The following is a 54,988-nucleotide window of genomic DNA, read 5'->3' on the forward strand; positions in this document are numbered from 1 at the left end:
CGTGTTCTGAGCGGACATGCGGCAATCGGCGCTGAGCACGATATCGAGCGCCACAACCGAAGGCCCGGCCTCGGCAATCGCCGCCACCAGTCGTTGCGTATCCTGACGATCCCAACCATCGCGTCTGGCCGAGGCAATATCGACCACCGCCACCGCGCCGGTTTCAGCTGCAGGCATCAGCAGCACCAGCCGGTCCAGCATCGGTTCGCGCCAGAACGCCCACGGCTCCGGCAACATGGACACCAGCCCTGCACCGGCAATCGCCATGGACAGCGCCACACCCAGCGGCAATGCGCGGCGCCAGTCGCGTCTCATTGCAGGGCCGGATCGGCGATCAACATCAGCCGTTCGAGGTCGCAGCTGAGCACATCGCCATTGCGGCTGATTGCCTTTGCAGCCTCAAGCGCCTGGATGGCCTTGTTCACCTTTGGCCGGCTGGCGCCCAGCATTGCCGCCAGTTCCGACTGGTTCAATGCCAACCGCAATTGCGGCGTCTCGGGAATATCGTCCTCGAAATATTGTCGTAGCGTCAGCAACAGAAAGCGGGCCAGCCGCGCCTCGATCTCAAACATGGCGATCGATTCCAGCTGCTCGGTTGTGTCGCGCAAGCGCCCGGCAAGATAGCGGATCATCGCCCCGGCAATATCGGGAAACCGCGCCCGCAGCCGCTCGAAATCGGCGCGCCGCAGGACCAGTCCCTCCCCCGCCTCTGCCGCCGTCGCATCGGCCGAACGCGCCTGCCCATCGAGCAGTGACAATTCGCCCAGAATATCGCCTGGCTCGGCATAGCGCAGCGTCAGCTCGCGCCCATTGGCGGTCAGCAGCGACAACTTGATACGCCCCTGATGCACGAGGATAACATAGTCACCCTCATCCCCACGCTGGAACAGGGTTTCCCCCGCCATCCAGCGCCTTGGGATGGCCATGGCATCGAGCATGGCAATCGGCTCTGCCGCCAACCCCTCGAAAATCGCGAACGACCGCCAGAACACGGGGCCAGACCGGGCCGCGCTCATCTGAGCCCCCAAAGCCCTGTTCCCTGCGGAACAGCGCCTGCCGGCCGAGTGCGCCACTCTGCTTGCCAACGGATCGCACAGGGCGAGACCGGAGAGACAAAAGGACCTGCACCATGTTCAAGAAACTGCTTGTGACCGCTGCCGTCATCGCCGCCACCACCACCGCCGCCATGGCCGCCCCGGCCTGGACCACCGGCTCGGTCAACTTCCGCGATGGCCCGGGCACCTATTATGCCAAGCTGGGCAGCATCTATGCCTGCACCCGCGTCGAAACCGACACGGTCGAAAACGGCTGGTATCGCGTGCAGTGGAACGGCCGCTGGGGTTGGGTGTCGGGCCGCTATCTCAGCTGGAACAACAATTGCTCGAACAGCTATTCGCCCAAGCCGACCTATAATGCGCCTTCGCGCGGCGGTTACTGATCGCCCCAAACTGGCCTCCAGCCTCTGACCCTTGCCCACCCCGGCCTATGCCGGGGTGGGCAAATGCCATTCTGGCGCAGTCCATACCCCATCGGCATCGAACACAAGTTCGATGCGTCTCCGCACCACCATGTTGCCAAATGCAGCTGCCCTGTTTCGCAGGGAACAGCGCCCAGCCCCCAACGCGGTCAAAAGTGGCGTCAGTCGAACGCACCGGGCGATCGGCACCAGCATAAAGGCACTGCACCATGTCCCTCCCGCGTTTTCTCACCGCCGTCGTATCAAAGTCCTGCCGCCCGCTGCTGTTCGGCCTCTGCGCCTCGGTCAGCCTTGCCGGCGCGGCCCTGGCGCAACAGGCGCCGGTCCCCAATCCGTTCGAAGCCGAATTGCTGCAGGCTGCGCCCGAACTTTTCGGCTTCCTCAAGACCAATTTCCCCAGCGAGTTTCAGGACCTCGTCGTCAATGCGCAGATGACCCATGCCAGCGGCGGCGATCTCTCGGGGCTCGTTCAGGGCCACTTGCTGCAATTGCGCAAGAGCTATGCCGCCAAGGTTGCCGTCGCCTCCGACGCCACTCTCGCCGCCCTCGGCGATGCCACCATCAGCCTCACCAATTCGGTGCTGGAAGGGGAAGGCGAACTGGCCTGCGCCAACTACAGCGTCAATGGTCCCGCAGTGTTCGACGGCACCGCCGCCGCTGCCAAATATGAAGACCTGCTACTGGCGCAGATCGTCCACGTGCTCGTTGCCGCCCGCGACGGCATCACCGCCCCCACGGCCCGCCAGGACGCCAGCGACGCCGATTGGCAGACGCTGATCGACCACATGATCGCCCTTGGCATGAGCAACGAGGCTCTCGCCGGCCTGGCCCAGCAGGACCCCACCAATCCGGCCCTGTGCGGCACCATGATCAGCCTGTTCCAGGCCATGGCCAGCGAACCCACTGGCGCCGGCGCCCGCGTGCGCGCACAATTCTTCAGCCAAGTCGCCGCCCTTTAAGCCACGCGCTCACATCCGGAGTAAACCATGTTCCCAAAGAAGACCCTGTTTCTTGGCACTGCCCTGATCCTCTCCACCCTTTCGGTCGCCGCCGGCGAGCTCGACACCTTCGTCCAGGCGCGCGACGGCGCCACCGCCTGCTGGTCCCGCAGCTACAGCGCCCAGCATCTGCGCGAGCATCCGCACCAGCAGGTCACGGCCATGGACCTCACCGTCACCTATATGGAGGAGACCGCAATGAGCCCGGATCAATATGTCTTCCGCCTGGAAGCCCAATTACGCGACGGCACCGAGGGTTACGCCGTCGGGCCCTGCATGGCACAGGGTGGCAAGATGTGGTGTGGCGTCGAATGCGATGGCGGCGGCGTTCTGGTCAGCAACCGCAATGGTGGCGACATTCTCGTCGATCTCGCCGCCGTTGGCGCCATCGCCATGTCCACCAGCTGTGGCGAAGACGATTTCGACTCCGGCTTCTCGCTCCAGTCCGGTATCGACGACAAAACCTTCCTCCTCCACCCCCAGCCCGTCCAGATCTGCGAACCCGCCCGTTACTAGGAGAGCAGGCGCCGCCGGAGTGCACTATGGCAGATGACATCTGGAATGCACTCTACGACGCCGCGTCCGAGGCCTATGACGAGGAAGGCCAACGCATCGAGCCCGAAATCTCGCGCCTCGGCGCTCCCATCGCCATCGACGGCGTGGTGATCAAGGTCCTCATCATGCGGGTCGAGCTGTCGCTCGATCCCTGGCACGTCGAGATCATCTATGGCCAAAATCCATACCAGCATTCCGATCGCCCCAAATCCTGCCTCCTCCAGCGCTTCTGGGACGATAAGGAGGCCTGGGAGGCGGTGAAGGCAAGAATATACGAGGTCGGGATCAGCAAGATCTGAATGCAGCCGCCAGCCCCTAAGGCGGCCAATGGACCACGGCGGCGGCTGAGGGATCATCCAAGTTGCCGGAAAATGGGATCTGCAGAGAGAAGGTCTCGGTTATGAGACGCTCATCGGGGAAGATCGCCTTGCGCAGATGCCTCAGTCGCCGCAACCCCTTCCCTTTCCGCTCCGCTTCCGTTACACCGCCCGCTTAACCACCATGTTCGGTCTTTTTCCCTGCGCTGCTGTGCTCAACGGCAACGCGGGTTTCGCGCGGACAGGTGTGTTCGGGCGATTCTCCCTCGCCCGCAATTCCGTAGAGATAGCCAGAGCGAGCCCCGAATGCCGAAGCGTACCGACATCAAATCGATCCTCATCATCGGCGCGGGCCCCATCATCATCGGGCAGGCTTGCGAGTTCGACTATTCCGGCACCCAGGCCTGTAAGGCGCTCAAGGAAGAGGGCTACCGGATCATTCTGGTGAACTCGAACCCGGCGACGATCATGACCGATCCCGATCTGGCCGACGCCACCTATATGGAGCCGATCACCCCCGAAGTCGTCGCCAAGATCATCGAGAAGGAACGCCCCGACGCGCTGCTGCCGACGATGGGCGGCCAGACGGCGCTCAACTGCGCGCTGTCGCTGCGCAAGATGGGCGTGCTCGAGAAATTTGGCGTGGAAATGATCGGCGCCACCGCCGAGGCCATCGACAAGGCCGAGGATCGCGAACTGTTCCGCGACGCCATGAAGAAGATCGGGCTCGAGACCCCGCGTTCCATGCTCGCCCACAACACCATCGAGGCCCTGCAGGCGCTTGAGGTCATCGGCCTGCCGGCCATCATTCGCCCCAGCTTTACCCTCGGCGGCACCGGCGGCGGCATTGCCTATAACCGCGAGGAATATCTCGCCATCTGCGAAAGCGGCATCGACGCTTCGCCCACCAACGAAGTTCTGGTCGAGGAAAGCGTGCTCGGCTGGAAGGAATACGAGATGGAGGTTGTCCGCGATAAGAAGGACAACTGCATCATCATCTGCTCCATCGAGAACATCGATCCGATGGGCGTCCACACCGGCGACTCCATCACCGTTGCCCCGGCCTTGACGCTGACCGACAAGGAATACCAGATCATGCGCGACGCCTCGCTGGCGGTGCTGCGCGAGATCGGTGTCGAAACCGGCGGCTCCAACGTGCAGTTCGGCATCAACCCTGCCGATGGCCGTATGGTCGTCATCGAGATGAACCCGCGCGTCTCGCGCTCCTCGGCGCTGGCCTCCAAGGCCACCGGCTTCCCCATCGCTAAGGTCGCTGCGCGTCTGGCCGTCGGCTACACGCTCGATGAACTCGAAAACGACATTACCGGCGGCGCCACCCCGGCCTCGTTCGAGCCGACCATCGACTATGTCGTCACCAAGATCCCGCGTTTCGCCTTCGAAAAGTTCCCCGGCGCCGACAATCGCCTGACCACCTCGATGAAGTCGGTCGGCGAAGCCATGGCCATCGGCCGCACCTTCCAGGAATCGCTGCAAAAGGCCCTGCGCTCACTCGAAACGGGTCTCACCGGCCTCAACGAAGTCGGCATTCCGGGCCTCGGCGAAGGCGAGGACAAGAACGCCATCAAGGCCGCCCTCGGCACCCCAACGCCGTCTCGTCTTCTCCATGTCGCCGAAGCCATGCGGCTGGGTGTTTCTAACGAAGACATCTTCGAAGCCTGCAAGATCGATCCATGGTTCCTCGAGCAGATGCGCGGCATCGTCGACATGGAACAGAAGGTCAAGGAATTCGGCCTGCCCAAGGACGCCGTCAATCTGCGCCTGCTCAAGTCGATGGGCTTTTCCGATGCCCGCCTTGCTCAGCTCGCCGGCATCAAGACCGCCGATGTCCGCAAGCTGCGCCATAGCCTCGAAGTACGTCCCGCCTACAAGCGCATCGATACCTCCGCAGCCGAGTTCGCCTCGCCCACAGCTTATATGTACTCAACCTACGAAGCGCCCTTCGCCGGCAAGGTCGACGACGAGGCACGCCCGTCTGACCGCAAGAAGGTCGTCATTCTCGGCGGCGGCCCCAACCGGATCGGACAGGGCATCGAGTTCGACTATTGCTGCTGCCACGCTGCCTTCGCGCTGGCCGATGCCGGTTACGAGACCATCATGGTCAACTGTAACCCCGAAACCGTCTCGACCGACTACGACACCTCGGACCGTCTCTACTTCGAGCCGCTGACCGAAGAAGACGTCATCGAAATCCTGCTCACCGAAAAGCAGAATGGCACCCTTCACGGCGTGATCGTCCAGTTCGGCGGCCAGACCCCGCTCAATCTCGCCGAAGCCGTGCAGAAGGCCGGCGTGCCGATCCTCGGCACCCAGCCGGATGCCATCGATCTCGCAGAAGACCGCGACCTGTTCATGAAGCTTCTGAACCGTCTCGAGCTAACCCAGCCCAAGAACGGTATTGCCTATAGCCTCGAACAGTCCCGCCTCGTCGCCGAGCGCCTGGGCTATCCGCTGGTCATCCGCCCGTCCTACGTGCTGGGCGGCCGCGCCATGGCCATCGTGCACTCGGCCAAGGAATTCGAGAGCTACATCCAGGATACCCTGACCGGCCTCGTGCCGCCCGATATCCTGCAGCGCTACCCCAACGACCGCACCGGCCAGATCAACTCTGTACTGTCGGACAATCCGCTGCTGTTCGACGCATATCTCTCCGGTGCAACGGAAATCGACGTCGACGCCCTGTGCGACGGCGAAGACGTTTTCGTCGCCGGCATCATGGAGCATATCGAGGAAGCCGGCATTCACTCCGGCGACAGCGCCTGCACCCTGCCGCCGCGCACCCTGCCGCCCGAGATCATTGCCGAACTCAAGCGCCAGACCCGCGAACTGGCCTTCGCCCTCAAGGTCGGTGGCCTGATGAACGTGCAATATGCTTATAAGGACGACACGATCTACCTGATCGAGGTCAATCCGCGCGCCTCCCGCACCGTGCCCTTCGTTGCCAAGGTCATCGGCGAGCCCATCGCCAAGATCGCCAGCCGCATCATGGCAGGCGAGAAGCTCTCGAGCTTCGGCCTCACCGAAAAGACGCTCAAGCATATCGCCGTCAAGGAAGCCGTGTTCCCGTTCAACCGCTTCCCCGGCGTCGACACGGTCCTGGGCCCGGAAATGAAGTCGACCGGCGAAGTCATCGGTCTCGACACCAATTTCGCCATCGCCTTCGCCAAGTCGCAGATGGGCGCCGGCCAGAAGGTCCCGACCTCGGGCAAGGCCTTCATCTCCGTGCGCGACGACGACAAGCAGTACATTGTCGACATGGCCCGCCACCTGGTCGAAGCCGGTTTCGAAATCCTCGCCACCGGCGGCACCCAGCGCTATCTCGTTGATAACAACGTCCCCGCGACCAAGATCAACAAGGTGCTCGAAGGCCGTCCACACATCGTGGACTCGATGAAGAATGGCGGCGTGCAGCTGGTGATCAACACCACGGATGGCCTCAAGTCGATCTCCGACAGCCGCGACATCCGCCGCACCGCGCTCCTGGCCAAGATCCCCTATTATACCACCATCGACGGTGCCCTGGCCGCGGTGGAAGGGATCGTCGCCCTGCGCCAGGGCGGCCTCCAGGTCCGCGCCCTGCAGGAATACTTCGCCGCCTGACCGCACTCTGGGCTGGCAACTTAGCTCCTTCAAACGCGATGCAATTCCTCCCCCTTTCAGAGGGGGAGGCCAGGTGGGGGTAATTTCCACCTCCCCGCCCAACCTTGACGCCCAGCACCCATCCCCTATCCTCCACCGACCCTGGAGGACCACATGAAATCACTCCCCATCGCCCTCGCAGTGCTGACCCTGGTTGCGCCCACCTATGCCGCCGAGCCGGTCAACATGTTCAACCTCGACGGCACATGCCAGTCTCTGGAGGTCGACGGCATCGATCTCACCGACGAGTGCAAGGGCAGCGTGCTGCAGATGGTCTATGACATCGGCCGCGTTGGGCTCTACGCCTTTTCCGGTGACACCATCCTCACCTTCTCCGGCATGTCCGACGAGGTGATCGGCAACGAAATCCACCAGGAGCTCGACAAGGTGCTGATCGGCACCTCGGCCGATGACATCGCCGACATCCCGGCCCGCGGCACATGCGTGTTCGAAAATCCCTTTGAGGGAAAACCAGCCCAGATCACCTGTTCGGCCCGCGCCAAATCCGGCGCCACCTACGAGCTGAGCTTTATCACCGACGGCAAACCGCCGATCGATTCCATGGCCAAGTAAGGCGCTGAGGCGTCAGGACGGCGCTTTGCTTTTTCGCGGCGAGGCGCCCCTTGGCTGGACCTCCGCCGCGAACCCGGCTATGGCATTCCCACCATGAAGATCGCAGACCGAAGCCCCTGCATAGCGTTTCCGCGCGCCTGACACGCGCCGAGGAAACGCCCTTCGACCGGCGCGCGCGCCGGCGCATGCCCCTGCGCGCCCGCAGGTCCCCCTACAATCTGCATTCGCTTGCGCCGTTTCGCGGCTGCAACCTCATGGAAAAGCCATGTCGAACTTTTTCGAAAGTCCCTTTCTGGGCATCCCGCTCGACCGCCAGGTCACCAATCCCAACATCGTTGTCGGCCGTTACAGCTACTATTCCGGCTATTATCACGGCCACGGCTTCGACGACTGCGCCCGCTATCTGATGACCACGCCAGGCGTCGACCGGCTGATCATCGGCGCCTTCTGCTCTATCGGCTCAGGCGCGGCCTTCATCATGGCCGGCAATCAGGGCCACCGGAACGACTGGGGCTCCACCTTCCCATTCGCCTTCCTCCCCGATGCGCCAGAATTCGCCAATGCCAACAACGCTTTCCAGCCGGCAGGCGACACCGAAATCGGCAACGACGTCTGGATCGGCTCCGAGGCCATCATCATGCCCGGCATCAAGGTCGGGCATGGCGCGGTGATCGGAACCCGTGCCCTGGTGACCAAAGACGTCGCGCCCTACACCATTGTCGGCGGCAATCCGGCAAAGCCCATCCGCAAGCGGTTTAGCGACGATGAGATCGCCATGCTGCTCGACATGGCATGGTGGGACTGGCCGACCGAGCAGCTATCACAGGCCATGCCGCTTCTCACCTCCGCGGACATCGCCGGGTTGCATGACTTCTGGCGTAAAGGTTGAATAGCGGGGAGACGGATTGCTCCGTCTCCCTATTCGCTCAGCTTGGGTTCATCTTGCGCCATCTAGGGTGGAGCATATTTCGATCGGGGGCAGATATGAAACAGAACGTCATTCTCATCGCCATGCTGCTGGGCACCACCAGCCTGGCCCATGGGCACAGCCTTGATGAGCAGATCAACGCCTTTATCGGTGCCGAAGGCTTCGAGCGGCAGGATCTGCTCGCTATCGAAACCGGCCTGGCCAATGAATGGCTCGACCGCACCGCCATCGCCCCCGGCGGCGCCGTGGGTCCGCTGGAAAAAGCGGCGATGATCGCCACCTCGGCGATCGATTCCATCCGCACCCGCACCGCCATCTCCTATGGCGAACTGCTGGTCGAGGAAGATGGCGCGCCCATGCCGGTCAGCTTCATCGAGGTACGCCACTATAATCTCGGCCAGATCATCCGCGCCGAAACCGTCGAGGCCTATGGCGAAGGCGACGTGGCCGACGAAGCCGCCTTCGGCCTGGGGGAGCACATGGCCTGGCGCTTCGTGTTCCAGCCGATCATGGGCAACACCGCCATGCTGGTCGACGCCAGCCGTCGCGTCATCTCCGATAAAGAGGCCACCAAGGACCGGTGCAATGACCGGCCCTGCCTCGACACGGCCGCCCTGTTTGATGACATCGCCCAATGGGACGACATCGCCGGCACATTGCCCAGCTGGCCCGATCTTTACCCGGCCGATATGGGCGGCGTCGCGACCCCTGCCCACGCCATCGCCGAACTCGCCGTCCTCGGCTACTGGGCCAATGCCGAAGCGGGCACCTATGCCTGGACCGGCGGCGAACATCCCGAGGCCGCGCAAGGAATCGCGCCCTATCGCTTCATCGGCATCGACCGCAATCTGGGACAGGAAGACGGCATCGACACGGTCTGGCAGGAAACCGCCCTCAACGACGACGCCATCGCCTCCATCGCCTTCCGCCGCATCGACGTCGCCGGCACCGTCTACTACCTCCGCACCGCCACCCCGCGCCCGGGCTACTAGGAGGGCGCGCGCCCCGACGCGAAATACATGTCCACCACAGCCAGCGCTGCCGTCACATCCTCGTCGCCGATATCGAGATGGGTCACCCAGCGCTGTTTCTGCCCATGGCCACCGGTTACCCCGACGCCGTGCTCCGCGAGATAGACGGACAGGCCGTGCGCCAGCTCAGGCGCCGAATCGACCCAGATGATATTGGTGTCCGGCATGCTAACGCTTAGCGCGGCATGCCGCGCCAGCCCCTCGGCCAATTGCCGCGCTCGCCTGTGGTCATCCGCCAGCCGCGCCACATTATGCTCCAGCGCATAAAGGCCGGCCGCGGCCAGCACGCCCGCCTGCCGCAGCCCGCCTCCCAGCATTTTTCGTGTACGCCGCGCAGACGCGATCAGGTCCTCGCGCCCAACCAGCACCGAGCCCACCGGCGCACCTAAGCCTTTGGAAAGGCAGATCGAGACAGTGTCGAACGGCGCCGCGAAGGTGCTGATATCAAGACCCAAGGCCGCAGCGGCATTGAACGCCCTGGCGCCGTCGAGATGCAGCCCCAGCCCATGCCTGTGCGCGATATCGGCCACTTCAAGCATATAGGCCATCGGCAGCGCTCTTCCGCCAAAGGTGTTCTCAAGCGCTATGACCCGCGTGCGCGCATAGTGGCTATCGTCCGGCTTGATCGCCGCTTCGATCTCCGCCAGCGCCAGAGTGCCGTCTGCCTGATGCGCGATCGGCTGCGGCTGGATCGAGCCCAGCACCGCCGCGCCGCCGGCTTCATTGACATAAAGATGCGCCTTCTGGCCGGCGATATATTCGTCGCCGCGACCGCAATGGCTCATCAGCCCTAGCAGGTTGGACATGGTGCCCGAAGGCACGAACAGCGCTGCGTCCTTGCCCAGAAGTCCCGCCATGCGCTGTTCCAAAAGCTTGACTGTAGGATCGTCGCCAAAGACGTCATCGCCCACCTCGGCCTCGGCCATGGCCGCGCGCATGCTCGGCGAGGGCCGCGTAACGGTGTCCGAACGGAAATCATGGCGAATGGCATTCATGGGGAGGCTCCGTGCTGCGGTGCCCCTTTCTGCCATCCGCCAAGCACTTTGGCTATGCGGCGACATCGCCCCCGGCGCTGCCATCATTGGCCGCAGTCAGTTCCACCGGCGGCTTCTGCGCCACCACCAGAATGCCGATGATCGGCGCACCCCGGTCGAAGCGGAGCGTTGCCGTCTCGAAGCGCAGCACCTCAAGTCCGGCTACCACCAGCGCGTCGCGGGTGGCAGCAATGCCATGGGCATAGCGCAGGCTCGGACGCAGGAACAGTGCCTCCGGGCCATCATGGGCTTCGAGCGAAAACGCCACCAGCCCGCCCGGCTTCAGCGCCGGCACCAGCGCCGCCAGCACTGGCTGCAGGGCACCACAATAGATGAATACATCGGCTGCCGTCATCAGATCGGCCTCGGCCCGGCGCGCATTGAGCGCGGCCACCAACTCGGCCTTTTGCAGGCTGTCGTAAATGCCCTTACGCGCCGTCTCGGCAATCATTGCCGCCGAAATATCGACGCCTTCGAGGAAGCCAACCTTTTTGCGCAGCAGTGAGCCCATGAGCCCGGTGCCGCAACCAAGATCGACGGCCTTGTCGAAGCCTTCGATCCCCAGCCGCGCCATTTCGGCTTCGACCATGTCGTCGAGCATTTCGGGCACGCGATAGCCGAGCTTGCCGACCAGCGCCTGCTCGAACTGCGGTGCATATTGGTCGAACAGCGCCTCGACATAGCTTACCGCCGTGCCCTCGTCGGCCGCTGCAGCATTATGCGCCGCCAGCTTCAGCCGCGCCCCGAACACGCCTTCGTCATCCAGCGCCTCGAGCCGCCGCCAGGCCGATATCGCCGAGGCCACATTGCCGCGCTTTTCCTCAAAGCCACCCAAAAGGTCCCAGCCGGCCGCCCAGTCCGGCGCCAGTTCCAGCGCCTGCTCCATCAGTTCGGCTGCGGCGGCAAGGTCGCCGCCCTCGGCCAGCATGCGGGCATAGTCGGCCCGGCGATCGGCAATCACGTCGCCCGAAGAATGGAACGCCTTGTTCAAGACGGATACTGCTTTCGTAAGGTCCGGCCCTGCTGGCGCGGTGCGCGGGATTTGCCGCAAAACCGGGGTCGACGCAAGAAAAATGCATGTGCGTTCGGGATAACCGGGTCATGCATTCACGAGGGTGCTTCCATCACCGCCGAACTTGGTTATCATTGTCGCCATGTCCGACGCCGCGTCGGGCATCCGCGCGCAACGTTCCCTCCCTGACCGGTGCGCCTGTTTCGGCCCAATGCGGACCGAAACATCCTGCGATATCGCTTCAATCAGCCTGGCCGAACGCCTGTTCCGCCGGGCGTTTCGTCGTGCATACGGGGCATATTGATGCGGCTTCGGTTTCAGGCTAGGCTGATCGGATCGAATATTGCGGCCGACTGATCTGAAGACGCGAATGCCATTCGCCATTGCTGACGACATCTTCCGATATTTCGATATCTTTTAGGTTCTGGCCAGGTGCAATGGCCCGGACCGCACACCAGCAGCGACTGCACGAGGGAACGCGCAATATGGCAACTGGCACCGTTAAGTGGTTCAACGGCCAAAAGGGATATGGCTTCATTCAGCCGGACGAGGGTGGGGCCGACGTGTTCGTCCACATTTCCGCTGTCCAGCGGTCCGGTCTCAATGGCCTGGATGAGGGCCAGAAGGTCACCTACGAAATCGTCAAGGACAAGCGGACCGGCAAATCCGCCGCCGACAATCTGGTCGCCGGCTGATTTCACCGCTTCAGAACTGATCAAGATGGGCGCTTCCGAAACTGGAGGCGCCCATTGTTTTTGGGATTGGTGGTGAGGCGACGGACGTCCTCTTGTCCGACGCCCCGCCCCTTCACAATTCCGCTGCTGGGGCTTGCCCGAGGGCCGCCCGGAACACCACGATCTCAAGGCAAAGCACTAAGCTATTGTGCTTCGGATGCGCCCTATTTCCCCTCTGGCGCCACGCGAAGGAGTTTTCCGTTGCTGTCATCCGTCAGCAGGTAGATGGCTCCATCGGGTCCCACGCGCACGTCACGCACACGGCCCAATTGCTGCTCGAACAGCCTCTCCTCGCCGACGATGGTGTCACCCTCGACATCGAGCCGCACCAGCACCTGCCCGCTGAGGCCACCGCTCAACAGGTCGCCCTGCCAGGCCGGGAAAAGTTCGCCTTCGTAGAAATCCAGCCCCGAGGGGGAAATCGAGGGGTCCCAATAGTGCAGCGGCTGTTCCATCCCCTCCGCCTCGGTGCCCTTGCCGATGGCCAGGCCCGAATAGTCGCGCCCATAAGTGATCACCGGCCAGCCATAATTGCGCCCGGCATGCACCAGATTGACCTCGTCGCCGCCTTGGGCGCCGTGCTCGACAGTGAACAGGGCCCCATCCGATGGCCGTAGCGTCGCGCCCTGCTGGTTGCGATGGCCGATGCTCCAGAATTCGGGGCGCCAGCCCTCGACCTGCGGATTATCGGCCGGCACCGAGCCATCGGCAGCGATGCGGACCACCCCGCCGGCGAGGTCCTGCGGATCCTGCGCCCGATCCATGTCGCCGCGATCGCCCAGCGTCACGAACAGGGTGCCGTCCTCGGCCACCGCAAGACGCGAGCCGAAATGGCGGGTCGAATTGTTGAAATTGTTCATGCGGAAAATGACGTTCTGATCTTCCAGACGCCCCGCGCCCTCCTCCAGCACCAGCCGCGCCGCCATCACGGCCGTGCCGGCGCCGCGCTGCAACCCGGCATCTTCCGCCGGCTCGGCAAAGGTCAGATAGATGCGTCCGCTGCTCTCAAAATCCGGCGCCAGCGCCACATCCAAAAGCCCACCCTGGTCGCGATCCACCACATTGGGCACACCATCCACGGCAAAAGAGCGTCCATCCTTGACCACCAGCAACTGCCCGCTGCGCTCGGTCACGAGAAACCGCCCATCTGGCAGAATGGCCAATGCCCATGGATGCTCCAGCCCTTCGGCAAGAACAGTGGCCGCAACCATGCCGGCGCTGCTGTCGATAACGGTTTGTGCCATGGCGGGCCCTGAGGCCAGCATCAGGCTGAGAGCGGGAAAAGCGAGTGTGGCTGAAGAAAATCTGGTCATGGACTGGGTGTCACCTGCAATGGTTGTGCGAAACTATTGAATTGACGGGGAGAGGAGCTGGGCTCCGCCCCCACACTGACTTGACCGAAACGCATCAGCCGGGCAAGTTGCATCACATCTCTTGGAAAACTTGTCGTGAAGCCGTGGCCGAACGCAGTTTGGCGGAGATGCAGCACGCCGGTTGCGACCGGCCTTATCATTTTAATGGCGCGCCGCGGCCTCCGTAAGGAACCAGCCCTGCGCGCCGGTTTATTTTGCCGACGCGAATGGAGGCGATACGATTATGGACAAGATTCCGATGACGGTTCAGGGGCACAAGGCCCTTTCCGCGGAGTTCGATCACCGCACTGCCAACGAGCGCCGCCGCATCATCGACGCCATTGCCGAAGCGCGCGCCCATGGCGACCTATCGGAAAACGCTGAATATTCTGCCGCCAAGGAGCAGCAGAGCCTCAACGAAGGCCGCATCAAGGAGCTCGAGACCATTCTGGCGCTCGCCGACATCATCGATGTCACCAAGCTAAGCGGTGACAAGGTCAAGTTCGGTGCGACCGTCACCTTTGTCGACGAGGACACCGAGGAAGAAAAGATTTATCAGATCGTTGGCGATCCGGAAGCCGATGCCTCGGCCGGCCGCATCTCGATTTCCTCGCCCATCGCCCGCGCCATGATCGGCAAGGAAGAAGGCGATTCGTTCGAAGTCGCAGCCCCGGGTGGCTCGCGCAGCTATGAGATCGTCAAGATCCAGTTCATCTGATGCCCATTTCCTAGGCATCCCAGCCCGATCCTGTGATTTTTCTGTACACTCCCGCGTGGTTCTGTCGCGCGGGAGTGAGTTTGCCTTGAAACCATCCCGCTTCGACCCTTAACTAGAGGGCGAGGGAGCATTCCTGTCATTTGGAGAAGCGTCGCGATGCACGCGAAAGTCGTCATCATTGGCTCCGGCCCGGCCGGCTATACTGCGGCCATCTATGCCGCACGCGCCATGCTCGAACCCTTGATGATCCAGGGCCTGCAGCCCGGCGGCCAGCTCACCATCACCACCGACGTGGAAAACTATCCCGGCTTTGCCGATGTGATCCAGGGCCCCTGGCTCATGGATCAGATGAAGGCGCAGGCCGAGCATGTCGGCACGCGCATCGTCAACGACATCATCACCCATGTCGACTTCGACCGCCGTCCCTTCGTTTTGACCGGCGATAGCGGCGACACCTACACGGCCGACAGCGTTATCATCGCTACCGGCGCCCAAGCCAAGTGGCTGGGGCTGCCTTCCGAGCAGAAATTCCAGGGCTTTGGCGTCTCAGCTTGCGCCACCTGCGATGGCTTCTTCTATCGCGGCAAGCAGGTGCTGGTGGTCGGCGGCGGTAATACCGCGGTCGAGGAGGCTCTGTTCCTCACCAATTTCGCCGAAAAGGTCATCGTCGTGCATCGCCGCGACGAATTCCGCGCCGAGCGCATTTTGCAGGACCGCCTGTTCAAGAACCCCAAGATCGAAGTCCGTTGGAACACCGAAGTGGTCGAGGTCGGCGGCGCGCCGATGCCCCCCTCGGTCAATACCGTTACCCTAAAAAATCGCCTCTCCGGCGAAGTCTACGAGCAGCCGATCGACGGCGTCTTCGTGGCCATTGGCCATGCTCCCGCCACCTCGGTCTTCTCGGGCAAGCTCGACATGAAGCCCGGTGGCTATCTTCAGGTAAAGCCGGGCACTACCCACACCAATATTCCGGGCGTCTTCGCTGCCGGTGACGTTACCGACGACGTCTATCGCCAGGCCGTAACTGCGGCCGGCATGGGCTGCATGGCTGCGCTCGATGCCGAGCGTTACCTGGCCGAACATGAACTGGCCGAGGCGGCGGAATAGGCATCGAAATGTCCGCGATAATCGCCTCGGTTGTCACAATTTCTTCCCGTCGGTCGCCTAAGGCCGGTGGCATGGCTCGGCCTGGCTGATCAACGAGAAAAGAAAGCGTCAACAATGCTCGACTGGGACAAGCTCCGGATTTTCCATACCGCCGCCGAGTCGGGCAGTTTCACCCACGCCGCCGAAAAGCTGGGCATGAGCCAGTCGGCCGTCAGCCGCCAGATTTCGGCGCTCGAAGACGATCTGGGGCTGAAACTCTTCATCCGCCACGCCCGCGGACTGGTCCTCACCGAAGTCGGCGAACAGCTGTTCCGCACCGCCCACCGCATGCATTGGGAATTGCAGCAGGTCGAAACCCAGATGTCCGAAAGCCAGGACGTCCCCACCGGCCCGCTGATTGTCACCACCACGGTGGGTATAGGCTCCACCTGGCTCAGCTCGCGCCTCGACGAGTTTTTGAAACTCTATCCACTGATCCAGCTCGAAATCCGCCTCAACGATGCCGAGCTCGACCTGGCCATGCGCGAGGCTGACGTGGCCATCCGCCTGCACCGCCCCAATCAGTCGGAAATGATCCAGCGCAAGCTGTTCACGGTGCATAACCACTTCTATGCCAGCAATTCCTATATCGACGAACACGGCATGCCGTCCTCGGCCGAGGATCTGGACAATCACCGCATCATCTCCTTTGGCGAACCGGTCCCCTCCTATCTCGGCGACATCAACTATCTCGAGCGCATGGGCCGCTCCGATTCCAGCCCGCGCCGCGCCGTGCTCAAGGTCAACGCCATCTACGGCATGATGCAGGCCGCCCGCGCTGGCATCGGCATCGCCATGCTGCCCGCCTATGTGACGGAAAAGGAAGACGGTCTGGTCCAGGTGCTGCCCGAGATCGAACTGCCCGCTTATGAGGCCTATTTCGTCTATCCCCCGGCGCTCAAGAATTCCAAGCGCGTCGGCGTCTTCCGCGACTTCCTCGTCTCCAAGGCCCGCGAGTGGTCGTTCTGACCCTCGGACACCAGCGACGCGCAGCGCGATAACCGGCGCTACGCTCGCCATGCCCATCTCGGCGCCCGTCACACCCACCGCGCCGCCCTCGGACTTGATCCGAGGGCCATTCGACGCGGCAGATTGTGCCTGGGTTTTTACGTCAGCCGGAGCCTAAATGCCCCGCATCACCACCGTCGCCCTCGATGCCGACGACACGCTCTGGCAGAACGAGCATTTCTTCCGCCTCACCCAGCAGCGCTTCGCCGATCTGCTCGCTGAGTACACCGACATTCCAGATCTCAACCAACGGCTGATCGATGCGGTGACGCGCAACCTGCGCTTTTATGGCTTCGGCGCCAAAGGCTTTGCCCTGTCCATGGTCGAAACCGCCCTCGAGGTCACAGACCACCGCGTCCCTGGAACGGTCATCGCCGAAATCCTCGCCGCCGGCCGCGAGCTCCTCAACTTTGCCATCGAAACCCTGCCTTATGTCGATCAGGCCCTGGAGCTACTGGAAGCACGCTATCGGCTGATCCTCATCACCAAGGGCGATGTCTTCGACCAGGAGCGCAAGCTGGCCGCCTCGGGCCTTGCCGACTATTTCGCCGCGATCGAAATCGTCGCGGACAAGTCCCGGTCCACCTATGAACGCGTCTTCCAGCGCCATACCGAGGGCCCCGACCACACGGTAATGGTCGGCAATTCCCTGCGCTCCGACATAGTGCCGGCGCTTGAGGCCGGCGCCTTTGCTATCTATGTCCCCCACGACCTCACCTGGGCCTATGAGCAGGCCGACGAGCCGCTCGATCATCCTCGCTATCGACGCGTGGCCCATATGGGCGAAGTCTCCGCCGCTCTCGCCAGGTTCGAGGCCATGCCGTAAACTGTCCTGCAATCACAGCGAGGACTGTTCCATGCTCCACCAAGCCGCCGCTTCTTTGTCCATGCTCGCAGCCGCCAGCCTGCCGCTCATGCAGAAACAGCCCCTACCCCGCTCGATATCGGCGCAATCTTTTGCACCGCCGCCATTGCCGGTGACATGAGCCCCATCGTGCCCCTGCTCACGCCCGATCTCGCCGCCACCATCGCCGATGCCCAGCAACGCAGCGACACCATCCAGGCCGCTGCGCCGGACGAGAAACCTCCGCTGGGGGATGGCGTGCCTTGGTCGAGCTGGACCGACTACGCCGATGGCTGCGAAGTCGGCGTTCCCGAGGGCGACGAAACCAAGACCATGGTTCCCATCGGCCACCGCTTTTCCGATAGCCCCGATGCCGATTATCTCGACCACCTGCTGCTGGTGCCGGTGGTGGTGGAAACGGGAAAACCGCCGATCTGGCGCCTCGACGACATCCAGTTCACCGACTCAACAATGCGCCAGGCGCTGGCCTCGGCTTTCGAGGGCTACAAATAGGCAGAACGGCGAAAGAACAGGCGCAGAGCCCTCAAATTGGGCGATTTCTTCGACAATCGCCCACCCCAAAACAGCTCCGATTCTTTGATTTCATTATCGAATTTCCCGAGCCACGCAATCCGCGCATGGCTGACATGTCAGTGGCCGGGTTGGCAGGCACCGCGCGTCTGCCTATATCGGCATCACACAGCGGATGTTTCTCCTCCCTCCCTTGCTTCCGCTGCGTTCCCTCCTAGCGAGCTTTGCGCTCGCACCCTTCAGGGCTCCGCTCTCCCCTCGAGCGGAGCCTTATTTTTTGTTCACTCCCTTCCGAAAATGCATAGCTGGCATGTCAGGCTTTGCATTGCCTACCGATCCGGTAGAGTTCATATTGCATTTGTCGCTGAGGCGCGCTCCGAAACTCCTCCTCCCTTCGGACCCCGTATCGCGACACCGAGCTGCGGATCCTCTCCTCCTCCCTGGATCCAAAGCTCATGGCAGAGCGCATATCCTCCTCCCTTGCTCTCTGCCCCACTTTCGATTTGGCTTCGGCCCTATCATCAGGCCCCAACTTCGGTTGGGGCCTCTTTTTTTTGCCCGATCGCCCGCGCACATTTTCGCCGAACCAATCCTGTCACCAAGCTGTCGGCTTGCCCGGAAAATGGACAGAATGTCGCTGTGCCTAATGCATAGCTGGCATGACCACTCATGCATTGCTGACCAAACGGTCAAAACCTATATTCGTCCTTGTCGACGCGACGCCGCTCCGTATCCTCCTCCCTCGGACCCGCGTTACTCGACACCGGGTTTTGGCCGTATCCTCCTCCCTCGGCCAGGGCCCACCCGGTCGGACGCAAATCCTCCTCCCTTGCGTCGGGCCACACTTTAGATTTGGCTTCGGCCCTATCATCAGGCTCCAACTTCGGTTGGAGCCTCTTTTTTTGCGCGCCAATCCTGGTTTTCCTGCCCAGCGTTTCTGCATGGCAGCACTTCCCATTGAGCGTTTGTGGTCCGCCTGCCGCTCGCAGATACTGCATTCAACGGCGGGTTCGTGGTGACCCGCCCCCTCCAAGGTTAGCGGCCCCGGCCGAAAACCTCTGGCCCCGCCCCTCCCCTCGGGCGGGGCCTCTCTGTTTCTGGGCCCCTTTTTCCTGAAATCGGCACACCCTGCCCGGCAATTCTTGCCGTCGGCCCAATCCGACCTTGGGATTCGAACTGATTTCATTGGCATTTTCCGGGCATGCAATTTGCAACACGCTCTCCGTCCCGTTCGGAGGCAGATCATGGTCGCCATCAGTTCAACGCCCAATTTCGCTTATATGAACTATGCCAGCACCTATGGTGCGGCTGTGACATCGACCAGTTCGAACACCGCCTCAGTGGCCAAATCACACCAAGAGAGCACTAGCGCCTCGGCCGCGGCGACCAATGTCACCCTGTCCGACGCTGCGCGCGCCGCCCTTGCCGATCGCAGCTTCACCGATGTCATCACCGATGCCCGCGGCAAGCTCGCAAAACTGCTCGAGGAAGCCGGACGCACCTCCCCGATCAAGAACCAACAGCTGGCCGTTGACCTTTCCAGCCTCGACAACCGCGAGCTCTACGCCATTTCCAGCGACAAGAGTTTCACTGAGGACGAGCGCGCTGCGGCTGGCCTCGAAATGCAACGGCGCCTCGAAGCGGCGCTGGCCGGCCCCGCCGCCATTGCCCGGGTGATCGGCGACTATACCGGTCTCTACAAGGCCGCCGCCGCCCATCTCGATGGCCTCGGCCCCGAGGAAAAGGCCAGTGCCGACTGGAAGGCCGGCCGCGACGCCGTGACCGAAGGCCTCAAGCAGTTGCAAACCAGGCCTGGCAACCTGCCATCAGCCGGCGAGCACGATCCGGTTTCCATCTATCTCAAGCTGGCAGATTCGGGCGGCACCGGCGCGGGCCAGAGCATGGAGAACCTCTCCTCAAACGCCCGCACCACACTCGACCGCCTCTATGCCGACGCCAAGGCCGCCGGCCGCGTGCCCAGTTTCAGCCGCTCCAGCAGCAGCGCCCAATTCATCGATCTCTCGAATTTCTCAAGCCGTTCGCTCTCGTCCATGGTGCTCGACACCGATGGCCGCTTCAGCAACGAAGAAGTGCGCGCCGCCCAGACCGCCCTGCGTCAGAAAAGCAGCGCCACCATGATGGCGGGCCTGCAGAACGCCACCAAATCCGGCGACCCCACCGCCTTCAGCCAGAACGTCATCGCCGCCTTCTCCTCGCTCAGCCCCGAGGAACGCCAAGCCGCCGGCTGGTCCGACAAGATGTACCAGGCAGCGCTGGACAGCTACAGCACCACCTCCAAACTCATGCAGATGATCAACAGTCCGGCAGCGGCGCCAATGGCAGCCTCGCAGGCCTCCTGGTCGCGCGCTAGCCTACTACCCTCTACCTGATCCCCGCGCAGAACCGCTGAATACGCGACACGGCCTCTTCAAGCTCGGCATTGCTCGCTGCGTAGCTCAGGCGGAAATGGCCCGGCAGGCCGAAGGCCGTGCCATGCACCAGCGCCACGCCGGTTTCTTCCAGCAGCGCCATGACGAAGTCCTCGTCGGTCGTCAGCACAGCGCCACCGGCGCTGGTCTTGCCCAGCAGGCGCTGGCAGGACGGAAACACATAGAAGGCGCCTTCCGGCGTCAGGCAATCGAGCCCGGTATTGGCGTTGAGCCCGGCCACCACCATGTCGCGCCGCTGCTGGAACACCTTGCGCCACTCGGCCAGGAATTCCTGCGGTCCGTTGAGCGCCTCGACCGCCGCCCATTGCGAGATCGAGCTCGCATTGGTCGTCGACTGTCCCTGCAGCTTGGTCATCGCCGCCAGGAGCGGCTTGGGCCCGGTGCAATAGCCAATGCGCCAGCCGGTCATGGCATGGGACTTGGACACCCCATTCATGGTCAGCGTCCGCGCCTGCAGCGCCGGCTCCACCTGCGCAATGGTGGCGAAGGTCTTGTCGTCATAGACCAGCACTTCATAGATATCGTCGGTGAGGATATGCACATGCGGATGGCGCATCAGCACCGCTGCCAGCCCCTTCAATTCTTCCGCCGTATAGGCTGCGCCGGTCGGATTGGACGGCGTGTTCAGGATCAGCCACTTGGTCCTGGGCGTGATTGCCGCCTCCAGCACCTCGGGCATGAGCTTGAAGCCGGTCGAGGCATCAGCCACCGCAAATACCGGCTCTGCGCCACAGAGCCGCACGATCTCCGGATAGCTCACCCAGTACGGCACGGGCACCACCACCTCGTCGCCGGGATTGAGCGTCGCCAGCAGCGCGTTGAAAATGATCTGCTTGCCGCCCGAGCCGACAAAGCAATCGGCCGCCGTCACATCGAGCCCGTTATCGCGCCGGAACTTGGCTGCCACCGCTTCCTTGAGCTCGGCAATGCCGTCAACATTGGTGTAGCGCGTCTTGCCCTCGTCCATGGCACGCTTGGCCGCGTCGCGCACATTCTGCGGCGTGTCGAAATCCGGTTCGCCGGCGGAAAGCGCGATGATGTCGCGACCCTCCTGTGCCATGACCCGGGCTTTCTGGCTGATCGCCACGGTTGCCGACGGCGCCACGCGCGACAATGCTTCAGACAGAAACCCCATGTGACCTCTCCTCGAAACGCCCTGTCGCACCTCTGCGCCAATGGCAACGCCAGAGCCTTTAGCCTGCGCCCGAAGCCAGCGGAAGAGAAAACCCGCCACAGTTCTGCCCTCAAATGGCCCGCCCATCTCCGCCTTCGGCTCACAGTCAGACCCCATTGCGGTGGTTTTCTCCTCTGCATCGAAGTTGAGTACAGACCCCCATGCAAAAATCTGTGACGCCCGGGCGGAAGAAGTTTCGGCTCTTCGCCCTTCTGACCACGATCTTGACCGGCCTGGGCGCAGCCGGTGCTCTCCTGGCAGGTGTCTCGCCCGCCATCGCCGCCGATCTCGTCCACGAGCCCAATGCCCAGATTGCAGTGTTCATGGTGCCGCTGACCCTGCTGGTCATGGTGCTTTTGTTCGAGGCTGCACGCCATGTCTGGCGCGGCAAGCTGCCCATGCCGGCGCCGGTTCGTCGTCGGCACTCGGTCTGGACCTCGCGTCCCAACCGGCGCTGATCCCCTTTACCTCCCCTGAAGACCAACTGGCCGGCCCTGCGCCGGCCATTTTTGTGTTCGACCTTCCGCCTATTGCCGCATGCCCCCTTCCGGTCCACACTCCAAACGCAAGGAGGAGAGGACCCATGATTGTCGAGACCATCCTGCAGACCAAGGGTGTCGTCGTTCACACCCTGCCCGACACCGCCACGCTCGCAGAGGCCGTGACGCTGCTCAACACCCACAATATCGGTGCCGTTGTGATCACCGACGCCAAGGACGCCATAGCGGGCATCCTGTCCGAGCGCGACATTGTCCGCCAACTGGGCAAGGACCCCGCCGGCGCCCTGCAGAAGCCCGTCGCCACCTGCATGACCAGGGGTGTGGTCACCTGCGAACGCGGCACCAGCATCGACGAGGTCATGGAGCGCATGACCAATCGCCGTATCCGCCACATGCCCGTGGCCGAAGCCGGCGCCCTGATCGGCATCATTTCCATCGGCGACGTGGTCAAGCGCAAGATCGAGGTTGTGGAACACGAAGCCGAAGCCCTGCGCGAATACATCGCCAGCTGAGGCCGCCGCGCACGGCGCCGCCCTCGGGCTAGACCCGAGGGCCAATTGCCGAGCCGCAGATGCCCTATCATAGGCCCGGTCCCACCGCGCGCGTCATGCCGCAGCAACCGGCGTGGCACCACCTTACCAACCTCTCCAACTCTTCATGCGCTCGCAAGGTCGCGATCAGTTTCCTTCCGCTAGGGTCCTCTCGTGCCGCTTCGCCGGTACATCCCATGCAAAGGATAACGACCATGAAGACGCTTTATACCTCCGCCATCGTGGCCCTGATGACCACCACGCTCGGCCTGTCCGCCGTGGCGCCGGCAATGGCCCAGACGGCAATCCCGACCGAAAATAGCCAGGCCGCCAAGCCCGCCGAAGCCAACGGTTTCCGCCCCGGCAAGCCCGGCAATGACGGCCCCCGCCATGGTGGCGGCATGGGCGAGCTGCTCGGCTTCGAACGCGGTGCCGAAGCCATCGAAATCGCCCTGGTGCGCCTCAGCCATCGGCTGGAGCTGACCACCGAGCAGCAGACCCTGCTCGCTACCCTCAAGACCGATGCCCTTTCGGCCGCGGAAACGTTCGCTACTACCACTGAGGGCCTGCGCCCCACCCCGCCGACCGAAGGCGAAACCGTTACTCCCCCGACCTTCGGCCAGCGTCTCGACAACCAGATTGCCCTCGAAAAGGCCCGACTCGCCGCTCTCGAAGCAGTCCGGCCTTCGGCCAAGGCGTTCTTCGATAGCCTCTCCGAAGAGCAAGTCGCCCAGCTGGCGCCGCCCCAGGGCAAGTTCGGCGGTCCGGGCAATGGCGGTCACCACCGTCCCGGCCCGCATGGCGCCCCCGGCATGAATGGCATGGGCGAAATGGGCGGCGACGACGTCGCGCCTCCGGCCCCGCCGGCTCCCGCTCCGCAGGGCTGATCGCCAAGACCAAACCTCCGGGCCCGCCAGTTTTCCTTCGGCGGCGGGCCGGACCCCCAGGTGGCGTCAATCCCCCAAACCTTCGGCGCTGCCCGACCCCGGCTCTCAACAGCCGGGGTTTGCTTTTGCGTCGGGCTCGACTACCAATCGGGGGACCTGCCGACTGGATATCTCATGACCACCCTGCCACTCGATCCCCAGCGCATCCGCGCCCTCTTTCCCGCCTTTGCCGAGCCGAGCCTTCAGGGCCAGGCCTTTTTCGAAAATGCAGGCGGCTCCTACACGGCGAGCGCAGTTCTGGACCGGCTCGACCACTATTATCGAGCCACCAAGGTTCAGCCCTATGGCGTCTATGCCGCGTCAGCCGAAGCCGGCGAGGCGATGAACCTGGCCTTCGAGCGCATGGCGCAGGCCTTCAACGTCACGCCCGACTGGATCCATTTCGGCCCCTCCACCTCTGCCAACACCTATATCCTGGCCCATGCCTTCGCAGATTGGCTGAAGCCCGGCGATGCTGTGGTCGTCACCAATCAGGATCACGAGGCCAATAGCGGCAATTGGCGGCGCCTTGCACGTCACGGCGTCGACGTGCGCGAATGGTCGGTCGATGCACGCACCGGCCGGCTCGACCTCGCGGCGCTCGATGCCCTGCTCGACGACAAGGTCAAGCTCGTCACCGTGCCGCACTGCTCCAATGTGGTCGGCGAAATCAACCCGGTGGCCGAAATCGCACGCCGCGTCCACGCTGTCGGCGGCGTGCTGGTGGTCGATGGCGTCAGCCACGCGCCCCACGGCATTCCCGATCTGCAGGAGTTGGGCGCGGACATCTACATGTTCTCCGCCTACAAGGTTTACGGCCCCCATCAGGGCATCATGGCCATTCGCCCGGAACTCGCGGCGGCGCTCCCCAACCAGGGCCACTACTTCAACGAGGTCAAACCGCGTTATCGCCTGACCCCGGCCGGCCCCGACCACGCCCAGATCGCCGCCAGTGCCGGCATTGCCGACTATTTCGAACAGGTCGCAGAGATCGCCGGCGACGCCGTCTCGGGGGCCGATCCGTTCCGCCGCGCCCATACCGCCATGCGGGCCCAGGAAATTGCTCTCGCCACCCCACTGCTCGATTATCTGCGGGGCCGCAATGACGTTCAGATCATCGGCCCTGACGATCCGACGCTCCGCGCACCCACTATCGCCCTTCGCCACCGCGAGCCGGGCGTCGAGGTCGCGCGGCGTCTGGCCAGGCACGGCATCATGGCCTCGGGTGGCAATTTCTACGCCGTGCGCCTGCTCGAAGCTTTGGGCATCGACCCCAACAATCACGGCGTCCTGCGCCTTTCCTTCGTGCACTACACCAGCCCCGAAGAGATCGACCAACTGATCAAGGCGCTCGACGCCGAACTTTGATCCAGCCCGGACCCCTTCTCCTCCCCCTCCTTCAGGGGGAGGTCGGGTGGGGGTCTCACAGCCAATCAGCAACCGCTCCCTTATCGCTTTCCCTCTCTGGGAGAGGCTGGTTCGGCCAAAGGCCGGACGAGTGAGGGAATATTCCGAGCCAACCATGTCCCGTCCCGTTGCCACCGCGCTGCTGCTGCTTTGCACCATCTTCTGGGGCTTTGCCTTCATCGCCCAGAAATCGGCCATGGACTCCATGGGTCCGCTCACCTTTACCGGCGTCCGCTATCTCATCGGCGGCCTATTGGTCCTGCCGCTGGCGCTCTATGAGCGCCGTCGCCGCCCCATCCATCTCACCCGCCGCCACTGGCTGCTGATCGGCGCCGTCAGTTTCGTCTTCCTCATGGGCTCGTGGCTGCAACAGGCGGGTCTGGCCACCACCACCGTCACCAATGGCGGCTTCCTTACCGGGCTCTACGTCTTCTTCGTGCCGCTTCTGGGCTACATCCTGTTCCGCACCCGCCCGCATCCGATCATCTTCATCGGCGTGCCGCTGGCGCTTATCGGCATTTACTACCTCAATGGCGGCGGGCTCGACAGTTTCAACAGCGGCGACTGGCTGATCGTGGGCAGCGCGGTATTCTGGGCGCTGCACGTGATCCTGCTTGGTGAAGCCGCTCGCGCCACCAATCTGCCGATCTTCGTCTCCGCCTTCAGCTTCCTGTTCGGGGGCATTGCTGCCAGCGGCATGGCACTGGGATTGGAGGCCCCCACCCTCGACGCCGTCATGAGCGGCTGGATCGAAATCGCTTATGCGGCTGTGCTGTCCACCGCTGTGGCCTTCACCTTCCAGGCTATCGGCCAACAGCATGTGCCTCCGGCCAATGCCGCCATCATTCTCTCGGCCGAAAGCCTGTTCGCGGCGCTGGGCGGTTTCCTGATCCTGGGTGAGCGCCTGCCGGTGATCGGCTATGCCGGCGCCACACTGATCTTCGCCGCCATTCTCATGGTCGAAGCGGTCCCACCCCTCTGGGCCCGCCGCCGCACCCATATTCCCCGCAATACCAACTGAGGGGCAAAAGCCTTTGACTTTGGCGGCCCCGAGCTCGGGGCCGCCTTCGAGCCACCTATTTCCAGCTGGTAAAATCCGCGGCCACGCAGCCCCAGGGCGCGCGATCATCGCCGAAACGGGCCTGCAACTGGTCACAACCCCAGCGATTGAGCGGCTCGGGCAGCATGGCGTTGATTTCCATGCCGATGGAGTCGAATTGCGTTTCGCTGCTGGTCACGTAGTAGACCCAATAGGCGCCCACCGCGACGACGGCCAGCAGAATGATGCCGAAGAAAGTGGCGAGGCCCCGCTTCCAGTGCAGCTTCTTCGGCGCCTTGCCGGTGGCCACGTCCACCTGGCTTTGGCTGGGCCGCGGCAGGGAATCGAGGAGTGACTGCCGCTCGGCAGCGCTGAGATCGGTGATGCGCTGCATTTGGCTGTCGAGCAGCACCGGCAGCCCGCCCACTTCGTGCTTGGCCGCCACGCCGACCACGCTGCCATCGGCCAGAGCCGCCATCAGCGGCACTTCGCCGGCGGCAAACTCGGTATTGGCAGTGCGGCGCGATCGGCCCTTTTCCAGCTTCTCGGCATAGGTGACGAAAGCCGTCTTGCCCTTTTCCTGCACATTGGTGAGTTCCACCGGTACCAGCGTCAACCGACCCGGCTGCTGCAGCTGGCGATTGCCGCGCTGCGCCCCGAGCGCGCCATAGACCATGGCGGCGATACCAGCGATAAACACCAGCGCGAACACGCCGAAAACGGCCAGGCGGTTCCACAGCATGTCCAGCCCCAGCGACAGCGTCGCCAGTTCCGGCTTGTCGCCCGAGATCACCACTTCGACCATGTAGTCGCCGGAATGGAAATCGATGAAGGCCATGCTGACATGGTTGTCATAGCGCTGCCCGTTCACCGAATAGACCAGCCGCGCATCGCAATCGGTCAGCCCACGGCGCGTCGAACATTCGCCGTCAATGGTCTTGACCGCGTCGGGATAGGCCGGGTTGGCGCTGATCTGCAGATCACGGATCAGTCCCGGCCCCTGCCACCAGCTCATCCCGATCAGCAGGCCGGCAAACATCAGCACCGCGAACAAAAATCCGCGCGGGCCCTTCAGCAGGTTGGGAGCGAGGGTTAGCTTGCGCTGGGGAAGCGCCTGAGAGAAAGCCGACATTGAACACTTCATCCTGAATAGCCGCCCGGCAGGACTACGCCGGCAACAGACTTGATAACCCCGCCTGGCCACATCTGCTTGACATGCGGACACCAAGGATGCCGGGGCCGTTACATCGCAGTCGCTATCAGTCACGACCGCGTGAACCAAGCCTGTTCTCAGAAAATGTGGCTAAATTTCGGATAGTTAGCGTTTATCCAAGCCCACCGGACCGGGATTTCAAACCGGCTTTCACCAGACGAACGCGCGAGATGCGCTTCCTTGGTGGGGTCGATCGAGATCAGTCCCCGATCCGGAACATCCGGTAGGTTTTGCATATGACCAGCGCCACACAGCCGCGCAGCGTCATTTCCTGCGCATTGACCTGCGTGATCGTGCCGCCGGCGGTCTGACCATAAAGGTGCAGATCGCCCTGCCATTGCCCCGGCCCTGTCGGGCGCGCGCCATCGATCAGCATGGTGTTGAGATAGGGCAGGTTCTGTGGGCTGTCGGCACCATTGCCCAGCCAGACCAGCCGGGCGCACAATTGGGTGCCGTCCCCACAGAGCGAAACCTGATAGCGCGAATCCCGGCTTTCGATCTCCCAGAGGCCGGCAGGCGAGGCCAACGCCGGTGCCGCCAGCAACAGCCCCGCCAGCGCCGCGAGAGATCGGATCATTTGCTGTACCGGAACATCTGGTAGGTCTTGCAGGCCACCAGAAAGGCGCAGCCGGTCAGCGTCATCTGGTTCTCGTTGACCTGGGTAATCGTGCCGGCCAGCTTGTGGCCGAAGAGGCGCATATCGCCCTTCCAGCGGCTCGGCGACACCTGCCTGATCTGGTAGGCCATCGGCGCGTTGAGATAGGGCTTGTACTGCTCGTTATAGTCGGCGTCAGACAGCCATACGAGCTCTCCGCACAATTGTGTGCCGTCGCCGCACAATTCCAGCCGGAAGCGGGTGTCGCGGGTTTCGAGTTCCCACACCCCCGCCGGCGAGGCAAAGACCGGCATGCTGGCCGACACGAAGAGGCCGATCAGGGTCACGATACGCAGTACGGATTTCATGAATACAACTCCCGAGAACGGCCTCAAGCCTATTGTCCCTCACCTGAACGCTGGCTGAACACGCCGTCACGCTACCGTCATCGGCACCCCCTAGGCTGCTCTTGTCACCACGGCGCCCCCATTCGCCCGGCGACCCTCGTGCTGCATGCCCCAATGCACCACGTTCCGGCATCCCCCGCCATGACGGATGCCGCCCGGATGACCTCCGGATCTGGCCGCCTCGTGCGGCCGTTTTTTTTGCTCAGAGCCGTTCCATGATGATCGAGCGCACCGGCGTGCCCATCTCGGTGTCCTCGTGCTCGTCGATTTCCACCCAGCCGCGCGACGCATAAAAAGCCCGGGCCCGCGCATTGAAGGCGCGCACGTCGAGCCGTCGCGCCCCGGCCGCCTCGGCGTGAGCCATCAACGCTGCGCCCACCCCGGTGCCGATGGCCCAGCTATCAACATGGATGGCGTGCAGCATGCCGTCATCGAGGTGGTACATGCCTACCACCACGCCACCGCGCTCGGCCACCATCATGGCGCCGAGATAGACATCCACATAGGCTTCCACCGGCCGCGCCGCCTCGTAACGCGCCCATGCGCCCATATCCAGATGCGGCGCCCAATGGGTGCGCCATGAGCGGTCGAGCAGCGCCTTGATGTCGGCACTGTCGGAACTGCGGGCGTGACGCACCAGGATCTCGTTGTCGGACATCGGATGACCTCAATGAACTGTTGATGGCTGCGCGTCGCCGCTTCATGCGGGGCGGCATCGGGTCTATTGCCTATTCGAAACCCTGCCGCAACCCGGAGCCCATGAGATGGCCAAGCTGTACTTCTCCTATGCAGCGATGAATGCCGGCAAATCCACGCTGCTGCTGCAGGCCGCCTATAACTACCGTGAACGGGGCATGCGCCCGCTGCTCTATACCTGTGCCGCCTATGCCGGCGGCGGTCCAGGGATCATCAGCTCGCGCCTGGGCATATCCGAAGCCGCCGAACTCTATGCCGAGGGCGACGACCTCTATCACCGCATCCGCGACCATACCGACGAAGCCAAGGTCGACTGCGTCTTTCTCGACGAGGTCCAGTGTCTCACCCGTGAACAGGTCTGGCAACTGGCCCGCGTTGCCGACCGGCTCGGCGTCCCGGTGATGTGCTATGGCCTGCGCACCGATTTCCTTGGCCGGCCTTTCGAAGCCTCGGCGGAACTGCTGGCAATTGCCGACGTCCTGCGCGAAATTCGCACCATCTGCCATTGCGGCGCCAAGGCCACCATGGTGGTGCGCCGCGATGCCCATGGCCGGGTGCAGACGGCGGGCAGCACCGTCGAGCCCGAAAAGGCCGACTATGTCTCCCTCTGCCGCAAGCACTGGGAAGAAGCGTTCGGCCGCTGGCCGGTGAAAGGACCACTCGATGCATGACGACACCACCGAACCGCATGGCACCCTGACTATCCGCACCCTGGCCATGCCCGCCGACACCAATCCTGCCGGCGACATTTTCGGCGGCTGGGTCATGAGCCAGATGGACATTGCCGGCGCCATTGCTGCCGTCGAGCGCGCTCAGGGTCGCGTGGTCACCGTTGCCGTCGAAGCCATGACCTTCATCGCCCCGGTCAAGGTTGGCGACGTGCTCTGTGTCTACACCACCATTGAGCGGGTCGGCACCACGTCCATCACCGTAGGCCTCGAGGCCTGGGTGCGCCGCAACCGCCTCGACGTCCGCCAGCGCGTTACCGAGGCCCGTTTCGTCTATGTGACGCTCGACGACAACGGCAACAAGCGCCAGGTGCCCAAAGAGGCGTAAACCAGCGCGTCCGATTGCGAGCCTTTTCGTTCAGATTGCGTTCAGCCGGGATATGCTTTGAAGATGCACCGGCACACGCGTGCCTGTTTGGAGTTGGCTCATGAACAAGACACTTGGCGCCGTGTTCGGCGCGGCCCTCGCAATTCTCGGCACTATTTCGGCAAGCATGGCCGCACCGGCCTTTGTCACTGGCCTGGGCAATGTCTATGACGCGCCCGGCCGCGCTTCGTCCGTTGTGGCCATCCTCCCCGAAGGCGCCACGGTCGACGCCAATTGTACCAATGATGGCTGGTGCCAGATCACCGGCATTGGCGGCTCGACCGGCACCAATGGCTGGATGATGTCCAACAATGTGCGCTTCGGCGATCTCAATCCGCCGCGCCCGCAGCCCCCACAGCCGCAGCCGCCGCAGCCCTGGCCGCCTCAGCCACAGCCCCAGCCTTGGCCCCCGCAACCCCAGCCGTGGCCGTGGCCACAGCCACCCAAGCCCCAGCCGCAGCCGCCGGTGGTATCCTCGGGTGCCTGCTTCTACAGCGAGCGCAACTTTGGCGGAAACAGCTTCTGCGTTGATCGTGGCGACAGCTTCAGCCGCATGCCGCGGAACTGGAACGATCGCATCCGCTCGGTTGAGGTCTTTGGCCGCAATACCCGCGTCGACCTCTGCGTCGACACCAATTTCCGCGGCTCCTGCGTGACCCTGCGTTCCGACACCGGCCGTCTGCCGGCCGGTATCGACCGTCGCGCTTCGTCCATCGACGTCTACTGATCTCGCGGCGGGCGGCACGGAACTCAATCCGTCCCGCCCCCGTTATTGCCAACAATAACATCGTGCGCTGTTGCCACCAGCATGGTCCCGAGTTCGGGACCGGCAAACCGCGCATCAGGGAGCTACCCATGCATCGTCAAACCCGCAAAACCATGTTCAATGTCTTCACCGGCGTCGCCGTCGCGGCCGCTGCTGTCGTCATGTTCCTGCCTGCAGCACAGGCTGCACCCGGCACCGTGACCAGCAATGTCAATGTCCGCTCCGGCCCGGGTACCAATTACGCCGTGGTCAGCACCCTGCGCCGTGGCCAGCAGGTCGACGTGCAGCAGTGCCAGACCTCCTGGTGCTATGTGTCTGCCCGTGGCTCCAACGGTTGGGTCTCTGCCTCCTTCCTTGCGGCCAATGGCCAGCAGGTCAATCCGAGCCAGCCCGGCCTGTCCTTCGGCTTCACCATTGGCGGCCCGAACGGCCCGCAGATCAATATCGGTGTCGGCAACCAGCAGCAGCCGCGCCCGCCCGTCGTGCGGCCGCAGCCGGTTTACACCCCGGAAGTGTGCTTCTATGAAGGCTCGCGCCTGCGCGGCGACAGCTTCTGCCTCAGCCAGGGCGAAAGCAGCCGCGACCTGCGCGACTGGTCGGACCGCATCTCGTCCTTCGACAATCCCGATGGTCTGAATGTGCAGGTCTGCTCGGAAGCCAATTTCCGCGATTGCCGCACCTACACAACCAGCGCATCCAGCCTCGGCGATTTCGACGACTACATCATCTCGGTCCGCGTGCGCTAAAACTTTCGCCGCCGACAATAATATGCTTGGCGCCATCCTTCGGGGTGGCGCTTTGCTTTGCAAAATCGGTTAGGCCGCGTTAACGTCCGCGCGATCCTGTTGTTTGGACCAGCGCCCAATGTTGAAATACCTCGCCGCCCTCGTCGTTCTCGCCCTGGCCGTCACGCCGAGCGCTGCGCTCGATCCTTCCGGTTCGCATGGCTGGAGCCGCTCGCAGCTGACTTTGCGCACGCTGCCGCATCAGGCAGGCGATGTAGTCGGGACAGTCGAGCAGGATCTCGCCATCAAGGTGCTGCGCTGCGAGAAGCTCTGGTGTCTGGTATCGACGCCCGTCGGCAAAGGCTGGACCAGCCGCGACCATATCGGCTTCGGCCAGACTTCGCAGGACCCGCTGACCGGTCCCAATCTCAATTATGCTTCGGGCGGCCCAGGCACGATCTGCTTCTATCAGGGCACCAATTATTCCGGTGCGTCCTTCTGCGCCGGCTCGGGTGAAGTTTTCCCGGACCTGGCGCGCTGGGGTCTCGACAACAGCTTTGCCTCCGTAAAAGTGGAGGGCAATGTCTCCGCTGCTGCCTGCCGCTCGCGCGATTTCCAGTCCTATTGCGAACGCATCGTCGCCAGCCAGCCGGTGCTCGATGGCCTGCTGCGCAAGAACCTCACCTCCATTCGCGTTTACTGACCAGCCCCAGGCACAGCGGCAGGAAAACGTCACCCCCGGGCCTCCACCCGGGGTTTTTCTTTGCCGCGAAGCCACGCCTGGCTCTTTTTGCCAAAGCACCTAAACACCTCGTTCAGGCCGAGTTCAGCGCCAAACGGCTCTACTGCCCTCATGCAACGGACCCAGTCCGCAACAGCAATGAGGGAACATCATGATCACCAAACGTCTCTATCTCGCGGCCGCCGTCGCCGCGGCCACATTGGCCTCCACTGCCGTCGCCTTTGCCCAGCCCGGCATTGCCACCAATGCCGTCAATGTCCGCAGTGGCCCCGGCACTAACTATGCCAAGCTCGGCGCGCTTTCGGCTGGCGAAATCGTCGATGTGCAGCAGTGTCAGGGTTCGTGGTGCTATGTCGATCGCAGCGCCGGCAAGGATGGCTGGGTGTCGAAAAACTATCTGCAGCCCTATCAGCCGAGCGGCAATTCCGGTGGCGGCAACAAAAAGCCAGATATTCCGTTCAGCTTCGGCATGACCATCGGACCCGGCGGCCCCAATATCTCCATCGGTATCGGCAATGCGCCGCCGCCGCCCGCCCCGGTCACGCCGCGCGTCTGCTTCTTCAAGGGCAACAATTATTCCGGCGCACAGTTCTGCGTCGCGCCCGGCACCAACGACCCGCAACTGATGGGCGGATGGGACGATTCCATCTCGTCGATCCAGGTCCAGGGCGGCGCCCAGGTCACCGTCTGTACCAATTTCTGGTATGCCGGCAGCTGCACCACTACGGCCTCCAGCCAGCCATCGCTCGGCGCCTACAACAACGCCATCTCGAGCTTCCAGGCTTTCTGATCCGGCGTCACCCCTCCCCATGCGGGAGGGGACTATCCCTGCCGAACCCGCCGCGTCGCAATTCGCCCGGTCAGCGTTCCCAGGTCCTGCAACAGGGGTCCGTAGCGCGTGAGGTCGCGGCCGCTGCATTGACCCTGTGCGGCGAAGGCGAGCGCATCGGCATAGCAGGCCGCTTCGGCGCCGCTCATGGATGCGCCATCAATGGCGATGAGGTCGAGGCAATCGAAGCAATGCATGGCCACTTCGGTGAGCAGGTGCATTTCTGCCAGGCCTGCCAGGTCGCGCAGCGCCGCCGCCCAGTCGCAGCATGCCGCAACATCGGCGCTGTCCCAGGCCCGCAGCGCCTCGATCAACGGCGTCAACCGCTCGCGCACCGCAACCTCAATCGAGCTACGCAAATCGCTGAGCGAAATCTCAGCCGAGCGCATTGCCCCGCGTCGATCGACACCTCCTGGGCGGCAGGCCGCAGCGTGGAATTTGCCTCTGACATCGACAAGCTGTCCCATGATCAGGCCACGTCCTTTTCCGCCACTGCATCACCATCGGAGGCACGCCGCCGCGCCGCGCCCTCATAATCGTCGTCGTGAAAACGTCGGTCGGGCCCGAAATAGGTCGGGCTATCCCAGAAAGGCCGCGGCCGACGGGCGATCCAGGCAATCCGGTCATAGAGCACCGAGGGCGAGATCGGCTTGCTCAGCACGAAATTGGCGCCGCAATCGCGCGCCTGCCCCACCGACATGCGCAATGCCGTACCCATAGTCACGATGATGGGGATGGACCGCGCGGCATGCTTGGGATTGAGCCGGATTGAGCGGACAAAGCCAATGCCGCCATTGGGCGTGCCTGGCTTGCCGAAGCCCGGCAGGTCGGCCGCGCAGAGCAGGAAATCCACGGTTCTGCCGGTGAGCAGCCGCGCCGCCGCAGGCGCATCGGCCGCGTCCAGCACCTTGCCGGCACCGAAGCCGTAAAGCAGGCGCCGACCGAGGTCGCGATAGAGATCGCTCGGATCGGCCACAAGGAATGTGAGCTCCGAGAGATTGACACCGCTATGGGTCAGAGGCTGCTGCATGATACCAGCTCTACCCGCAAACTGCTGAGAACTGGTAAAATCGTGCCCACAAAATGCGGAGGTCGTCGCGGTGCTGCCAGACCGTGAAGCGCGCTAGAGCCGCACCTCGCGACCCTCGAGATCAATCTTGGGCACCTTGAACCCCATCGCCACCCAGGCCCCCAGCAGCCGCGCGAAAAATCCCGCTGTCACCAGGCTCCCCGATGGTACGCTGTCATCGAGCACCGTGCCCGCCGGCGCATCGCCGACCACGGTGGCAATATCAGGTCGTGCCATTCCTGCCGGCCACAGCGTTCCGTAAAGGCTGAGCCAGTGGCCGCCCTTGAACTCGAGAAAAACCGGCATGTTGCAGCAGCTGGCGACCACCCGTCGCGTACTCGACCCGCCAAGGTGATAGGCCACCAGCAGGTCCTGTCCGCTCTCGATCCGCACCCGATCCTTTCGGTACATCACGAAGCGTGTCGCGCCATTGTCCTCGCGAAAGGCCGTCGCGCCGGGCAAGGCCTCGATACGCGCGCCAGCCGTGCGGCAGCTGTTGCAATGGCATTCGGCACGGATGATCGGCGCACCGCTGACCACGATATGCACCTTGCCGCAGCGGCAGTGCAGCGCCTGTGTGCCCGCCCCGCTCATGGCCGCACCAGCGGAAACACGTCGCGCACCCGGCTTTCGCGCAGCCACAGGGCCATCCAGGTCGCGCCCCCCAGATAGAGGCTGAACAGCGTATGGCTGAACAGCGGATTATCCACCCGCAGATTGGCCGCCAGCGCAGCACCCAAAAGCCCGGTAAACAGCACCGCGCCCAATAGCGCCGTGCGCGGGATCAGAAATAGCACCACGCAAACCAGCTCGATCACCCCGATCAGCACCAGATATTTTGCCGGCCATCCCACCACCGCCAGCGGCTCCAGCGCCACATCCATCTGCAAGAGTTTCGGCGTCACCGATGCTCCCAGCATGAACAGCGCGATCAACCCACTCAACACCCAACCCGCAATTTTCAAGACCCGAACTCCTCTGGCGTCACTTCACCCCAGCGACGATCCCCCGCCCCCCATTTCGACACGGCCCCGAAACAAATGTCGAGCGTCGTCTCGGGACCTGTCGCAACCAGCATGGTTTGACATACCTATCGTCCCGATGCATTATACCTAGCGTCACAAGGTATATATCCATGCCCCCTGCTCCATCCGCCTTTCTCAATGGCGTTCCCGAATTGCTGGTGCTGCGCCTGCTGCGCGATCGGGAAATGTATGGCTATGAGATCGTCCAGGCCATCCGCGCCGCCAGCGGCGACGCCATCACCTTTGCCGAAGGTGTCATCTATCCCTTGCTGCACGGGCTCGAACGCGATGGCGCCCTGACCACGAGGCGTCAAACCATCAATGGCCGCAGCCGCGTCTATTACACCGTCACCCCTGATGGCGTGGGCCGCCTGGAGGCGCTTGCAGAGCACTGGCGCCACCTCAATGACGCCATTTCCGGCATTCTGGCAGAGCCGCGCCATGCGTGAACTGTTGGGCGATCTGCGCGAAAACCTGCTCGGCGCCGGCCTCGCTCCGCGCCATGTCGAGCGTTATCTCCGCGAATTGTGCGATCACCGCGACGATATCGCCGACCATCTCGAGGCCGCCGGCATGTCGCCGGAGACTGCCCGCCGCGAAGCTGAGCAGCGGCTGGGCAATCGCGACTCGCTATTGCTGCCCATGCTCGCCAATGATCGCTTCCGCAGTCCCGCCGCACGCTGGCCCGCGCTGTTATACTTTGTGCTGCCGCTTCTGCTGCAAGTCGCGGCCATCGTCCTCGCCATTCTCGCCCTGGCCATCGCCGCCGACACCAGCCTGCGCCCATTCATGACCGATCTCGGCAGCCTTTTCGCCTTCGGGCTCCTCGTGCTTCCGGTGCTGATCGGCTGGGGCCTGCTCATCGCCGCACAGCGCCGCCGCGCCACCCTGCACTGGCCGCTCCTCGGAGCACTCTCCGGCATTGCATTGGCCACGGCCCTGCAACTGGGCATCACTCTCCCAGCGCCGGAAATGCCGGGCGAAATCGGCCTGAGCCTCGGCCTTCCCGCCCTGGTGCCACTTGTTACCTTGGGCGCGCTGTCGCTGCTCCCCCTCGCTTTGCAAATCTGCCCGGAGTGATCCCGATGAAAGCGCTGCTCTCCCTGCTGATGGCCCTGTCAGCCGGCCCGGTCTCTGCCGCCCCGCAAACCCATACTCTGCCCCGTCCCGATGGCAGCCTCATCCACTTCACGCTGGACCTGGCCGAAGGTGATAGCGCGGGCCTATTGGTGCTGGCCCAGGGCTCAGGCTGCGCGCTGGCAGCAGCGAGCAACAGTCTTGCAACTGTACGGCAGGCCTTCCCCGCCCATACCGCTCTTATAGTCGAAAAGGTCGGCATCGTCCCCGATACGGCCATGAGCTCGGACTGCCCTGCCGAATTTCTCGACCACTACACACTGTCTCAGCGTATCGACGATTATCAGCAGGTCCTGTCCCATCTCGGCGGCACGCAGGACATCATTCTCTTCGGCGGGTCCGAAGGCGGCCTTGCCATGGAAGCGCTTGCCGCCCGCATCCACCCCGCCGCCGCCATCCTGCTTTCAGGCTCCGTGGGCGGCACCTTCGGAGAAATGGTGCTCTCCACCGTTCCGCCCGAGGGCAAGTCCAGCGTCGCGGCCGGTTTTGCCGAGGCCCGCGCCAATCCCGATAGCAGCACGGTCCTTTCCGGCCACAACTATCGCTTCTGGGCCGATATCCTCGATCACCGCTCCTCCGATTATCTCGAGGCGACCGACACGCCCTTCCTGCTGATCCATGGCGGCCGCGACAATGCCCCGGTCCAGCCGGTTCGCGCTTTGGCCGACCGCTTCGCCGCCGAGGGCCGCTGCAACCTCACCTACTGGGAGTTTCCAGCGCTCGACCACTCCATGGTCGATCCGGCTGGCACCAGCCAGCTACAGCGCATCGCCCGCCTCGCTGCCGCCTGGGCCGAGCATCCCATGCCGGCCTGTTGACGCATGCATGGCCGGCCCCTAGTCATGGGCCGAACCCCCACCGCCCCTCCAGCGCGCAGAGCCCTCATGATCCCCTGGCAAAAGCTCGACGAAACCACCATGCCCGGCGGCGGCAAGCTGACGCTGATGCAACGCGGCAGCGAGTTTTCGATCATGTCGGGCACCATCGGGCTGATGAACAGCCGCATGAACGGCTCGGAAGAACAGCTGGCCATGCTCTCCGCCGCCCGCGTCGGCAAGCGACCCAAGGCGCGCATTCTCATCGGCGGGTTGGGCATGGGCTTCACCCTGCGTGCCGCCCTCGCCGCCTTCGGCCCCGATGCCGAGATCGTCATTGCCGAACTGGTTCCCGCCGTCATCGCCTGGGCCCGCGGCCCGCTCGCGCCGATCCACGGCACCAGCCTCGACGATCCCCGCGTCACCATACACGAAGGCGACGTCCGCACCGCCATCAGCGACCGAAAACCCTTCGACGCCATCCTGCTCGATGTCGATAACGGCCCCGATGGCCTGTTCCGCCCCGAAAACGACCGCCTCTACAGCGCCACCGGCCTCGCCAACGCCAAGGCCGCCCTCACACCGGGCGGCCACCTCGCCGTCTGGTCCGCCTACCCCAACGCCCCCTTCACCAAACGCCTCCGCCAATCCGGCATGGCAATCGAAGAAGCCCACGTCCGCGAACGCAGCAACGGCAAAGGCGCACGGCATCTGATCTGGTTTGCGACGAAGCCGGGGAAGTAGTTTGAGTGATGTCCCAAAAACCACGTAACATATTGGTGAAGCCAGGTAACCAGCCAGCTTTCGTTTAGATGCTTGCGAGGACCTAATGATCATATTCTGCAGGGCGAGGGCGTAGTTCGCTGCTACCTTAGGGAGGCAGGAGGAGAACGGATGCGCTTTAAAGGTCTCGACCTGAATTTGATTGTTGCACTTGATGCGCTGCTTGCCACACGCAGCGTATCACGTGCTGCCGAACGGACCTGCATTACTCAACCGGCAATGAGCGCGTCGCTAGCGCGGCTACGCGAGTATTTCGACGACCCGCTTCTGATTACGGGCATCGGAAGTGCCACACTTTCCCCGTTAGGCGAAAGCCTGCGTGCACCAGCTGCCGACACCTTGAGCTACATTAGTGATCATCTGATAGCTCCAGGAAATTTCAACCCGGAAACTTCCGACCGCGAGTTTCGGATTCTTGCGGCAGACACGGTTCTAGTGGGCCTGCTTGCTGCGGCATTGCAGCGCCTAGAACTGATGGCGCCAAAGTTGCGATATGCGTTGATTACACCAAAGGGCAACAATCAAGCGCAGCTTGAAAGCGGACAGCTTGATCTCCTCGTCATCCCCGAGAAAGTTGCAAGTCCGGCGCATCCGGCGGAGCTCCTCTTTGAAGAGGAACACACGGTCATTGCGTGCGGACAACGGCAGTTTGGCAATAATCTTTCCCTAGAAGATTTTTGCGCGGCTGATCACGTAGAGGTGTACATCGCTGAAACACCATACCTAGATACGGTTTTAGGCACTCCTGTTTTTGATAGACGGATCAGCGTACGCCTCGACAACTTCGCGCTTGTGCCTTCTTTTGTGAGTGGCACAACGCGCCTGGCTACATTTCCTGCTATGACGACTGAGCTTTTTTCTGGCTTGGTAGACCTACAATACTTCAAGCCACCATTTTCCATCCCGCCGGTGCGGCTGGCAATGCAATGGCACAGCCGCGCTAGTGCTGATGCCGGTCTCCAATGGCTGCGTCAGGAACTGCGTGTCGCCATTGGCGAGACCCGGCCGCATAAACGCTGTCTATACCGGGTCGTAAATCAATCGATTTGAGCCGGGGCGCATGGACCGGCCATAAATCTCCTGAGCTCGACAACCGGGCCGGGAGGAAATTTGAATGGATAAAGAAAGCAACTTCGTTCTATCGCGTCGTGGCGCCCTTGGCGCTCTCGGCGGTGCGGTTGCGCTTGGATTTGCCAGCAAGGCCTTTGCGCAGACTACCAACAGCGATGCCGACCAGGCCAATGAGCTTCTGCTGCGTGGCGGCTATATCTTAAGCATGGACCCCGCGCTAGGCGATCTTGAGATTGGCGATGTCCACATTCGCGATGGCGAAATTATCGAAATCGCTCCGGAGATTGCCGCTCCGGGCGCCATGGTGATCGATGCACGAAACACGGTTGTCATGCCTGGTTTCGTGGACACGCACTGGCATATGTGGAACAGCACTTGGCGCGGCATGGCCAACGACGCCAGCGCCTACTTCGCTCTGCGTGGCCTCGGCGCGGTCTATACCCCTGAGGATCACTACGCGGCCTTGAAATATGCTGCCCTCGACGCCATCAACGCTGGCTTCACCACCACTCACAACTGGGCGCATGGCGTGGATTCGGTGGAAGACGCAGAAGCTGAACTGCAGGCGCTGCGGGAGATCGGCATTCGCGCCAAGCTAGGGCTTCCTGCTCTTCTCGGTGGTGAGCCCACGACCCGCGAGCAAATTCAGCGCCTTTTGGACTGGATTGCTGAGAATGGCGAAGGCCGCCTCGGACTGGGAATGATCCTTGATGGGGCAGGCGACGCACTCGCAGAGCGTATCGAATTGGCCCGCTCCCTCAAGCTGCGCCCAATTACCGACCACAGCGGCACTATTGCCCGTCCCGACCTCCTGGGGCCGGAGATGCTCTACACGCACGGGACAGATGTTACGCCCGAGCAGATTGCGGTGATCGTAGAAACGGGAATTGGCGTCGCCCTCTGCCCCGGTACCGACCCCATGATTGGCGCCGGGCTGCCGCCCATCCACGCGCTTCTCGCTGGTGGCGTACCGCTCTCCCAGATAAGCATGACGCTCGACGTAACGGCACAGACTCCAACAGACCCCTTCTCCATGCTCCGCACGATCGTCGACGCTGGGCGTATCCAGCAGGCCAACAACACCAATCTTAGGGCGGTCGCCCAGGCAGCGCCGGATTGGTTGTTGAGCTATCGCGATGCGCTGGCCATCGGCACCAGCAGCGGTGCCAACGTTCTAGGCCTCGGCGACCAGGTCGGCACTCTCGCAGTCGGCAAGCGCGCCGACATCATCACCGTGCGTATGGATGCGATCAATATGATGCCTGCGCCAAATACCAATAAAACATACTTGCTGGTCCAGAATGGCCTGCCCTCAAACGTCGATACGGTTATCGTCGACGGACGTGTCCGCAAGCAAGCAGGGACCCTGGTCGGCGTAGATGTGGCCGATGTCGTCGCGCAGGCAGCCGCAAGCCAGGAGGCCGTGCGCCAGCGGGCCAACCTACCACCGCTCGATGCATCTCTCTAGCTGATTGAGCGATGCGTCGGACCGGCGCTCTCCGGTCGGTCCGGCAATCCATATCGGCTTCGCGACCGAATCTCCGCCGGCCGCCTTCCGGCGGCCAGCTCACACCACCGCGCTTAAGCCGCCTGGACGATGTCGACCAGTTCGACATCGAATACCAGGTCCTGCCCGGCGAGCGGGTGATTGGCGTCGACCTTGACGCTGGTGTCATCCAGTCCGACCACGGTGATCGGCATCATGCCGCCATCGCTGGTGCGCGCCTGCAGCTGCGTGCCGACCCGCACATCGAGGCCGCTGGGCAGCTTGGCCCGGTCCAGGGTCTGCACCGCTTCGGGGCGATGCTGGCCATAGGCCTGGTCACAGGGAATGGTGACGGTTTGGCTGTCGCCGGGCGCCATGCCCTCCACCTGCGCTTCGAGGCCCTTGATGACCTGCCCCTCGCCGATCCTGAATTCCAGCGGCGCCCGGCCGGCAGAACTGTCGAACTGCGTCCCGTCGGTCAGGCGACCCGTATAGTTGATCCGGACGACATCACCCATTTTGGCTGTGGTCATGGCTGTTTCCTTCTGTGAAGTACGGCGGATTGCTCAACGCCTTTTCCAGTGAGGCCGCGCAGCGATGCACGCGACAGCGAGCTGATAATATAGGGACGAAAGCACGGATTTAAACCGCCAGCGGCCAAATTACTGGGCCGGCGGACCGCCTTGCCCTTTCGCTCAGAGGGTGCAACCGCTACATGTCGTGAACAGTTTTCCTGCTGACATCTGCTGACAGCGCACCCATCTATGGGTCCTGCTATCCTGCCCCGGTCCTGATCAAGAGCGCGCCATGGCCCCCAAATCCACACGCCCCGGCAAAGCCGAGTTTTCCATCGACGAGTTCTTTGCCGAGATCGAGAAGGCCGAGGATATCGCCGCCTCCAAGCCGCTTTATGCCGAGCGGATGAAGAACAAGCGCGCGCTGGATCGCGCCGAGGCCGCCGAGAAGGAAGCCGCAGCGCCGAAAACGCCGCTCGAAAAGCGCCGCACCACCAAGTCCAACAACGATACCGCCACCGGCATGGCGAAAAAGACCGGCAAGACCAAGATCAACTCCGTCGATCGCGTCGATTTCGACGGTTTCGGCGAGGCTCCGCGGGCCGGCTTCGGCCATGTGCCGGCCCAGAAGCTCACCGGCCGCGACATCGCCCGCGCCGCCGCCACCGATCCCGAGGCCATGGCCAAGGTGCGCGAGGCGCTCGATGCTTCGGTGAAAAAGCAGAAGGCCAAGAAGGGCGAGGACGTTTCCGGCGCCACCACGGTCGGCGTCACCGCCACGGTCAAGGCGCTCGAACAGATCATCCTGCACGGCCGCAAGGAAGTGGAAGGCTCCGCGCCCTGGATGCCGCATCGCCCCGAGCGCCCGGTCAAGCGCGGCGCCTCGAAGCCCTTCCGCCTCGCCACCGACTACGTGCCCGCCGGCGACCAGCCCACCGCCATCGCCGAACTAGTGGAAGGCGTCGAAAACGGCGAAACCGATCAGGTCCTGCTCGGCGTCACCGGCTCTGGCAAGACCTTCACCGCCGCCCAGGTCATCGCCCGCACCCAGCGCCCGGCGCTGATCCTCGCGCCCAACAAGACCCTCGCCGCCCAGCTCTATTCCGAGTTCAAGGGCTTCTTCCCGGACAACGCGGTCGAATATTTCGTCTCCTACTACGACTATTACCAACCCGAGGCCTACGTCCCGCGCACCGATACCTATATCGAGAAGGAATCGACCATCAACGAGCAGATCGACCGCATGCGCCACTCGGCCACGCGCGCGATCCTCGAGCGCGACGACGTGATCATCGTCGCCTCGGTGTCCTGCATTTACGGCATCGGCTCGGTGGAAGACTACACCGCCATGACCATCGACGTGCAGAAGGGCGAAAAGATCGACCAGCGCCAGCTGCTCGCCAAGCTCGTCGCCCTGCAATACAAGCGCGGCGATACCGGCTTCGTGCGCGGCACGTTTCGCGTGCGCGGCGATACCGTGGAAATCTTCCCGGCCCACTATGAAGCCGCCGCCTGGCGCGTCACACTCTTCGGCAACGAGGTCGAGGCGATCACCGAATTCGATCCCCTGACCGGCAAGAAGTCCGCCGACCTCACCTTCATCCGCGTCTACGCCAATTCCCACCACGTGACGCCGCGCACCACGATGAACCAGGCGATCAAGCAGATCAAATCCGAGCTCGCGGCGCGCCTGCAGGAACTCAACGGCGCCGGCCGCTTCCTCGAAGCCCAGCGGCTGGAACAGCGCACCCTGTTCGATCTCGAAATGATGGAAGCCACCGGCTCCTGCGCCGGCATCGAGAATTATTCGCGCTACTTTTCCGGCCGCAAGCCCGGCGAGCCGCCCCCGACCCTGTTCGAATATCTTCCCGACAATGCGCTGGTCTTCGTCGACGAAAGCCACGTCACCATCGGCCAGCTCGGCGCCATGTATCGCGGCGACCTGCGCCGCAAGGCGACCCTGGCCGAATACGGCTTCCGCCTGCCCAGCTGCATGGACAATCGCCCCCTCCGCTTCGAGGAGTGGAACGCCATGCGCCCGCAATCGGTCTATGTCTCGGCCACGCCCGGCTCCTGGGAAATGGAACAGACCGGCGGCGTCTTCGCCGAACAGGTCATCCGCCCCACCGGCCTCATTGATCCCCCGGTCGAAATCCGCCCGGCCACCCATCAGGTCGATGACGTCATCGACGAAATCCGCCAGACCATCAAGGCCGGCTACCGCACCCTGTGCACCGTCCTCACCAAGAAAATGGCCGAGGACCTCACCGAATATATGCACGAGCAGGGCATCCGCGTGCGCTACATGCACTCGGATGTCGACACCATCGAGCGCATCGAGATCATCCGCGACCTGCGCCTCGGCGCCTTCGACGTGCTTGTCGGCATCAACCTCCTCCGCGAAGGCCTCGACATCCCCGAATGCGGCCTCGTCGCCATTCTCGACGCCGACAAGGAAGGTTTTTTGCGCTCCGAAACCTCCCTCATCCAGACCATCGGCCGCGCCGCGCGTAACGTCGACGGCAAGGTGATCCTCTATGCCGACAAGGAAACCGGCTCGATGGAACGCGCCCTGGCCGAAACCAACCGCCGCCGCGAAAAACAGATCGCCTACAACCTCGCCAACGGCATCACCCCCCAATCGGTCAAAGCCCGCATCAACGACATCATCGACTCCACCGCCGAACGCGACCACGTCACGATTTCCATCGGCAAGGGCAAAGACGGGAAAGAGAAGACCGTCACCGGCGACAACCTGGCGACGGTCATCAAGGACCTCGAACGCGAAATGCGCGAGGCGGCAACGAACCTTGAGTTTGAGAAAGCAGCAAGGTTGAGGGATGAGGTGAAGCGGTTGCGCGAGATGGAGCTGGATGTGCTCGAAGCCGACCCCACGCTCTGAGTGCGAACCTCGTCCCGACGAAGTCAAGCGGCTGCGGGAGATGGAGTTGGATACCTTGGAGGGGGAGGTTAGCTAACTGCGTCCAATACGTCCTGCACCCTCTCCCGTAAAGGCAAGCACGCTCCCACCCCAGAGTGTCTATAGACACCTAGTCATCAGCAATCTTCTGGATGATGGAACTCATCCCGACGGGCTTGTCACCTACTTCCGCCATTCTCGCGACGACTAGATTTCGAACTATTTCGTATGACACAGAGAGATTTTCATTCGCCACAAATCTTTTGATTATGTCTCGTCCCGGCAATAGCTTTCGCCAACTACCATCTGCGAAAGCTGTCTCCACCTGTTGCCGAGTCTGCTGCTCAAAGGCTTTGATAGCTTCGAGCGAAGCGGGCCCGTTAAGTAGTTCGTTCACTCTCTGTTGTGATTTCTCCAGAGACTTTCTGAGAGCTTCCGAAGGCGACGGTGATTTAGGATCGAAACTAGCATTTATTCCTCTTATAATCGAAGAATTGCCATAGTTTCTCAACTTCTCATAAATTACTGAGGGGACGATTTCCCTTGCAGCCGCTTCGAGCTTTGTATCAACTAATGCCGCCGTATATCGCGCCTCACCAACGATCCCATTTAGTACGGAAGCGATATGTGAAGCGCCGAGGAGGTAGTTTTCAATATGATAAACATCCCAAGAGAAGCGCCTTACTTTCTGAGGGAAGTCTGACCCTTCATCATCGAAGTCGGCATCGACTATTGCGAAGAATTTTGTCGGTATATCTCCCTGTTCGTAGGCACGCTCTAAAACCTCATGCAAAAGCTTTACCCGAACTTTGTTTGTGGCGGAAAGTATGTTCACTCCTTCTAGCTCTTCAGGAAACAACTTAAGAACGAATTTCTTGTCGAACTCAGAGTCCCCACCACCCTCAAAAAGCAGCCCTTTCCCGCCCGGCCGGTACGCAGCAAGGTCGCCGACCAAGTCGGCCACGGCGAAGTCCAAGTCACTGGTTTCTCCACCAAGTTGCTTCAGTTGACCATCAGAAGCTATGGAAGCGCTAGCAGGGACCATATGAAAGACGCTAAAACCAGGTTTGCCCACAGCTTCCCGTATTAGCGCATCGGAGTGCGTTACTAACCAGATTTGGTTTTGCAAGGCCTCCCCAAGATGACGTTTATAGAAGTCCGGCAATCCGCGAATAAGCCGAGGATTAAGGTGAAGCTCCGGCTCATCTAACAGGATGATTGAGTCTTGTGGAGCGGAGCTTCTTATCCGGAGATAGCCATACAATATCTCCTTTTCGCCTGAACTGAGCTCATCCAGATCATGCTCGGTTCCGTCTGCTGTCCTCACTGGAAATCGCATAGAACCATCAATCGTCGGCTGCGGCCCTAGAAAATTTTTGTTGGGAAAGAATGCCTCAAACAACTCTTTCAACGTCCTATCTAGGGAATGATCTGCCCTGAATGAAGCACTTGCCTTTTCCGCCAACAACTCCTTGATGTAATTTCCCGCCATCTCACTTTTAACATTATTATACTTATTGTTATAGTTATAAAGAGAGTGGGCGCTATATTGCTGTTCCTGCTGATCCAAATTCAGGTTTATGCCTTGAACAACTTCCCTACCATAGTGCCTTTGCGCACCATGAAAATCGATCACCCCAATTTGTCTAGGTCTGTAATTGCTGAAAACAATCGATAGTAAATTTGCCTCTGACAGATTTATTGATCCTTCAGGAGAAATTTCTATTGTTGCGCCCAAAGAAGCGTGTGTCAGCTCGCTTTCAACAATCGGCATGACCGCCTTAAGGCGCTCGTCAACTTCGCTCTGCCGCTCACGAAACTGCGCTGTATATAGCGACCGAGTGTAGTCACCCCACTGGAAGGCTTCGGGGATGAGGGTACGCCAGATTGTTTGCTCCGTGAGCTCAGCAAGATTCGCCTTGATGTATTCGCGCTCCCGCTCTCTGAGTTGAAAGCCAACTTCGATGCGTACGGGCTTTCTTTTGTCATTGAAAAGCCCGTCTAAATTCCGGGACCTTCCCTGCAGTTGGATCTGGAACTCTCCGAAAAACTGCTGCCACTCATTCTGCTGGTAGCCGCCATACGTCGACTTTACCAACCGCACCGCGTCGAAAATACAAGACTTTCCCGATCCGTTTTGACCAGCAACAATGATCGTATCGCCAAGGTCGCGCGCTTCCAGTTTTTTGATGCCGCGAAAATTCGAAATATCAATGTTTGTAATTCGCATTTATTAGTCCAAAATCTTCGAGGTGAATGATCAGGCGCGGGACGGTTGTGTCATGTGCAAACATGGTAATTCGAACTGTTGACCTCACGCACTAAAAAAGGCGGGATTAACGAAGTCGCCCACAGATACTTTTGGCTCGCTGCGATGCGACGCCGCGCTTAATATTCGCTCTCTGGAGGAGCCGTGACCGACGTGATCTTGAGTACATAACCCCGCGCTATCCCCCCAATAAAAACCCTTCATTGGACACCCTGCCCGTCCAACCCCACACTCCCCGCATGACCACAGCGCTCCTCTCCAACGGCGGCCCGCCGCTTGATGATGACGACACCCACACCCCGCCTTGGGGCAGGAACGGCATTGGCAACTATTTCATTTGGGCAGCGGCGAAGAAAAAGGCATTCGACGCGCCCTACGATATCGCAAAGCTCCGGGCTCAACGCGCCTCGCTGATCGGGCTGACCTATGAGGAGTATGTGTTGGAAATCCTCGAACGCGGGCGCTATCTCAATGCCGGCGACACCGAGCGCATCGCGCAGATCGTGGCGAAGCGTGGGGTCAGGTATTAGGGGAAAGCACCCCCACCCGGCCTCCCCCTGTAACAGGGGGAGGAGAAGAGGGGCCCAAAAAGGCGCCGCATTCTCGATGGGTCCCTCCCCCTTCTGCAGGGCTCCGATCCGGCCCGAAGGGCGAACGGCTGTAGTGGATCCGTTCGAGGGAGGAGGTTAGGTGGGGGTGAACTGCTGTGCCCCGACAAAGATGAACCACCCAATCAAGTCGGGTGGTGACGATGAGGCGAGAACCGATATCCCCACGCCGTCATTGCCCGACTTGATCGGGCAATCCATCTTGGTTGGGCTATCCCACATCCGCCCTTTGGGCACCTTCTCCCTCATGGGAAGAAGGGGCGTCGTCCGGGCACCCCCAATAACTTATCCCCGCCCCCAAAACCCTGTTTTATTCTCCTCCCATCCCCGCCGGTTACGCGGTCCCGACGCAGGGTCGGGCGGGGAGGATCGGATGGGGAGGGCGCTCCCCTGCCGGGGTAGAAAATTGGCAGCCGGGCCTGCAATATGGTGCCGCCTGAGACCAGACCCCTTAAGCAAGCCGATTTCCGTGACGGGCGGCCTTTGGCTCCCCTCGTTACCAAAACGGTCTGGGTCAAAGGCCGCCCGTTACCCGTGCTCAGGCATCGGGTCCGCCCCGCGCCGGTTCGGTGCCCCGGGGCAAGAGGAAAGCGCGACGCCATCGGGCCGGGCGCGGTTTCGGCGCGTCCACTGCCCGGTCTTATCCCCCTCCTTGCCGATGCTGCGATAATGGCGGCAAAGGAGAGTGAGCATGACCAGACCTGATCTCGGCCCCCGTGCCATCGACGCCTATAATCGCCTCGCCCGCGAACTGGCGGCGTTCAATTTCGTGCTGCGCAAGACCAAGCCCAGCGGCACGGTCAGCGGCGAAACGCTGATGGCGCTCAATGGCCTCATCAATATCGCCAATCGCCTGTTTCGCCGCCACCGGGACCTGCCACGCTTCCTGCCGGTCGATGTCGGCATCCCCATGGCCATGGCCGATCTGTCGGTCGTCATCGCAAGGCTGACCCTGGCGGCGCTGCTCTATCAGGAGCGCTATCGCCATCTGACCGCTTCGGCGCGTCCTTATGTGTTCAACCACGATCCGCCGGCCAATTAAGGCCGGTTCCGGTTTGGATCACCGGGCGCGCAAAAATATCGCGCGCAACCGGTGCCCTGGCTCCCCGTTACTCCTGCAATCCCAACGCAGGAGCCGTTTCATGACCAAGGACCATCACGACGACACCGATATGACCCCCGCCGAAGTGCAGGATCGCATCTGGGAGCTCGCCAAGAAAATCGATATCTGCATGTTCACCACCTGGGATGGCGAACGCCAGCGCAGCCGCCCGCTCTCGGCGCGGGTGCATCGCGAAGAGCACGCCATCTATTTCCTCGTCGATGTCGAGGGCCACAAGAATGGCGAGATCGAGCGCTATCCATTCGTCTCGCTCGCCTGGGTCGATAGCGGCGGCCACAAATATGCTGTGGTCTCCGGCAAGGCCAAGCTCAGCAATGATCGCGGCAAGATCACCGAGCTGTGGAGCGACTGGGACAAGGCCTGGTGGGAAGACGCCAACGACCCCGATATTCGCCTGATCACCGTCACCCCCGAGGATGGCGAACTCTGGGACAGCCCCAACCGAGCAGTTTCCTTGGCCAAGATGGCTTTCGCGGCCGTAACCGGCGCCACGCCTGACATGGGCGACAACGCCAAGGTCGATCTCTAGGGTTTTCGGGCAGCGCGCTGCGGTTCGCTGCCCGCCTTTTCCTCGACGCATGGACGGGTGATAGAATGGGCAAAACACTGGGAGAAAGCCGATGCGCGCCCTGATTCTCGCCGCCGCCGTGCTGGCCACAGCCTCCGCACCCGCCATGGCGGTCACCATCACCGCCCGTGTATCCGGCGGCAATATCGCCGTTCACACTGGCCCCGGCGATCGCTATGCCGTGGTGGGCCGCGTCGCCAATGGCACAGAAATCCCCATCGACTACTGCACGCAGGTGGACAGCGATTCCCGCTTCGGCAGCTGGGGCGATGCCGGTCACCCGCTCTGGGGCGCCGGTGCCAAGCAATGGTGCCGCATTCCCGATACCGGCTGGGTCGAGCGCAGCTGGATCGTCGGTCGTGGCCTGGTCAACGTCACCCCACCCGATTTTGCCGGCGCCGGTTGGTAACTGCGCTTAGAGCCAGCCGCTCAATTCGCGGCGCACCATGGTCTCGACGAAATCCATGCCGCCGGCACTGTCATTGAGGCAGGGAATGTAGGCGAACTTCTCGCCACCGGCCTCGATAAAGGTATCCTTGCCGCCCATGGCGATTTCTTCCAGCGTCTCGATACAGTCGGCCGAAAAAGCCGGCGCCAGGATCGCCACCTTCTTGATGCCCTTGCCTGGCAGCGCTTCCAGCGTCTTGTCGGTATAGGGCTGCAGCCATTCCGTCGGGCCGAACCGGCTCTGGAAGGTGACCATCAGCTTGTCTTTCTCCCAGCCCAGATACTCCCGAACCAGCCGCGTAGTCTTGAAACACTGGCAGTGGTACGGGTCGCCCTTCTGCAGATACTCCACTGGCATGCCGTGATAGCTGGTGATCACCACGTCCGGCTCGAAATCGAGCTTGGCCACGCCGTCGCGAATGGAATCGCCGAGCGCGCGGATATAGGCGGGATCGTCGAAATAGGCCGGCGCCGTGCGCACCGCCGGCTGCCAGCGCATGGTCTTGAGCGCGTCGAAGGCCTTGTCATTGGCGGTGGCGGTGGTCGTAGCAGAATATTGCGGGTAGAGCGGCACGAGGAGAATTTTCTGGCAGCCAGCCTTCTGCATCTTTTCCAGCACCGACTGGGTCGATGGGTTGCCGTAGCGCATGGCATATTCCACCATCACGCCATCGCCGGATAGTCTTTCTGCCAGGTTTTCGGTCTGGGCGCGGGTGATGACGCGCAATGGGCTCTCGTTCTTTTCCTTGTCCCAGATCTGCTCATAGGCGTGGCCGCTTTTCTGCGGCCGGAAGGAGAGGATGACGAGATTGAGGATCGGCCACCACAGGAATTTGTTGGTCTCGATCACCCGCGGATCGGAGAGGAATTCCTTGAGATAGCGCCTGACGCTCCAGTAATCGGTGGCATCGGGCGTGCCCAGATTGAGCAGCAGCACCCCGACCTTCTGTGTGGGCACGGCAGGATGGTTCGGAGGCAGGACTTGCGACATCAATGGGCCAGTTTGGAGGAATTCCAGGGTGGCCGCACCATACCCGCTTCAGCTCTTATCGCAAGGCGGCGATGGGTCGCGCTGCAATTTGAGCATGATCAAACCCTAGAGGCTGGCAATCAGCAAGAGGACGCCAAATCCCAACACCGCCACGGCGCCCAGCAATTCGGCCCACCACACCACATGCCCGGCCAGGGCGCTGTCGGCGCCGCCGATGCGGCTGACGAGCCCCTTGGCGGTGACGGCCAGCGTCGCCAGTGTGGCCACAGTGATCGCCGTACCCAGCGCCATCAGCAGCACCGAGACGATCCCAGCCGCCAGCAGACCCTGCGACAAGGCAAAGACCAGCACCACCAGCGCGCCCGAGCAGGGCCGCAGGCCAACCGCCAGCACCACGCCCAGCTGTTCGCGCCAATTGCCCTTGAGATCGGCCGGGCCGATGGCGTGATGCATATGCTCATGGCCATGCGCACCATGGTCATGGTGAGCGCAGTCATGATGGTCGTGATCGTGATCGTGATGCTCGTGGCCATGGTGATCCTCAGGATCATTCCAATGGTCGCGGCGGCGGTGGCCGTGATCGTGCTGCGCTGCGGGACCATGATGATGGTGCCCCCAGCCGAAAATCTTGCGCAGCACCAGCCAGAGGCCCAATAGCGCCACCAGCGCATAAGAGATCACGCCGACCCAGTGGGCAGCATCGCCCAATGCCGTGCTGGTGAGATTCAATATGCCGGCCAGCACCAACACGAAGGCAACAGCCACCACGGCCTGCATCAGCGCTGAAAGCCCGCTAAGCACGATGCCCTGGCGCAATTGCCGCTCATTGGCCAGCACATAGGACGAGATCACCACCTTGCCATGCCCGGGGCCGGCGGCGTGGAAAATGCCATAGAGAAAACTCAGGCCACCCAGCATCCAGAAGGCATTCCCATCGGTGCGCAAGCCATCGAGCGCCGCCGTCAGTGCAGCGTAGAAATCGCGTTGCTGCTGTTGCAGCCAGCCGAAAAAGCCGGTGCGCGGCAGGTTGAGGCCCACTTCCGGCGGCGGTCCACCAAACGGGGTCGCAGGCTTGGCCTGTGCCATCTGCGTCACCGCCTCCATCGCCGTGGTCGGCACCGGCGCATGCGCGCAGGACAAGACGACGAGGCCCTGCGTGCCGCGCATCGCCGCCGCCAGGTCGGGCGGCAGTTCCAGCACTTCCGGGCCGAGAGCGTAGAGACGCTCTTCGGTGGTCCGATCCATCGGTTTCGGCGGTTCCAGCGTCACCGTGCAGGCATTTGACGCTTCCAGCAGATTGACATCGGCCAAGTCGGCCACGCTGATGGCGACATAGTATTCCGGGTCGTAAATGCCCAGTTCGAACCGGTGCCCGGGAGCCTGCGGCTGATTGGCGGCGATGGTGAATTCAAGCGTCACGCGATTGTTGTCGTAGCGCATGTGCTGGTCGCCGACGGCGGTGAAATCCATGTCGTCACCGGCATAGGTGTAGAAATGGAAATCCGCGAGGGCGGCCATGTTTTCGTCGGCCAGCTCCTGCATTTCCTCAGGGCTGACGCTGCCATCGCCATTGGTATCCAGCCCCTGCACCATCCACACCGAAAAGGCGGTGTCGAAGGTCCAGCTATGGTGCAGGCTCTGCACGCGCCCCTCGGCGTCGAAGCCGATATCGACCTTGGCATCGATGAAGATATGCGGATGGGCGATCGCTGGTTGCACCAGACCCAACAGGGCCATGCCGGAAAGTACAAGGCCAGCGCAGGATCGTAGGAAATTCAAAGCCAGCCCCTTGCGCACCCCAGCGGGGCGCAGTTCGTCAGTCATGCGGTGTAGGCACCATTGCGCGTGCTTCGCCCAGCAATGCGGCAATCTAGTGAATGGGATGGGTCGCAAACCAATCGACCAGATGGTCGATCAACGCCCTCACCTTACCGGCAAGATGGCGGCGATGCGGATAAACCGCCTGCAGAGTCTGGCCAGTCGGCAGGTAGTCTGCCAGCACCGGCACCAGCTCGCCGGCTGCGATGGCCGGATCTGCCAGATAGGAGGGCAGCATCACAAAGCCCAGGCCCATCGAGGCAGCACTGCGCGCGGCCAGTGGCGAATTGACCCGCAGCGGCCCGTTTACCGGCACGGAAATGGTCTTGCCGTCTTCCACGAACCTCCAGTTGGACTGGCCTTGCAGATTGACGTCGACGATGCAGGGCAGGTGGCGGAGATCTTCGGGGTGCTTTGGCGTGCCAACCTTCTGCAACAGACTCGGCGCCGCGCCGGTAACCACATGCATATCGGCGATCTTGCGGGCAATCAGCGAGGAGTCGGCCAGCGTCGAAATCCTCAGCGCCACATCGATCCCCTCATCGACGAGATCGACATAGCGATCCTCGAGCCGCAGATCGAGCGTCACCTTGGGATATTTGAGCAGGTAGTGATAGATCGCCGGCGCCAGCGTGGACTCGCCGAAATTGCGTGGCGCCGATACGCGCAACATGCCCCGCGGCTCGGCGGTCTGGTCGGTGATGGTGGCGTCAAGATCATCGAGCTGCTGCAACAGGCTCGAGGCCTCGCGATAATAAGCCTCCCCGGCTTCGGTGAGGCTGAGCTTGCGGGTGGTGCGGTTCATCAACCGCACGCCGAGATAATCCTCGAGATCGGTGACATATTTGCTGAGCAGCGCCTTGGAGCGCCCATGCTGGCGGGCTGCGGACGAGAACCCGCCGGAATCGAACACCTGCACAAAGGCGCGGATACGGGCGAGATCCTGAGTCATGTTCACCGCTCATCGCTGCATTCTGGGAGCAATCCGCGTGCCGCCGGGATCGTCTGCGGTGGCGCGTTCGCGTCCATTATGCCGTTTGCTACTGTCAATCGACGCATAACTCATCTGCATCTGCTGAACAATAACAGCCCTTGGTCGTTGTCCGATTAACGATAGGATAGAAGGCTCATCGACGCGCATAAGGAGTTCGGACTATTTTCCCGCCTATGTCCAGGCCATCCTCTCGTTCGGCGCTCTATCGGCTCATTGAAGCCGGCCAATTGGCGCACAAGGCTCTCTTGGTGCCGGTGCTCGAGAAAGGTCTCGAGCCTGGTGACGACGCCATTTTGTTCGAGCTTGGGCGCGCCGGCTCCACCGAACAGCAATTGAGCGACGAGTTGGGCCTGCCCCCATCCGCTCTCGCCACCCGCCTTGACCGCCTGACCGATCGCGGCCTCGTCACTCGCCAGGCCGTTGGCCCGGAGCTGGTTCCGGGAGTGGCCCTGACCGAACGCGGCGTGCGCATCCGCAACGCCCTCGCCGACCACTGGGCGCAGCTGGAAGAGGCCTTGCTGGGCGAACTCAAGTCCAAGCAGCGCAAGACCTTCGGCAAGACCCTTGCCCGCTTCGTGGAGCTTCTTCGCCTCTGACGCATTTCTGCCAAAGCCCCTTTTCCGCGCGCCGCAGCATTAAGACTTCATTCAGCTTCGGTTCATCCGCGATGCGCTTAGATGCGGGTTCAGAGCAAGAATGCCTCAACAGGGAAAGGAGACCCCCATGGCTCTCAATCGGAAGCTTATGGCATCCGGCCTTGCTGCATTGGCGGTATTAGCGACCACGGCGGCTGCTTCTGCCGCCCCCGCCTTCGCCACGGGCAATGTCAATGTGCGCAACGGGCCGGGCACCGGTTATCGCGTCGTCGATACGCTGCGTCGCGGCGAACAGGTCGACGTGCAATATTGCCAGGGTTCGTGGTGCTATGTGGAAAAGCGCGGTCCCGATGGCTGGGTGTCGTCGAGCTACCTCGCCAGCGGCGGCAATGACTGGAACGACGGTTGGGAACGCCCGCGTCCGCCCCGTCCTCCGCATTGGAACCCGCGTCCGCCGCGCCCGCCACACTGGAATCCGGGCCCGGTCTATCCGGTCTATCCCACTTACCCCAGCCGGCCTGGCGCCAGCTTCTGCTTCAACGGTCCCAACGGCTATTTCTGCGTCGGGAACTAAACCAATGCCCTGGCGCCGCCCCACTCGGGCGGCGCTGGCCTATTCGACCTTGAGACGCTCCACATCGATACCGTGCCGGGCCAGGGGCTCGCGCATGCGCCGGATCAGGAACTCATTGAGTCCATAGGTCACGATGGCGCCCACGGCGAAGGCAATGCCGAAGCCCATCCAGCCTTCCTGATTGGCCACCACGATGGCCGCCAGCAAAGTTGCGACACCGCAGCCGAGCAGCACCCAGTTCTTCTTCTGCTCGGCCACCTGCATGTTGCGGGCACCCGAATGCAACAGGTCGCGCAACTCGCTATCGCTCATCGCCGCGAGTTCTGGATTGTTGCGCTCTCGCCTGATGGTCTCGATATAGGCATCGACGCGGCGCATGGTCAGCGCATCCTTGCGGTCGGTGCGGCGCCCACGCGTCAGCATCGTCCAACCGCCGCCGACCAGCAGCAACACCAGCGCGATCTGTAACAACATGCCCATCAATACCTCCGCAGACGCTTTATATGCGGTCTGACCGGCGCGATGGCAACCGAGCCGACTGCTATTCGTGCCCCGCCTGCTGCGGCACCGGCGGTGGCACCACCTTTCGCGCCCGCTCGCGCGCCATCACCACCAGTCCGGCAGCCACGATAATGCCGGCCCCTAGCATGGAGATGGGGTCGATCCATTGGCCGAACAGCGCCACGCCGAGGAAAATCGCCCAAGGCAGGGAAAAATAGTTGAACGGCTGCAAGACGCTGGCCGGCGCCATGGATAGCGCGAACACCATCACGCCATGGCCGGCGCAGGTGGTCAGCGTGATGAACGCCACCAGCGCTACATCCCGCCAGCCCATCGGCTCGATGAAAAACACGCCGACGACGCTGGACAGCACCAGCCCCACCAGGGCGACATAGGTCATGCTCGTCGCCGCGCTATCGACCTGGCTCACCTTGCGGGTGATGACGATATAGAAGGCGTAGAGCGTTGCAGAGGCCAGTGCACAGAGCGCGCCCAAATCGAGCGGCACGCCACCGGGGCGCATGATCACCATGGCGCCGAGGAAGCCAGCGCCAACGGCGACGAAGCGAAAGACGCCGACCTTTTCGCCCAGCACGGGGATGGCGAACAGTGTTACCAGCAGCGGATAGACAATGACGATGGCCTGCAATTCACCGAGGGACACGGTCT

60 protein-coding genes (2 of these 60 only partly in view) are annotated in these 54,988 nt (G+C 62.5%); 39 read left to right on the top strand and 21 right to left on the bottom strand.

The window, feature by feature from the left end; translation table 11 throughout:
- Window positions 1–315, bottom strand: the 5' portion of a protein-coding gene (locus tag BGO80_RS04245) for a CHASE2 domain-containing protein (RefSeq protein ID WP_286719327.1). Its footprint begins 1,536 nt before the window's first position; 315 of the gene's 1,851 nt are visible here — the first part of the coding sequence; it begins with the start codon at window positions 313–315; the stop codon falls past the left edge of the window.
- Window positions 312–1,016, bottom strand: coding sequence for a Crp/Fnr family transcriptional regulator (locus BGO80_RS04250; RefSeq protein ID WP_286719328.1), 705 nt, complete (start codon window positions 1,014–1,016; stop codon window positions 312–314). Before BGO80_RS04250 ends, BGO80_RS04245 begins: the two co-directional genes overlap by 4 nt.
- Window positions 1,017–1,129: 113 nt before the next feature.
- Between BGO80_RS04250 and BGO80_RS04255 the strand changes: the two genes are divergently transcribed.
- The 8 genes from BGO80_RS04255 (at window position 1,130) to BGO80_RS04290 (ending at window position 9,497) form a co-directional block, all read left to right on the top strand.
- Window positions 1,130–1,438, top strand: a complete 309-nt coding sequence (locus tag BGO80_RS04255; protein ID WP_126150341.1) for an SH3 domain-containing protein — start codon at window positions 1,130–1,132, stop codon at window positions 1,436–1,438.
- Between the two features lie 248 nt (window positions 1,439–1,686).
- Window positions 1,687–2,436, top strand: a complete 750-nt coding sequence (locus BGO80_RS04260) for a hypothetical protein (RefSeq protein ID WP_286719329.1) — start codon at window positions 1,687–1,689, stop codon at window positions 2,434–2,436.
- Window positions 2,437–2,463: 27 nt separating this feature from the next.
- Window positions 2,464–2,991 carry a hypothetical protein gene (locus BGO80_RS04265; protein WP_286719330.1) on the top strand — a complete coding sequence of 176 codons (528 nt, stop codon included), beginning with the start codon at window positions 2,464–2,466 and terminating at the stop codon, window positions 2,989–2,991.
- Window positions 2,992–3,017: 26 nt separating this feature from the next.
- The gene (locus tag BGO80_RS04270; RefSeq protein ID WP_286719331.1) at window positions 3,018–3,329 is read left to right on the top strand and encodes a hypothetical protein; all 312 of its coding nucleotides are present in this window, start codon (window positions 3,018–3,020) and stop codon (window positions 3,327–3,329) included.
- Between the two features lie 324 nt (window positions 3,330–3,653).
- Window positions 3,654–6,965, top strand: coding sequence for a carbamoyl-phosphate synthase large subunit (gene carB, locus BGO80_RS04275; protein ID WP_286719332.1), 3,312 nt, complete (start codon window positions 3,654–3,656; stop codon window positions 6,963–6,965).
- A 153-nt stretch (window positions 6,966–7,118) separates the two neighbouring features.
- Window positions 7,119–7,577: a hypothetical protein gene (locus tag BGO80_RS04280; RefSeq protein WP_286719334.1), complete on the top strand. Its 459-nt coding sequence runs from the start codon at window positions 7,119–7,121 to the stop codon at window positions 7,575–7,577.
- Window positions 7,578–7,842: 265 nt separating this feature from the next.
- Window positions 7,843–8,466 (top strand): type B chloramphenicol O-acetyltransferase, encoded by a 624-nt coding sequence (catB, locus tag BGO80_RS04285; RefSeq protein ID WP_286719336.1) that lies wholly within the window; start codon window positions 7,843–7,845, stop codon window positions 8,464–8,466.
- Window positions 8,467–8,561: 95 nt separating this feature from the next.
- Window positions 8,562–9,497, top strand: coding sequence for a hypothetical protein (locus tag BGO80_RS04290; protein ID WP_286719337.1), 936 nt, complete (start codon window positions 8,562–8,564; stop codon window positions 9,495–9,497).
- Here BGO80_RS04290 and ltaE read toward each other — a convergent pair.
- On the bottom strand, window positions 9,494–10,531 hold the full coding sequence (ltaE, locus tag BGO80_RS04295) for a low-specificity L-threonine aldolase (RefSeq protein ID WP_286719339.1): 1,038 nt from the start codon (window positions 10,529–10,531) through the stop codon (window positions 9,494–9,496). The genes BGO80_RS04290 and ltaE overlap by 4 nt on opposite strands.
- Before the next feature lie 52 nt (window positions 10,532–10,583).
- Window positions 10,584–11,561, bottom strand: a complete 978-nt coding sequence (locus tag BGO80_RS04300; protein WP_502686535.1) for a class I SAM-dependent methyltransferase — start codon at window positions 11,559–11,561, stop codon at window positions 10,584–10,586.
- Between the two features lie 506 nt (window positions 11,562–12,067).
- On the opposite strand from BGO80_RS04300, the gene BGO80_RS04305 reads away from it, so the two are divergent.
- Window positions 12,068–12,277 (top strand): cold-shock protein, encoded by a 210-nt coding sequence (locus BGO80_RS04305; RefSeq protein ID WP_126150332.1) that lies wholly within the window; start codon window positions 12,068–12,070, stop codon window positions 12,275–12,277.
- 203 nt (window positions 12,278–12,480) lie between these two features.
- Here BGO80_RS04305 and BGO80_RS04310 read toward each other — a convergent pair whose 3' ends face one another.
- Window positions 12,481–13,629 carry a PQQ-dependent sugar dehydrogenase gene (locus BGO80_RS04310; RefSeq protein ID WP_286719341.1) on the bottom strand — a complete coding sequence of 383 codons (1,149 nt, stop codon included), beginning with the start codon at window positions 13,627–13,629 and terminating at the stop codon, window positions 12,481–12,483.
- A gap of 283 nt (window positions 13,630–13,912) precedes the next feature.
- Here BGO80_RS04310 and greA point away from each other — a divergent pair, with 283 nt between their 5' ends.
- The 6 genes from greA (at window position 13,913) to BGO80_RS04340 (ending at window position 20,305) form a co-directional block, all read left to right on the top strand.
- Window positions 13,913–14,386: a transcription elongation factor GreA gene (gene greA / locus BGO80_RS04315; RefSeq protein ID WP_126150331.1), complete on the top strand. Its 474-nt coding sequence runs from the start codon at window positions 13,913–13,915 to the stop codon at window positions 14,384–14,386.
- A 156-nt stretch (window positions 14,387–14,542) separates the two neighbouring features.
- Window positions 14,543–15,493, top strand: coding sequence for a thioredoxin-disulfide reductase (gene trxB / locus BGO80_RS04320; protein WP_126150330.1), 951 nt, complete (start codon window positions 14,543–14,545; stop codon window positions 15,491–15,493).
- Window positions 15,494–15,607: 114 nt separating this feature from the next.
- Window positions 15,608–16,501, top strand: coding sequence for a LysR family transcriptional regulator (locus BGO80_RS04325; RefSeq protein WP_126150329.1), 894 nt, complete (start codon window positions 15,608–15,610; stop codon window positions 16,499–16,501).
- A 157-nt stretch (window positions 16,502–16,658) separates the two neighbouring features.
- Window positions 16,659–17,366: an HAD family hydrolase gene (locus BGO80_RS04330; protein WP_286719344.1), complete on the top strand. Its 708-nt coding sequence runs from the start codon at window positions 16,659–16,661 to the stop codon at window positions 17,364–17,366.
- A gap of 168 nt (window positions 17,367–17,534) precedes the next feature.
- Window positions 17,535–17,897: a hypothetical protein gene (locus BGO80_RS04335; RefSeq protein ID WP_286719345.1), complete on the top strand. Its 363-nt coding sequence runs from the start codon at window positions 17,535–17,537 to the stop codon at window positions 17,895–17,897.
- 1,262 nt (window positions 17,898–19,159) lie between these two features.
- Window positions 19,160–20,305, top strand: a complete 1,146-nt coding sequence (locus tag BGO80_RS04340) for a hypothetical protein (RefSeq protein ID WP_286719346.1) — start codon at window positions 19,160–19,162, stop codon at window positions 20,303–20,305.
- Here the strand turns inward: BGO80_RS04340 and BGO80_RS04345 are convergent.
- Window positions 20,298–21,500: a pyridoxal phosphate-dependent aminotransferase gene (locus BGO80_RS04345; protein ID WP_286719348.1), complete on the bottom strand. Its 1,203-nt coding sequence runs from the start codon at window positions 21,498–21,500 to the stop codon at window positions 20,298–20,300. The genes BGO80_RS04340 and BGO80_RS04345 overlap by 8 nt on opposite strands.
- Window positions 21,501–21,700: 200 nt before the next feature.
- On the opposite strand from BGO80_RS04345, the gene BGO80_RS04350 reads away from it, so the two are divergent.
- From BGO80_RS04350 to BGO80_RS04370, 5 genes are all read left to right on the top strand, one after another.
- On the top strand, window positions 21,701–21,997 hold the full coding sequence (locus BGO80_RS04350) for a hypothetical protein (RefSeq protein WP_286719349.1): 297 nt from the start codon (window positions 21,701–21,703) through the stop codon (window positions 21,995–21,997).
- Between the two features lie 125 nt (window positions 21,998–22,122).
- The gene (locus BGO80_RS04355) at window positions 22,123–22,551 is read left to right on the top strand and encodes a CBS domain-containing protein (protein WP_126152139.1); all 429 of its coding nucleotides are present in this window, start codon (window positions 22,123–22,125) and stop codon (window positions 22,549–22,551) included.
- Window positions 22,552–22,784: 233 nt separating this feature from the next.
- The gene (locus tag BGO80_RS04360) at window positions 22,785–23,456 is read left to right on the top strand and encodes a Spy/CpxP family protein refolding chaperone (RefSeq protein WP_286719350.1); all 672 of its coding nucleotides are present in this window, start codon (window positions 22,785–22,787) and stop codon (window positions 23,454–23,456) included.
- Between the two features lie 174 nt (window positions 23,457–23,630).
- Entirely contained in the window at window positions 23,631–24,863 is a 1,233-nt protein-coding gene (locus tag BGO80_RS04365; RefSeq protein ID WP_286719351.1) for an aminotransferase class V-fold PLP-dependent enzyme, read from the top strand.
- Between the two features lie 154 nt (window positions 24,864–25,017).
- Window positions 25,018–25,923 carry a DMT family transporter gene (locus tag BGO80_RS04370; protein WP_286719352.1) on the top strand — a complete coding sequence of 302 codons (906 nt, stop codon included), beginning with the start codon at window positions 25,018–25,020 and terminating at the stop codon, window positions 25,921–25,923.
- 55 nt (window positions 25,924–25,978) lie between these two features.
- Here BGO80_RS04370 and BGO80_RS04375 read toward each other — a convergent pair whose 3' ends face one another.
- From BGO80_RS04375 to BGO80_RS04390, 4 genes are all read right to left on the bottom strand, one after another.
- Window positions 25,979–27,073, bottom strand: coding sequence for a hypothetical protein (locus tag BGO80_RS04375; RefSeq protein WP_286719354.1), 1,095 nt, complete (start codon window positions 27,071–27,073; stop codon window positions 25,979–25,981).
- 280 nt (window positions 27,074–27,353) lie between these two features.
- Window positions 27,354–27,731 (bottom strand): DUF2147 domain-containing protein, encoded by a 378-nt coding sequence (locus BGO80_RS04380; RefSeq protein ID WP_126152144.1) that lies wholly within the window; start codon window positions 27,729–27,731, stop codon window positions 27,354–27,356.
- The gene (locus BGO80_RS04385; protein WP_286719355.1) at window positions 27,728–28,117 is read right to left on the bottom strand and encodes a DUF2147 domain-containing protein; all 390 of its coding nucleotides are present in this window, start codon (window positions 28,115–28,117) and stop codon (window positions 27,728–27,730) included. Before BGO80_RS04385 ends, BGO80_RS04380 begins: the two co-directional genes overlap by 4 nt.
- 241 nt (window positions 28,118–28,358) lie before the next feature.
- Window positions 28,359–28,814 (bottom strand): GNAT family N-acetyltransferase, encoded by a 456-nt coding sequence (locus BGO80_RS04390; protein ID WP_286719357.1) that lies wholly within the window; start codon window positions 28,812–28,814, stop codon window positions 28,359–28,361.
- Between the two features lie 106 nt (window positions 28,815–28,920).
- On the opposite strand from BGO80_RS04390, the gene BGO80_RS04395 reads away from it, so the two are divergent.
- The 6 genes from BGO80_RS04395 (at window position 28,921) to BGO80_RS04420 (ending at window position 32,970) form a co-directional block, all read left to right on the top strand.
- A complete protein-coding gene (locus BGO80_RS04395; RefSeq protein ID WP_286719359.1) occupies window positions 28,921–29,523 on the top strand; it encodes a thymidine kinase in 603 nt (200 codons plus the stop codon).
- Window positions 29,516–29,908: an acyl-CoA thioesterase gene (locus BGO80_RS04400; RefSeq protein WP_286719361.1), complete on the top strand. Its 393-nt coding sequence runs from the start codon at window positions 29,516–29,518 to the stop codon at window positions 29,906–29,908. Before BGO80_RS04395 ends, BGO80_RS04400 begins: the two co-directional genes overlap by 8 nt.
- Before the next feature lie 100 nt (window positions 29,909–30,008).
- On the top strand, window positions 30,009–30,674 hold the full coding sequence (locus BGO80_RS04405; RefSeq protein WP_286719363.1) for a peptidase inhibitor family I36 protein: 666 nt from the start codon (window positions 30,009–30,011) through the stop codon (window positions 30,672–30,674).
- Window positions 30,675–30,802: 128 nt separating this feature from the next.
- Window positions 30,803–31,459 carry an SH3 domain-containing protein gene (locus tag BGO80_RS04410; RefSeq protein WP_286719365.1) on the top strand — a complete coding sequence of 219 codons (657 nt, stop codon included), beginning with the start codon at window positions 30,803–30,805 and terminating at the stop codon, window positions 31,457–31,459.
- 118 nt (window positions 31,460–31,577) lie between these two features.
- Window positions 31,578–32,141 carry a peptidase inhibitor family I36 protein gene (locus tag BGO80_RS04415; protein ID WP_286719366.1) on the top strand — a complete coding sequence of 188 codons (564 nt, stop codon included), beginning with the start codon at window positions 31,578–31,580 and terminating at the stop codon, window positions 32,139–32,141.
- 190 nt (window positions 32,142–32,331) lie between these two features.
- Window positions 32,332–32,970: an SH3 domain-containing protein gene (locus tag BGO80_RS04420; RefSeq protein WP_126152152.1), complete on the top strand. Its 639-nt coding sequence runs from the start codon at window positions 32,332–32,334 to the stop codon at window positions 32,968–32,970.
- A 32-nt stretch (window positions 32,971–33,002) separates the two neighbouring features.
- On the opposite strand, the gene BGO80_RS04425 is transcribed toward BGO80_RS04420, so the two are convergent.
- The 4 genes from BGO80_RS04425 to BGO80_RS04440 all read right to left on the bottom strand — a co-directional run bounded on the left by BGO80_RS04425 (window position 33,003) and on the right by BGO80_RS04440 (window position 35,043).
- Window positions 33,003–33,398 (bottom strand): hypothetical protein, encoded by a 396-nt coding sequence (locus BGO80_RS04425; RefSeq protein ID WP_286719369.1) that lies wholly within the window; start codon window positions 33,396–33,398, stop codon window positions 33,003–33,005.
- A gap of 80 nt (window positions 33,399–33,478) precedes the next feature.
- Window positions 33,479–34,039: a response regulator gene (locus BGO80_RS04430; protein ID WP_286719371.1), complete on the bottom strand. Its 561-nt coding sequence runs from the start codon at window positions 34,037–34,039 to the stop codon at window positions 33,479–33,481.
- Between the two features lie 93 nt (window positions 34,040–34,132).
- Window positions 34,133–34,672: a GFA family protein gene (locus BGO80_RS04435; protein WP_286719373.1), complete on the bottom strand. Its 540-nt coding sequence runs from the start codon at window positions 34,670–34,672 to the stop codon at window positions 34,133–34,135.
- On the bottom strand, window positions 34,669–35,043 hold the full coding sequence (locus BGO80_RS04440; RefSeq protein ID WP_286719375.1) for a DoxX family protein: 375 nt from the start codon (window positions 35,041–35,043) through the stop codon (window positions 34,669–34,671). The genes BGO80_RS04435 and BGO80_RS04440 overlap by 4 nt, the downstream gene beginning before the upstream one ends.
- A 170-nt stretch (window positions 35,044–35,213) precedes the next feature.
- Between BGO80_RS04440 and BGO80_RS04445 the strand changes: the two genes are divergently transcribed.
- The 6 genes from BGO80_RS04445 to BGO80_RS04470 all read left to right on the top strand — a co-directional run bounded on the left by BGO80_RS04445 (window position 35,214) and on the right by BGO80_RS04470 (window position 40,377).
- Window positions 35,214–35,552 carry a PadR family transcriptional regulator gene (locus BGO80_RS04445; RefSeq protein ID WP_286719376.1) on the top strand — a complete coding sequence of 113 codons (339 nt, stop codon included), beginning with the start codon at window positions 35,214–35,216 and terminating at the stop codon, window positions 35,550–35,552.
- Complete coding sequence (locus BGO80_RS04450; RefSeq protein ID WP_286719378.1) at window positions 35,545–36,183, top strand: permease prefix domain 1-containing protein; 639 nt, start codon at window positions 35,545–35,547, stop codon at window positions 36,181–36,183. Before BGO80_RS04445 ends, BGO80_RS04450 begins: the two co-directional genes overlap by 8 nt.
- Before the next feature lie 5 nt (window positions 36,184–36,188).
- Window positions 36,189–37,058: an alpha/beta hydrolase family protein gene (locus BGO80_RS04455; RefSeq protein ID WP_286719380.1), complete on the top strand. Its 870-nt coding sequence runs from the start codon at window positions 36,189–36,191 to the stop codon at window positions 37,056–37,058.
- Between the two features lie 66 nt (window positions 37,059–37,124).
- Window positions 37,125–37,799 carry a spermidine synthase gene (locus BGO80_RS04460; protein WP_286719382.1) on the top strand — a complete coding sequence of 225 codons (675 nt, stop codon included), beginning with the start codon at window positions 37,125–37,127 and terminating at the stop codon, window positions 37,797–37,799.
- Between the two features lie 150 nt (window positions 37,800–37,949).
- Window positions 37,950–38,888: a LysR family transcriptional regulator gene (locus BGO80_RS04465; RefSeq protein WP_286719383.1), complete on the top strand. Its 939-nt coding sequence runs from the start codon at window positions 37,950–37,952 to the stop codon at window positions 38,886–38,888.
- A gap of 64 nt (window positions 38,889–38,952) precedes the next feature.
- Window positions 38,953–40,377, top strand: a complete 1,425-nt coding sequence (locus tag BGO80_RS04470; protein ID WP_286719384.1) for an amidohydrolase family protein — start codon at window positions 38,953–38,955, stop codon at window positions 40,375–40,377.
- A 113-nt stretch (window positions 40,378–40,490) separates the two neighbouring features.
- Here BGO80_RS04470 and BGO80_RS04475 read toward each other — a convergent pair whose 3' ends face one another.
- On the bottom strand, window positions 40,491–40,928 hold the full coding sequence (locus BGO80_RS04475; protein WP_286719385.1) for an FKBP-type peptidyl-prolyl cis-trans isomerase: 438 nt from the start codon (window positions 40,926–40,928) through the stop codon (window positions 40,491–40,493).
- A gap of 505 nt (window positions 40,929–41,433) precedes the next feature.
- Between BGO80_RS04475 and uvrB the strand changes: the two genes are divergently transcribed.
- Window positions 41,434–43,812 (top strand): excinuclease ABC subunit UvrB, encoded by a 2,379-nt coding sequence (gene uvrB, locus BGO80_RS04480; protein WP_502686540.1) that lies wholly within the window; start codon window positions 41,434–41,436, stop codon window positions 43,810–43,812.
- Window positions 43,813–43,960: 148 nt separating this feature from the next.
- Here uvrB and BGO80_RS04485 read toward each other — a convergent pair whose 3' ends face one another.
- A complete protein-coding gene (locus BGO80_RS04485; RefSeq protein WP_286719388.1) occupies window positions 43,961–46,060 on the bottom strand; it encodes an AAA family ATPase in 2,100 nt (699 codons plus the stop codon).
- Between the two features lie 278 nt (window positions 46,061–46,338).
- On the opposite strand from BGO80_RS04485, the gene BGO80_RS04490 reads away from it, so the two are divergent.
- The 4 genes from BGO80_RS04490 (at window position 46,339) to BGO80_RS04505 (ending at window position 48,807) form a co-directional block, all read left to right on the top strand.
- Window positions 46,339–46,629: a hypothetical protein gene (locus BGO80_RS04490; RefSeq protein ID WP_286719389.1), complete on the top strand. Its 291-nt coding sequence runs from the start codon at window positions 46,339–46,341 to the stop codon at window positions 46,627–46,629.
- A 769-nt stretch (window positions 46,630–47,398) separates the two neighbouring features.
- Entirely contained in the window at window positions 47,399–47,749 is a 351-nt protein-coding gene (locus tag BGO80_RS04495; RefSeq protein ID WP_286719391.1) for a hypothetical protein, read from the top strand.
- A 100-nt stretch (window positions 47,750–47,849) separates the two neighbouring features.
- A complete protein-coding gene (locus BGO80_RS04500; protein WP_286719393.1) occupies window positions 47,850–48,359 on the top strand; it encodes a pyridoxamine 5'-phosphate oxidase family protein in 510 nt (169 codons plus the stop codon).
- Between the two features lie 91 nt (window positions 48,360–48,450).
- Complete coding sequence (locus tag BGO80_RS04505; protein WP_126151089.1) at window positions 48,451–48,807, top strand: SH3 domain-containing protein; 357 nt, start codon at window positions 48,451–48,453, stop codon at window positions 48,805–48,807.
- A gap of 6 nt (window positions 48,808–48,813) precedes the next feature.
- Here BGO80_RS04505 and hemH read toward each other — a convergent pair whose 3' ends face one another.
- From hemH to BGO80_RS04520, 3 genes are all read right to left on the bottom strand, one after another.
- Window positions 48,814–49,836, bottom strand: coding sequence for a ferrochelatase (gene hemH / locus BGO80_RS04510; RefSeq protein ID WP_286719395.1), 1,023 nt, complete (start codon window positions 49,834–49,836; stop codon window positions 48,814–48,816).
- 105 nt (window positions 49,837–49,941) lie between these two features.
- Window positions 49,942–51,660, bottom strand: coding sequence for a HoxN/HupN/NixA family nickel/cobalt transporter (locus tag BGO80_RS04515; RefSeq protein ID WP_286719397.1), 1,719 nt, complete (start codon window positions 51,658–51,660; stop codon window positions 49,942–49,944).
- A 46-nt stretch (window positions 51,661–51,706) separates the two neighbouring features.
- The gene (locus BGO80_RS04520; protein WP_286719399.1) at window positions 51,707–52,606 is read right to left on the bottom strand and encodes a LysR family transcriptional regulator; all 900 of its coding nucleotides are present in this window, start codon (window positions 52,604–52,606) and stop codon (window positions 51,707–51,709) included.
- Window positions 52,607–52,821: 215 nt separating this feature from the next.
- Between BGO80_RS04520 and BGO80_RS04525 the strand changes: the two genes are divergently transcribed.
- Both BGO80_RS04525 and BGO80_RS04530 read left to right on the top strand, forming a co-directional pair.
- Window positions 52,822–53,244, top strand: coding sequence for a MarR family winged helix-turn-helix transcriptional regulator (locus BGO80_RS04525; protein ID WP_126151093.1), 423 nt, complete (start codon window positions 52,822–52,824; stop codon window positions 53,242–53,244).
- A 127-nt stretch (window positions 53,245–53,371) separates the two neighbouring features.
- Window positions 53,372–53,818 (top strand): SH3 domain-containing protein, encoded by a 447-nt coding sequence (locus BGO80_RS04530; protein ID WP_286719401.1) that lies wholly within the window; start codon window positions 53,372–53,374, stop codon window positions 53,816–53,818.
- 39 nt (window positions 53,819–53,857) lie between these two features.
- Here the strand turns inward: BGO80_RS04530 and BGO80_RS04535 are convergent, their stop codons facing one another.
- A complete protein-coding gene (locus BGO80_RS04535; protein ID WP_126151095.1) occupies window positions 53,858–54,292 on the bottom strand; it encodes a hypothetical protein in 435 nt (144 codons plus the stop codon).
- Window positions 54,293–54,359: 67 nt separating this feature from the next.
- On the bottom strand, window positions 54,360–54,988 hold the 3' portion of the coding sequence (locus BGO80_RS04540) for a DMT family transporter (RefSeq protein ID WP_286719403.1). The gene runs 295 nt beyond the window's last position; the window shows 629 of its 924 coding nt (coding positions 296–924); the start codon falls outside the window, past its right edge; it ends in the stop codon at window positions 54,360–54,362.

Source organism: Devosia sp. 63-57 (genome assembly GCF_001899045.1).
GTDB classification, from domain to species: domain Bacteria; phylum Pseudomonadota; class Alphaproteobacteria; order Rhizobiales; family Devosiaceae; genus Devosia; species Devosia equisanguinis.

Excerpts from the sequence above, each read along its gene's own strand:
- trxB (WP_126150330.1), top strand. The coding sequence starts at position 14,543 with ATGCACGCGAAAGTCGTCATCATTGGCTCCGGCCCGGCCGGCTATACT.
- BGO80_RS04475 (WP_286719385.1), bottom strand. The coding sequence starts at position 40,928 with ATGACCACAGCCAAAATGGGTGATGTCGTCCGGATCAACTATACGGGT.
- uvrB (WP_502686540.1), top strand. The coding sequence starts at position 41,434 with ATGGCGAAAAAGACCGGCAAGACCAAGATCAACTCCGTCGATCGCGTC.
- BGO80_RS04405 (WP_286719363.1), top strand. The coding sequence starts at position 30,009 with ATGAACAAGACACTTGGCGCCGTGTTCGGCGCGGCCCTCGCAATTCTC.
- BGO80_RS04265 (WP_286719330.1), top strand. The coding sequence starts at position 2,464 with ATGTTCCCAAAGAAGACCCTGTTTCTTGGCACTGCCCTGATCCTCTCC.
- BGO80_RS04345 (WP_286719348.1), bottom strand. The coding sequence starts at position 21,500 with ATGGGGTTTCTGTCTGAAGCATTGTCGCGCGTGGCGCCGTCGGCAACC.
- BGO80_RS04365 (WP_286719351.1), top strand. The coding sequence starts at position 23,631 with ATGACCACCCTGCCACTCGATCCCCAGCGCATCCGCGCCCTCTTTCCC.
- BGO80_RS04260 (WP_286719329.1), top strand. The coding sequence starts at position 1,687 with ATGTCCCTCCCGCGTTTTCTCACCGCCGTCGTATCAAAGTCCTGCCGC.
- BGO80_RS04380 (WP_126152144.1), bottom strand. The coding sequence starts at position 27,731 with ATGATCCGATCTCTCGCGGCGCTGGCGGGGCTGTTGCTGGCGGCACCG.
- BGO80_RS04430 (WP_286719371.1), bottom strand. The coding sequence starts at position 34,039 with ATGCAGCAGCCTCTGACCCATAGCGGTGTCAATCTCTCGGAGCTCACA.
- BGO80_RS04290 (WP_286719337.1), top strand. The coding sequence starts at position 8,562 with ATGAAACAGAACGTCATTCTCATCGCCATGCTGCTGGGCACCACCAGC.
- BGO80_RS04460 (WP_286719382.1), top strand. The coding sequence starts at position 37,125 with ATGATCCCCTGGCAAAAGCTCGACGAAACCACCATGCCCGGCGGCGGC.
- BGO80_RS04465 (WP_286719383.1), top strand. The coding sequence starts at position 37,950 with ATGCGCTTTAAAGGTCTCGACCTGAATTTGATTGTTGCACTTGATGCG.
- BGO80_RS04330 (WP_286719344.1), top strand. The coding sequence starts at position 16,659 with ATGCCCCGCATCACCACCGTCGCCCTCGATGCCGACGACACGCTCTGG.
- BGO80_RS04500 (WP_286719393.1), top strand. The coding sequence starts at position 47,850 with ATGACCAAGGACCATCACGACGACACCGATATGACCCCCGCCGAAGTG.
- BGO80_RS04400 (WP_286719361.1), top strand. The coding sequence starts at position 29,516 with ATGCATGACGACACCACCGAACCGCATGGCACCCTGACTATCCGCACC.
- BGO80_RS04385 (WP_286719355.1), bottom strand. The coding sequence starts at position 28,117 with ATGAAATCCGTACTGCGTATCGTGACCCTGATCGGCCTCTTCGTGTCG.
- BGO80_RS04515 (WP_286719397.1), bottom strand. The coding sequence starts at position 51,660 with ATGACTGACGAACTGCGCCCCGCTGGGGTGCGCAAGGGGCTGGCTTTG.
- BGO80_RS04505 (WP_126151089.1), top strand. The coding sequence starts at position 48,451 with ATGCGCGCCCTGATTCTCGCCGCCGCCGTGCTGGCCACAGCCTCCGCA.
- BGO80_RS04415 (WP_286719366.1), top strand. The coding sequence starts at position 31,578 with ATGTTGAAATACCTCGCCGCCCTCGTCGTTCTCGCCCTGGCCGTCACG.
- BGO80_RS04470 (WP_286719384.1), top strand. The coding sequence starts at position 38,953 with ATGGATAAAGAAAGCAACTTCGTTCTATCGCGTCGTGGCGCCCTTGGC.
- BGO80_RS04340 (WP_286719346.1), top strand. The coding sequence starts at position 19,160 with ATGGTCGCCATCAGTTCAACGCCCAATTTCGCTTATATGAACTATGCC.
- BGO80_RS04250 (WP_286719328.1), bottom strand. The coding sequence starts at position 1,016 with ATGAGCGCGGCCCGGTCTGGCCCCGTGTTCTGGCGGTCGTTCGCGATT.
- BGO80_RS04425 (WP_286719369.1), bottom strand. The coding sequence starts at position 33,398 with ATGCGCTCGGCTGAGATTTCGCTCAGCGATTTGCGTAGCTCGATTGAG.
- BGO80_RS04530 (WP_286719401.1), top strand. The coding sequence starts at position 53,372 with ATGGCTCTCAATCGGAAGCTTATGGCATCCGGCCTTGCTGCATTGGCG.
- BGO80_RS04305 (WP_126150332.1), top strand. The coding sequence starts at position 12,068 with ATGGCAACTGGCACCGTTAAGTGGTTCAACGGCCAAAAGGGATATGGC.
- BGO80_RS04355 (WP_126152139.1), top strand. The coding sequence starts at position 22,123 with ATGATTGTCGAGACCATCCTGCAGACCAAGGGTGTCGTCGTTCACACC.
- BGO80_RS04525 (WP_126151093.1), top strand. The coding sequence starts at position 52,822 with ATGTCCAGGCCATCCTCTCGTTCGGCGCTCTATCGGCTCATTGAAGCC.
- BGO80_RS04395 (WP_286719359.1), top strand. The coding sequence starts at position 28,921 with ATGGCCAAGCTGTACTTCTCCTATGCAGCGATGAATGCCGGCAAATCC.
- ltaE (WP_286719339.1), bottom strand. The coding sequence starts at position 10,531 with ATGAATGCCATTCGCCATGATTTCCGTTCGGACACCGTTACGCGGCCC.
- greA (WP_126150331.1), top strand. The coding sequence starts at position 13,913 with ATGGACAAGATTCCGATGACGGTTCAGGGGCACAAGGCCCTTTCCGCG.
- BGO80_RS04375 (WP_286719354.1), bottom strand. The coding sequence starts at position 27,073 with ATGTCGGCTTTCTCTCAGGCGCTTCCCCAGCGCAAGCTAACCCTCGCT.
- BGO80_RS04325 (WP_126150329.1), top strand. The coding sequence starts at position 15,608 with ATGCTCGACTGGGACAAGCTCCGGATTTTCCATACCGCCGCCGAGTCG.
- BGO80_RS04520 (WP_286719399.1), bottom strand. The coding sequence starts at position 52,606 with ATGACTCAGGATCTCGCCCGTATCCGCGCCTTTGTGCAGGTGTTCGAT.
- BGO80_RS04350 (WP_286719349.1), top strand. The coding sequence starts at position 21,701 with ATGCAAAAATCTGTGACGCCCGGGCGGAAGAAGTTTCGGCTCTTCGCC.
- BGO80_RS04310 (WP_286719341.1), bottom strand. The coding sequence starts at position 13,629 with ATGACCAGATTTTCTTCAGCCACACTCGCTTTTCCCGCTCTCAGCCTG.
- catB (WP_286719336.1), top strand. The coding sequence starts at position 7,843 with ATGTCGAACTTTTTCGAAAGTCCCTTTCTGGGCATCCCGCTCGACCGC.
- BGO80_RS04495 (WP_286719391.1), top strand. The coding sequence starts at position 47,399 with ATGACCAGACCTGATCTCGGCCCCCGTGCCATCGACGCCTATAATCGC.
- BGO80_RS04390 (WP_286719357.1), bottom strand. The coding sequence starts at position 28,814 with ATGTCCGACAACGAGATCCTGGTGCGTCACGCCCGCAGTTCCGACAGT.
- hemH (WP_286719395.1), bottom strand. The coding sequence starts at position 49,836 with ATGTCGCAAGTCCTGCCTCCGAACCATCCTGCCGTGCCCACACAGAAG.
- BGO80_RS04485 (WP_286719388.1), bottom strand. The coding sequence starts at position 46,060 with ATGCGAATTACAAACATTGATATTTCGAATTTTCGCGGCATCAAAAAA.
- BGO80_RS04535 (WP_126151095.1), bottom strand. The coding sequence starts at position 54,292 with ATGTTGTTACAGATCGCGCTGGTGTTGCTGCTGGTCGGCGGCGGTTGG.
- BGO80_RS04420 (WP_126152152.1), top strand. The coding sequence starts at position 32,332 with ATGATCACCAAACGTCTCTATCTCGCGGCCGCCGTCGCCGCGGCCACA.
- BGO80_RS04255 (WP_126150341.1), top strand. The coding sequence starts at position 1,130 with ATGTTCAAGAAACTGCTTGTGACCGCTGCCGTCATCGCCGCCACCACC.
- BGO80_RS04370 (WP_286719352.1), top strand. The coding sequence starts at position 25,018 with ATGTCCCGTCCCGTTGCCACCGCGCTGCTGCTGCTTTGCACCATCTTC.
- BGO80_RS04410 (WP_286719365.1), top strand. The coding sequence starts at position 30,803 with ATGCATCGTCAAACCCGCAAAACCATGTTCAATGTCTTCACCGGCGTC.
- BGO80_RS04455 (WP_286719380.1), top strand. The coding sequence starts at position 36,189 with ATGAAAGCGCTGCTCTCCCTGCTGATGGCCCTGTCAGCCGGCCCGGTC.
- BGO80_RS04490 (WP_286719389.1), top strand. The coding sequence starts at position 46,339 with ATGACCACAGCGCTCCTCTCCAACGGCGGCCCGCCGCTTGATGATGAC.
- BGO80_RS04450 (WP_286719378.1), top strand. The coding sequence starts at position 35,545 with ATGCGTGAACTGTTGGGCGATCTGCGCGAAAACCTGCTCGGCGCCGGC.
- BGO80_RS04270 (WP_286719331.1), top strand. The coding sequence starts at position 3,018 with ATGGCAGATGACATCTGGAATGCACTCTACGACGCCGCGTCCGAGGCC.
- BGO80_RS04280 (WP_286719334.1), top strand. The coding sequence starts at position 7,119 with ATGAAATCACTCCCCATCGCCCTCGCAGTGCTGACCCTGGTTGCGCCC.
- BGO80_RS04360 (WP_286719350.1), top strand. The coding sequence starts at position 22,785 with ATGAAGACGCTTTATACCTCCGCCATCGTGGCCCTGATGACCACCACG.
- carB (WP_286719332.1), top strand. The coding sequence starts at position 3,654 with ATGCCGAAGCGTACCGACATCAAATCGATCCTCATCATCGGCGCGGGC.
- BGO80_RS04445 (WP_286719376.1), top strand. The coding sequence starts at position 35,214 with ATGCCCCCTGCTCCATCCGCCTTTCTCAATGGCGTTCCCGAATTGCTG.
- BGO80_RS04435 (WP_286719373.1), bottom strand. The coding sequence starts at position 34,672 with ATGAGCGGGGCGGGCACACAGGCGCTGCACTGCCGCTGCGGCAAGGTG.